The organism is Rhizobium sp. 1399 (assembly GCF_031455475.1).
In the GTDB taxonomy this organism is placed as follows: Bacteria; Pseudomonadota; Alphaproteobacteria; order Rhizobiales; family Rhizobiaceae; genus Rhizobium.
This window is the reverse complement of sequence record NZ_JAVDSU010000008.1, coordinates 278,619-319,709: the sequence shown is the minus strand read 5'-3', so window position 1 is coordinate 319,709 and position 41,091 is coordinate 278,619. Positions and strand designations below refer to the sequence as shown.

Below are 41,091 nucleotides of genomic sequence, written 5' to 3'. Positions count from 1 at the left end.
TCGCTAGCGATGCTCGCTCCTCGTTCCCCAATGCTCATCATAACCGCATGGGTGCGAAACCCGAACAGGGCAAAAAGCCTGCAAACGAAACCAATAAAACAAGCCCGCCGCAAAGCGGGCTTGTTTTATTGGCGCGAGAAAAGCAATCACTTTTGTGCCGCTCGCCTGCGGTTCTCGTCATGCGACGAACTCGCCACCAGTTTCATTGCGGCAGCGAGCAGGACGATAGCGCCGGGCAGCACGAGAGTGTTCCACTCCAGTTCTCCCTCGGTTTCTGCGATGAGCGTCGCAAAATGAACCACCAAATACAAAATGATGACCTGGAAGAAGAGGATCTTCAGTTCATTAATTGTGGACAGCAGCATCCACCTCGGCACTTTGCGACGCTCATCATCCGACACATCGAAAACGAATCCGAACGTAATCGCATATGCAAAGATGATCAGAATGATGCCGAAAATGAACTTATCGGTAGAACGCAGTACTGCCGCGATAACGGACGAACTTGGATCCATGCGAACGGCCGCGAACGCATTGCCGAGCGTCAGCGTGCCCTCCCAGAACGTGAGCGCAGCACCGCTTAGAAGGCCTAAAGGGGCGATGATGATGACATAGCGTAGCGATAGAAACAGCGAGAGCATAAACGTACTCCGTCGGCGGAACTGGTCAAACCACCTTGCTATGTTGGGGCAACGGCTCCATCGGGGCATGCCCAGCACCCGCGTCAGCAAAAGCTAATCAATGACTCCTGAACCAGAAGATCGGAGGAAAGGAACTCTGGCCAATCGTTCAGGTTATTCAGATATTTGCGTGTACGGTTGGCAAAGCATAGCCCGGACCGCGCCGCCCCGCCATTGCCGTCGGGTCATTCCAGGTCGAAATGGACTTGAAGCATAGTCTTGGGATTCCATGCCGATTACCGGGCCTCCCGGGCAAGGCTAAAGTGGCTATTCGACGAACATGACCAGTCCGCCAGGAGCGCGTGACGATGACTTCAGATTCAAATCGGCATTTTTCCGTTTGGACATTGATGGCGATGGTCGTGGGCTCAATGGTCGGGGCCGGAATTTTTTCTCTGCCACAGGCCTTCGGACGCGCGACCGGACCGTTCGGCGCACTGATCGCATGGTCGATCGCCGGTATCGGCATGCTGATGCTAGCCTTCGTATTTCAGACACTGTCTCGACGAAAGCCGGAGCTGGACGCAGGGATATACGCCTATGCAAAAGCCGGGTTCGGCAACTATCTCGGGTTTCTCTCTGCGCTTGGATATTGGTCGGCTGCCTGTCTCGGCAATGTTTCGTATTTCGTACTGATCAAGTCGACACTTGGCTTGTTTTTCCCCGTCTTCGGGGACGGTAACACAATCATAGCGATCTTCTGCTCGTCGATCCTGCTGTGGCTCTTTCACACGCTCATTCTGCGCGGTGTCAGAGGCGCCGCCGCGGTCAACACCATCGTGACTTTCGCCAAGATCATTCCAATCATCCTTTTCATTGCCTTTGTTGCCTGGGGTTTCCACGCGGATATTTTCGCTGCCAATTTCTGGGGCGGCGAGGACGTCAGTGTCAGCAACGTCGCCAGCCAGGTTCGCGCCACGATGCTTGTGACCGTCTTCGTCTTTGTCGGAATCGAAGGCGCCAGTGTGTATTCCCGCTATGCGCGGAACCGCAACGATGTTGGAGTGGCAACGCTTGTGGGTTTCCTCGGCGTATTGTGCCTGCTTGCTCTTGTCACGATCCTTTCCTATGGCGCCATGTTGCGCGCCGATCTTGCAGGACTGCGCAATCCGTCCATGGCCGGCGTTCTGCAAAGCGTCGTTGGACCTTGGGGGGTGGTATTTGTCGGTTTGGGATTGTTGATTTCCGTTCTGGGCGCCTACCTGTCGTGGGTGCTTCTCGCCGCAGAAATTCTTTTTTCGGCCTCGAAATACGAAACCATGCCGCAGTTTTTGTCGCACGAAAACAGAAACGGAGTGCCCTCGAACGCATTGTGGCTCACCAATATCGTCGTTCAAACGTTTTTGATTCTGACGCTGTTTACGCAATATGCGTTCAGACTTGCGCTCGAGCTGACGAGCTCGATGATCCTCGTTCCCTATCTCCTCGTTGCCGCGTACGGATTTAAACTTGCCTGGTCAGGCGAAACATACGACCGGGATCCGGCTGGCCACCGGACGGATCTGATGCGTGCCGGGATCGCCCTGATATACACTGCGGGCTTGATTTATGCGGCCGGAGCAAAACACCTGCTACTGTCGGCGGTGATCTACGGCCCCGGTTCGATTCTTTTTATTATTGCGCGCCGTGAAAGGGGCAAAACCGTCTTCACTCCAAGCGAATTGATCATGTTCGCAGTTGCAAGTCTTGGCGCGGCAATAGCGATCTATTCCATCACAACAGGTCTCATTTCCGTCTGACCGGGCGCCATAACGGTGTGCGGCGAAGGAAACGTTTTGGCGCCATTGCTGGCTCAGCCAGTCGCAGTGTTTCATTTCGGCCCAAAAGGTCGTTGCTTGCGTAAGTCGCCACGAAAATCGGGACGCGAAGAATAGTCGTGGGATTCTATGCTGATCCACTGGAGGACCGAACAACACTATAATTCAAATCAGCACTCGCCGCGGTCAGCGCACTCGGACATTTGATAGAGTTTTGTAGAGGACACCATGACTTCAGACTCTACTCAGAAATTCTCGTTGTTTGCGCTAACGGCCATGGTCGTCGGATCAATGGTCGGCGCTGGCATATTCAACCTGCCCGGTCGGTTTGGTGCCGCAACAGGCCCATTTGGCGCCATGATCGCCTGGGCGATCGCGGGCACCGGCATGTACATGCTCGCCCGCGTGTTTCAAGCGCTTGCCGAGAAAAAGCCGGATATCGACTCGGGCGTGTTCGCCTATGCCAAGGCTGGCTTCGGCAACTATATGGGCTTCCTGTCGGCTTTTGGCTACTGGCTTGGTAGTTGCCTTGGCAACGTCTTCTACTGGGTGCTGATCGGCTCGACGCTGGGGCGCTTTTTCCCTGCCGTCTTCGGCGACGGAAGCAGCGCCACGGCGATCATCGTGTCGTTGATCGGTATCTGGGCATTTCATTTCATGATCCTGCGCGGCGTCGAGCAGGCGGCGTTCATCAACACCATCGTCACCATCGCCAAGATCGTGCCGATCCTCGTCTTCATCCTGATGCTGATCTTCTCCTTCCACTATGGGCAGTTCGCCGAAAACTTCTTCGGCGGCGCCGGCATGCCGGAAAAGTCGTTGGTCGCGCAGGTGCGTGATACCATGCTGATCACCGTGTTTGTTTTCCTCGGGATCGAAGGGGCGAGTGTCTATTCGCGCTTTGCCAAGGAGCGCGCGGATGTCGGGACCGCCACGATTCTGGGGTTCGTTGGCGTCACCGGCCTGATGGTGGCGGTCACCCTGCTGCCCTACGCAGCGATGCCGCAATCGGCTATCGCAGCCGTGCAGCAGCCTTCGATGGCCAGCGTTCTCGAGGCGGTCGTCGGTCATTGGGGCGCCGTCTTCATTTCCATCGGCGTTCTGGTCTCGGTTCTTGGCGCTTATCTCGCCTGGTCGCTGATTTGCGCCGAGGTCCTGTTTGCTGCCGCCAAATCTGAGGACATGCCGAGGCTTTTTGCCGCGCAGAACGGCAATCGGGTGCCCGCCAATGCCCTGTGGCTGACCAACATCGTCGTGTCGCTATTCGTCATCTCCACCTACTGGTCTCGGGATGCGTTCAACTTCATGCTCGACATGACCAGCGTCACGGCTCTTTTGCCCTATCTGCTTGTCGCGGGTTACGGCGTTCTGCTCGCCCGCAGTGGCGAAGGCTATGAAGAAACCGCCAATGAACGCGGCCGCGACCAGATCTTTTCCTGGATTGCGGTCATCTACACGATCATCATGTTCATCGCCGCCGGGCTCAAATATGTGCTGCTCGTAGCGGTCTTGTTCGTGCCAGGCACAATTCTCTACGTCTGGGCGCGGCGTGAGCAGAAGGTGCAGATGTTTACGTCTGTCGAACTCATCGTTTTGGCCGTCACGGTGATCGCCGGCATGATCGGCGCCTACGGCCTGCTGAGCGGCACTATCACGCCTTGATAGGGAGGTAGAAGAATCATGACCCAAGACATCACATTTGGCGTTCACTCCGAGGTCGGCCAATTGCGCAAGGTGATGGTTTGTGCGCCTGGTCGTGCCCATCAGCGCCTGACGCCGACCAACTGCGACGCCTTGCTCTTCGACGACGTTCTCTGGGTCGACAACGCCAAGCGCGATCATTTCGACTTCATGACCAAAATGCGCGACCGCGGCGTCGAAGTGGTGGAGATGCACAATCTGCTCGCCGAAACCGTTGCGGTCCCTGAAGGCAAGAAGTGGATCCTCGACAACCAGGTGGTGCCAAACCAGGTCGGTCTAGGCCTCGTCGATGAAATCCGCAGCTATCTTGAAGGATTGTCCAACCGCGAATTGGCGGAAACCCTGATCGGTGGCCTGTCGACGCAGGAATTCCCTGAGACCCACGGCGGCGAAATGCTGAAGCTGGTACGCGAGGCGGCTGGCGTCACCGAATATCTGCTGCCGCCGCTGCCCAACACGCTGTACACCCGCGACACGACCTGCTGGATCTATGGCGGCGTGACGCTGAACTCGCTCTACTGGCCGGCACGCCACGAGGAGACCATACTCACCACCGCCATCTATAAATTCCATCCTGACTTCGCTGGCAAGGTCAAGGTATGGTGGGGCGATCCGACCAAGGACTGGGGTCTTGCCACGCTCGAGGGCGGAGACGTCATGCCGATCGGCAAAGGCAATGTGCTCATTGGCATGAGCGAACGCACCTCGCGCCAGGCGATCAGCCAGGTTGCCGCCAATCTCTTCGCGCAAGGTGCAGCCGAACGGGTCATTGTCGCGGCGATGCCGAAACTGCGTGCCGCGATGCACCTCGATACAGTGTTCACCTTTGCCGATCGCGACTGCGTGCTGCTCTATCCCGATATCGTCAATGGCATCTCCGCCTTTTCGTATCGGCCCGGTGCAACGCCGGGAACGGTCGAACTGCACAAAGATAAGGGAACATTTGTCGAGACTGTCCGCGACGCTCTAGGCCTCAAGGAGCTACGTATCGTTGAAACGGGCGGTAATGATTATATGCGCGAACGCACGCAGTGGGACAGTGGTGCCAATCTCGTTTGCGCCGGTCCGGGTGTCGTCTTCGCATATGATCGCAACACCTACACCAACACGCTTTTGCGTAAGCAGGGCATCGAGGTCATTACCATCATAGGCGCCGAGCTTGGCCGCGGTCGTGGCGGCGGCCATTGCATGACCTGCCCGATCATCCGCGAAGCGGTGGATTACTAATTCTGGGATGCTTTGATTGCTGTGGCAAATACTGCGCACGCTTTATAGTAGCAGAGTTTAACGCCTACTGTGCGGAGGGTTAGTTGCAGGCGAAAATTGTTGCATTGGCGAGATCATTCTCAATTTTCGGTTTGGTTGTCGGCACTGTCTTTTTCGCTGCATCCTTAAGCCCGAGCCTGATGCCACGAACTTACCTGGTTCAAGGCATTGTTGCCGGTTTCTGCGCAGCGCTGGGTTATGGGGTCGGCGTCTTGATGCGTTGGCTTTGGCTCTATTTGGAGTTGCCGCTGCCGCGTACTCGAATAACCGTGAAGATCGCGTCCATTGCCATCTGCGTCGCAATTGCGGCTATCGTTCTTTGGAGAGCCACCGAGTGGCAGAACTCCATTCGGAAGCTGATGGGGCTCGATCCAGTGCAAAGCGCAGAGCCCTTTGAGCTTGTTGTCATTGCGCTGGCGGTGTTCGGCTTGCTGGTATTGTTCGCGAGGCTCTTCAGGCTGACCTGCGTGGTTCTCGCGGCGTTGTTCGAACGATTTCTTCCAAGACGAGTGTCCATTCTCGTCGGCGGTTTGATTGCGATCGGATTGTTTTGGTCGATCGCAGAGGGTCTTCTTTTCAGAACAGCGTTGCGGATTGCGGATACGTCATTCCAGCAGCTCGACGCCATGATTGACGATGATCTGGCGATGCCGGGTGATCCTCTAAAAACAGGCAGTGCGGCTTCTCTTATCGACTGGAAAGAACTGGGTCGGCGGGGCCGCGAGTTCATTATTTCCGGGCCTACAGGCGCTGAAATTGGCAATTTCTTCCACGAAAACGCTCTCGACCCTATCCGGGTTTATGTCGGACTTAACAGCGCAGATACCGCTGAGGAGAGAGCTCGGTTGGCTTTGGCGGAGCTCAAGCGAAACGGGGCTTTCAAGAGATCCATTCTGATTGTCATTGTTCCAACAGGGACTGGTTGGGTCGACCCCGCGGCAGTGGACACAGTCGAATTCCTTCACAAGGGCGATGTTGCGAGCGTAGCCCTCCAGTATTCATACCTGAGCAGTTGGCTGTCGCTGTTGGTCGAGCCAGCCTACGGCGCGGAAGCGGGGCGCGCGCTTTTTCGTGAAGTTTATCGCTATTGGATCACACTCCCTCGTGATCAGCGCCCGAAACTGTACCTGCATGGCCTCAGCCTTGGCGCGATGAATTCAGAGCTTTCGGCCGATCTCTTCGATATCGTTGCCGACCCGTTTCAAGGCGCATTGTGGAGCGGGCCTCCCTTCCAGAGTCGCACGTGGAAGTCAGTGACTGCCAATCGCAATCCCGGTTCACCCGCCTGGTTGCCGCGTTTCCGCGACGGCTCCATCATTCGATTTACCAATCAGCATAATGCGCTAAACATCCCGGGTTCCGTCTGGGGGCCGATCCGGATCGTTTACCTGCAGTATGCCAGCGATCCAGTCACGTTTTTCGATTTTCATTCGCTCTACCGGGAACCTGATTGGATGAAGATGCCACGCGGTCCGGATGTGTCCCCTGAGTTGCGCTGGTTCCCCTTGGTCACAATGACGCAACTTTTACTGGACATGGCAACAGCCACCACATCTCCGATCGGGTATGGCCATGTTTACGCGCCGGAACACTATATCGATGCGTGGATTGCCGTCACCGATCCGCAGGGCCTTTCCCCCGATGATGTTATGCGCCTCAAGACATCTTTCGAGAACAAGTTTCGAAGTGGCGCTGAGCCTGTCGTGCATGGACAGGATTTGATCAGCGGCGCTGGTCGACCGTAGTGTCGTATGCATTGCTGGCGGCGGCGCACTCAAAAAGAGACGCAACGCATCCCTCTGGGATTCTATGCCAATTTCCTCGCTGCGTTCGCGCGATATGTTTTCGGTGTGGCCTGGTGATCAAGGTCTAAGGGTTCGGTTCACAACTTGGAGGGTGTCATGTCTAGTCTCATCGCCATCGTCTATCCAACGGAAGCAAAGGCTGAGGAAGTACGCCGACGCCTTATCGAACTGCAGAAGGAATATTTGATCAAACTTGGTGACGCTGTCATCGCAACCAAGACACAGGGCGGCAAAGTCAGGCTGAACCAGCTTGTAAGTATGACGACGTCTGGAGCTGTATCGGGCAGTTTTTGGGGCCTTCTGGTAGGCGTCCTATTTCTGAACCCGCTCATCGGCGCGGCGGTGGGGGCGGCATCGGGAGCCATCGCAGGCGCACTAACCGATGTCGGCATAGACGATGCATTCATGAAAGACCTTGCGAGCAGTCTGCAGCCCGGGAATGCGGCGTTGTTTGTGCTGGTGCAGGAGATGACGGCCGATAAGCTGCTGAAGGAAATATCCGGTTTTGGCGGAGTGGTGCTTAAAACCTCCTTGGATGAGACCAAGGAGCAGACGTTACGTGATGCCCTGCAGAAAGATGCGGCAGCCTAATTGGCCGATGTTCACGCCTGAAGCGTAACCAATATGATCGCCGGCATTGAGCCGGCGAGAAGGAGGTATGCGAAAATCGAAATTTTCGAAGTCGCCAGGCAATCCAGGCGACGCCCCATCGGCGCATGAGCATCCTGATATTCCGTTTGGCGAGCCGATAGGGAGTGAAACATGACAGGACAAAGGCAATTCGGACCTATTGCGACCGGCATTCTGATTCTTGCCCTCCTTCATTTCGCTCAGGCGATCTTCGTTCCACTTGCATTCTCGCTGTTTCTCATCGCGTTGGTTTGTCCAATCCAATCCACACTGCAGCGGTGGTTGCCGCAGTTGATAGCGCTGCTTCTCACCCTTATTCTAACGATGGCAATCATTGCCGCCATCAGTTCATCGGTCGCTTGGGGGTTCGGTAAACTCGGTCAATGGCTTTTCGCCAATGCGAGCCGTTTCCAGCTCATCTACACCAACTGGACCGACTGGCTGGAAGGGCATGGCATAGCAATCGCCGGCGTACTCGCCGACCGTTTCGATGTGAGGTGGCTGGTCGGCTTCACGCAAGGAATGGCCGGTCGAGTCAATAGTTTTGCCGGCTTCGCACTGCTGGTTCTTGTCTTCACCATGCTTGGTCTGCTCGAGGTCGACGATTTCAACGAAAGACTGAAGACCCCTGCTGCACAGCCTTATGGCGCGCGCATTCTCCTTGCAAACCGCGAGATTGGCATGAAATTGCGCCGCTTCATGATCGTGCGCACATTCGCCAGTTTGTTGACGGGTCTCGTCGTCTGGATGTTCGCACTCGCGGCAGGGCTGGAGCTCGCGGCCGCTTGGGGCGCGATAGCCTTTACGCTCAATTATATCCCGTTCTTGGGTCCGTTTGTCGCAACGGTATTGCCGACACTGTTCGCCATTGCCCAATTCGAGTCATGGCCGATGGCGGTCGGAGTCTTCGTGGGGCTCAACCTGATCCAATTTGTTATTGGGAGCTATCTTGAGCCGCTGCTGATTGGCACTTCTCTTTCGATTTCACCGTTTGCGGTAATTTTCGCAGTGTTTTTTTGGAGTTTCATGTGGGGTGTTCCTGGCGCCTTCATCGGTGTGCCAATTCTAATTGCCTTCATTGTCTATTGCTCGGGCGAGCAATCCACGAGATGGATCGCGACGCTAGCTTCGCGAGGGTCGTCGATATGACCGGCCAGTGATCTGGACCGGTCAGCGTGACGAGCGTCGCTGTTCCGCCTCCTCTGCTTCCCGAGCATCGTCGAGCGGGCGGGTGAACCGGCCGGAAAACCATTCTGCAAATCGTTCCACAACGACGAACAATCCCGGGATCAACAATATTCCCACGGTCGTCGCCGCCAACATGCCTCCGAGGATGGTGACGCCAAGTGCTTGGCGCGCGTTGGCACCGGCGCCCGTTGCGACCACCAGCGGGATCATCCCCAAGATGAACGAAACGGCAGTCATCATCACCGCCCTAAAACGCTGAGCCGCTGCGGAAACCGCTGAATCAACGATCGAGAGCCCGCGCTCCCGTTCAACTCGCGCAAATTCGACGATCAGGATGGCATTTTTCGAAGCGAGGCCAATCAGCAGAACGATACCAATCTGGGCATATAGCGAGTTTTCCAGTCCTGATACCGCGAGCGCCGTGATTGCACCTAAAGCGGCAAAGGAGAGCGAGAGGATGATGGAGACCGGCAGAGTCCAGCTTTCGTACTGGGCAACAAGAAACAAGAACGCAAAGATGAGTGCCAGCGCCAAAATCATAGGGGTCTGCGCCGCGGATTGCCGCTCCTGCAGGGACAGCCCTGACCATTCGTAGCCGTAGCCTTCAGGCAGCACTTCTGAGGCCCCGCTCTCGAAAGCCGACATCGCCCGAGCCGAACTGGTTCCCACAGCCGGAATTCCGTTTATGGGAGCGGCGGGAAAAAGATTATAGCGCGACAGCGAAAACGGTCCGAGGTCTGGTTCCAGGGTTACCAGAGTGCGCAGGGGTACCATCGTGCCATCGCGGCTTCTGACATGCAGATTGAGAACATCATCCGGAATTGTTCTGAACTGGCTGTCTGCCTGCAGGTTGACCTTGAATGATCTGCCGTCATGCGTGAAATCGTTGACATATCTTCCGCCGAACTGGGCTCCGAGCGTTGAATAAATCTGGTCGACGCTGGCGCCCAGGCTTTCGGCACGCACGCGATTGACATTCACGAAAACCCGGGGGACATCCGCCGAGAAAGAACTGGATGCAATCGCAATCTCCGGCGTCTGGCCGGCAGCGGCTATCAGCGCCCGTGCCACCTGACTGATGTCTTCCGGCGATTGGCCCAAGTGTGCTTGTAGCCTGAAGTCCAATCCCCCCACTTGCCCGATGCCGGGGATGGGCGGAGGAGCGAATACAGCAACGTTGGCCTGCGGAAGGGTCGAGAAGCGCGCATTGAGCGATGCCAATAAGGCTGTTGTTGACAGGTTTGGCGCGTCTCTTTTTTCCCAGGGATCCAGCATGACAATGGCGAAGCCGCCATTCGGCACAGAGCCGCCCTGCAGAAGGCTGAAACCGGATATCGTCACGACCTTCGCCACGCCCTCCGTTTCTCGCAGCGCCGCTTCAACCTGTTGCATCGTTTTTTCGGTGGTCGAAAGTGTGGATGCATTGGGTAGCTGAAGGTCCACAAAGAGGAAGCCCTGATCCTCATCCGGCAGGAATGACGACGGCACTTTCAGGAAAAGCAGCATTGCTACGACGATCGTGGCAGCAAGGATGCCAAGAACAATGACGATACGCCGAGCGAGACCGCTGACAACACGGGCATAGCCATTGCGCGTCTTTTCCAGCACGGACTCGAATCTTGCCAGCGGTCCGCTGAGTTCTGCCGGCTTGCGGAGAAGGGTCGCGCAAAGGGCCGGGCTCAAGGTTAAACCGATAAAAGATGAAAAGACGAGCGATGCGGAGATTGTGACCGCAAACTGCCGGTAAAGCTGGCCGTTAATGCCTTGCAGAAATGCCGTCGGAACAAACACGCCCAGTAGCACCATCGTCGTGGAGATGATCGGGCCGGTGACCTGTAGCATGGCCCTTTCACTGGCAGTTTTTGCATCCAATCCCTGATCTTTCATGAGCCGCTGCACATTTTCCACGACGAGAATGGCGTCATCAACAACAAGTCCCGTCGCCAATATGAGCGCAAGCAGCGTAATGAGATTGATTGAAAACCCCGCGACATAAAGAACGGCGAATGTGGCGATCAGCGATGCCGGAATGGCGAGCGCAGGAATAATGGTTGCGCGCCATTCGCCAAGAAACAAGAAAGTGACCGCCACCACAATTATGAAGGTTATTGCGAGCGTTATGATGATTTCGCGAATGGACGCGCGCACGAACTGCGTCGAGTCATAAACCGGCTCATAGGTCAGACCGCGCGGAAACTGTTGCGAGAGACTTTCAAGTTCCTTGGTCACCGCATCTGCTGTACCCAGCGCATTGGCGCGCGGCGCCTGATTTACGACGAGCATTGCACCGGGAGCTCCGTTCACTCTCACGCTGGACGCGTAGCTTTGCGCCCCGAGTTCGACCCGGCCGATATCGCGAATGCGAACGAGAGCGCCCGCCTGGCCTGTCTTCACGATAATGTCGCCGAAGGCTCCGGTCTCCTCAAGTCGGCCTTGGGCGACCAGCGTGTACTGAACCTTCGCATTGTCTTGCGAAGGCGGACCGCCAACCTGGCCGATCGACGCCTGAATATTCTGGGCTTGAATTGCCGATGCGACATCATCCGGTGTTATCTCGAGCGCTGCCATGCGCACGGGATCCATCCAGATGCGCATACTATATTGGGACGATCCCATGACCGACGCTTCGCCGACACCCGGCACGCGCGATAGGGCGTCTGTGACATTCATGGAGAGGTAATTGGCAATGTCGAGTTCGCTGAGCGTGTGATCCGGGGAATAGAAGCCGAAGGCCACCAGGAAATCAGGAGAGCGGGCTCGCACGGTGATCCCCTGCTGGGAGACCGCGGCCGGCAACTGTGCGGTTGCAAGTTGAGCACGATTCTGGACGTTGATCTGGGCGAGGTTGGGATCGGTGCCGACGGCGAAGGTCACCGTTAGGGTATAGGAACCGGCATCGGAGCTGTTTGATGACATATATATCATGTCGTCGACGCCATTGATCGCCGTTTCCAGCGGGTCCCCGACCACCTTTGCGATGACCTCGGCATTGGCGCCGGGATAGAAAGCCGAAACCGTGATGTTTGGCGGCGTTATGTTGGGATATTGGGCAATGGGAAGCCCGAAAATTGATAGGCCGCCGGCGAGGCAAAGGATAATGGCGACGACAATTGCGAACCGTGGACGGGAGATGAAGAAGCCCGAAATCATGGCTGCTTCCCAGCATCTTGCTCGACGGGCTGGACAGCGATGCCATCGGAGAGCCGTTGCGTCCCTTGCACAACGATCTTTTCACCCGATTTCACACCCTGTCGGACAGCCCACAGATCACCGACCTTCGCCCCGGTGTCGATACGGCGTTGCCGAACAATATTGTTCTCGCCCATCACGTATAAGAAGCGACCGTCGCGGTCCTGCAGGACGGCGGTTTGGGGCACGGATGGCCCCATAGCCTGCTGGGCGCTACCGACAATGAGCTTGACGAACTGGCCAGGCATCAACAGTCCCTCGGGATTTGGGAATATCGTTCCGACGGTTGCTGTTCCTGTTCTTGAATCGACTTCTGGCGATAGGAACTCCAGAATACCATCCTGATTGTAAACGCTGCCGTTCGGTAACCTCAGGGTCAATTTCATGGCCTCGGCTGTCGATTTCATCTCCGCCGCGTCTCTTTGACGAAAGGTGGTGATGTCTCCTTCGGTGACAGAAAAGGCAACGCGCACCGGATCGACCTGCACCAGTCGAACAAGCGCTCCGACATCCGGACCAACGAAATTGCCTTTGGTAAAAAGCGGCTGACCGACGCGGCCCGAGATCGGCGCTGTTATGCGCGTGTAGGAAAGATCGAGTTCAGCCTTCGTGAGGCCTGCCTGAGCTGCGGCAAGGTCGGCGGTTGCAATCTCAAAGGCTGTCTGGGCCTCTTCATAGGCGGCGCGCGCCACGGTGCTGCGTCGGACAAGTTCCGCGTTCCTGTTTCGATTATCCGTGGCCTGGTGAAGGGTTGCCTCGGCACGTGCGACCTGCGCCTTGGCAGTGGCGACGGCAGCTTCATAGAGCGCAGGCTCAATGACGAACAGAATATCGCCATCGCTTACGGCTGCGCCCGGACTGAATGCGACTTCCTCGATGAAACCCGAAACGCGAGCGCGAACGTCCACCGCCTCCAGGGCCTCTACGCGGCCGATATTCTCACTCGGAGATTCAACCGGTCCATCGACAACCGATTGCACCACGACCGTGGGGGGCGGCCGGCCCACAGGAGGGGTGTCCTGCGCTGAAATGCGGACCGGCAATGCTAAAAAAAAGACGAGCCAAGGAGAGATGGCAAGGATAGTCCAGGAGATATTTTTCATCTGGATCTCCAAGGCGATAGCATCGTCGCACGGAGAAAATATATATTGCGGACCACTGTGCGAACAAGAAATTCCCTACCACTCCACATAGAAATGGACTGATTGCCAAGATTTGGGACGTGGAGCGAATAGAGATCAGTTTGACCTCTTGCGCACCAAGAGATGTGTCGGCCATTTGCTGCTGACGTGCAGGGGTGGTCCGAGCTATTTCGAGCACCACCCAGAAGTGGGCATGCAAGCGTTCATATGTTGTTAACCACGTCGGCGCTGCAGTTGTGCCGGGCGATCCCTGTGCAGCGATGGATGTAAGCAACATCTAAACAATCCGGATTAATTGTGTTATGCACTATTGCTACGCAGGGGTGAGTATCTGGCCGTCGGGGGGAGTGATGTCGGAGCAGCATCTTCAGAAAAGGGTGATTTGCTTGATTTCAGTAGACGTAGCCGCGGTAGGCGACCGGTTGCGTGCTCTCCTAGTTATCGGGAGTGTGAAGCTATGAGAGTCGAAGGCGCGATCGGACGAGATATCTTGGCCAACGGCACAATCTCAGATGCAAAGCCCGCGGCTCCGAAGCAAACACCAGTTGAGTCCGAACAGGGGGCACGTGGCGCCAAGCACCTGCCCACATATGAACTCACGACACACGATCTTCCCCCGGGATACCAGTTTGAAGCTTGGCGCAACAACTTTGCACCCATGCTCGAGTTCGACGAACCCGACGACGTGACAGTCGGCTTTGGCGGCAAACAAGTGACCTGGGACCTCGGTTGCCTTGCCTTCTCTCGCATCGAGACCGACGCATTGGGATTCGTCAGCCTGCCCGGACATACACGACGGGATCCACTGGATCATTGGACGCTGACGACGTTACTTTACGGGTGCGTGAATACCATCGCACCAGCCAGGACGTTTGAAGGCAGTGCGGGTGTGGTTCAGGTCCATCCTCTTGGCCGACCCTTCGAAGGGAATATCACCAATAGCGAAATGCTGATGTTGTTCGTTCCACGTGATTTTTGCACCGAAGTAACGGGCGCCCTGAATGCCGCGGAATTCTCCAATCTCAGCACCGGAATGGGTCGGCTGTTCACGGACTACATGATTGGCCTTGCCAAGCGGCTGTCGGTGATTGATGAAGCTGAACTTCCAGCACTGGTAGCTGCCACGCGGGCAATGATACTCGCCTGTGCGTCGCCTTCTGCGGACCATATTGAGGAAGCGCGGGAGCCGATTGCGTCGGTGCTGATCGAAAGGGCGCATCGAATTATCCAGGCCAAATTATTCGATCCGAAGTTTGGGGCAGATTCCCTGCGTCGGGAACTTGGCGTCTCACGCTCACGGCTCTATCGCCTGTTTGAACCGTTCGGCGGCGTCATGCATTATATTCAGCATCGGCGCCTGCTCGATGCGCATTCGGCACTGAGTGATCCGACCGATCAACGCCGTATCATCGAGATCGCTGAGCAACACTGTTTCAACGATGGGACGGAATTCAGCCGCGCTTTCCGGCGCGAATTTGGTTGTAGTCCCACCGACGTAAGAAGCAGGCAAAAGGCCGATCTGCCGTACAGGCCGGCGACCGATCTAAAGGCGTATGCTCCTGAAGAACGGTTTGGCGTACTGTTGCGCCGGCTTCACGGCTGAGGCGGACCGACGATCGCTTTGAACGAAACAGGAGCGAGATCGCATCCGGTCTGACAGCGCTGAAACCAGCGATCTGTTCTCGCTCTAGCAGGACATCAGCGGTGGAGACAGGCGCAGGTGTTGTTTTCACCCATGCGCAGTGGTAGTATTCAATAGTAGCGTTGCAGCTTTGGCGCGCGCTTTGTATGTTTCGTCTGTGAGTTGCTTCTAATTAGCAGAAAATCTCTCGCACATGAGGAACATACTCAGCCGCCGCTCAACGGTGCCTCCGCCTGTTTGTCTTAAACGTGAACGGATATACTGGAGGAAAAAATGACCAAGTGCACGATAGGTCTTACTCTCTTAGGCTGCCTTGCCTTGTCTGGCTGCCAATCTGCTTCGACGTCCCAAGGGGGACGCAGTAACGAGTTCGGCTGCATCGCCGGTACGGTCGGCGGCGCGGTCGTCGGTGGATTGCTTGGTGCGACCATTGGCTCGGGGACCGGGCAGCTCTGGGCTGTTGGCGGCGGCGCTACGCTGGGCGCTGCAGGCGGCAGTGCCTTGACATGTCATTGACGCGAAAGGTCGGAATTATGAAAAGAGTAGTCCTGCTGACGGGATTCGTTTTTTTTACCGCCATTGCGGCCGCCGCGCAGAATCAACCGGTCGCTATGAACCAGGGCCAAATGGACCGGCTCGATCGTGACAAGAATGGAGCGATCGACCGATCTGAATATCAAGCCTTCATGACATCGGCCTTCACGAGCCTGGACAAGAACAAGGACGGCAGCCTGAATTCTGACGAAGTTGTCGGAGTTCTGACTGTCCAGCAATTCTCCGCCACCGACGCCAACGGCGACGGCAAAGTCAGCCAGAGCGAGTTCCTGAATAGGGTGATGGCGGACTTCAAGACCGCCGACCGCGGCGGCGACGGGAGCCTGCAGTAACGCACAGAGATCCAAGCGCCAAGGCAAGCGTGTTTCCGCTCCCTCTACGCGGTAACGACGGCTAGGTGCGCGCGTTGGCAGGCTTCACTCTGGCGACCCTCACATAGTTCGTCATGCCGGTCTCGTGAGGCTTGAGGATGTGGGATTGGGCTCGCCTACTCGTCGCGTCGCAAGTTGCGAATTCGGTCGAAAAGAACGGCAAGGACAATTGCCCCGCCGATAAAGCAGCCTTGCCAGAAGGCGTTGATGCCGAGCAGGCCAAGACTGTTGCGAATAACCTCGATGAGCGCGGCGCCGATCAACGCCCCAAAGGCGGTGCCGACGCCACCGGCCAGATTGGCGCCGCCGATGACCGCAGCCGCGATGACCTGAAGTTCCATCCCGGCGCCGATATTTGTGGTGACAGCGCCGAGCCAACCGGTCTGGATGATGCCGGCAACCCCCGCCGACAGGGCGGAAATCATATAGACGATGACCTTGATCCTCTGCACGGGAACGCCAGTCAGTGTCGCGGCGTGCTCATTGCCGCCGATGGCAAAAACATAGCGGCCGAACTTGGTCCAGCGCAGCACAAAACCGGTAATGAGTGCCAGCACGACCATGTAAAGCACTGGATTAGCGATGCCGAAAAACCAAGCGCCGCCACCCAGCGCCAGCAGCTTGTCGTGATCAGGCCCGAACTGGAAAACGACGGTGTTGTTGGACGCAACCATCGCAAGGCTGCGCGCAATCGACAACATGCCGAGCGTGACGACGAAAGGCGGGAAGCCAAGATAGGCAATCAACAGGCCATTGAAAGCTCCGACCAAAAGAGCGGTACCGATCGAGGCGGCGATGCCGACCTCAATGCTGTACCCCGCGTGCATGACGACCGCCAGCACCATGCTGCACAGGCAAAGCACGGAGCCAACGGACAAGTCGATGCCGCCGGTGATGATGACCAGCGTCATGCCCAGTGCGATAATTGCGACGAAGGTGACGTTGCGGGTGATATTGTAGATGTTCTTTGCCGTCGCAAAGGAGTCTGTCGCCATCGACAGAAAAATGCAGGCGAAAATGACCGCAATCAGAACCCAAAATGTCTGGCCGCCCAAGATCGCCGCAAGCCAGCTCCGTTGCTTCTGTCCGATCGTCTGGTCAAGTGTAATCGCCATCGTCGACCTTCTTTCTTGCTGCTGCAACGGATAGCATCGATCACACCTGTTCGATGGCGCCGGTGATCAGTCCCGTCACTTCCTCCGGCGAACTTGCCGCAATTGGCTTGTCGGCCACTTTTCTGCCCCGCCGCATCACGATCACGCGGTCTGCGACCGAAAAGACGTCGGGCATGCGGTGGCTGATCAGGACAACGACAATGCCCCGGTCACGCAATTGGCGGATCAAATTCAGAACCTCGGCCACCTGGCGCACGGAAATGGCTGCTGTCGGCTCGTCCATCAGCACGATTTTCGCTTCCGACAGCATCGTGCGAGCAATCGCGACCGCTTGCCGCTGTCCGCCTGACATTTGCTTGACGAGATCGCGCGGCCGCGTCTCGGATTTGAGTTCGCGAAATATCTCGCCGGCGCGCTTGTACATGGTCTTGTAGTCGAGGATGCGAAGAGGCCATACGCCGCGGCGCAATTCTCGTCCAAGGAATACGTTCGCTGCCGCCGTAAGATTGTTGCAGAGCGCCAGATCCTGATGAACGATCTCGATGCCATGCAGCCGTGCCTCCTTCGGCCGATGAAGCACGAGATCGGCGCCATCAAGGCGCATGGTTCCGTGGCTCGGCCGAAAGTTGCCGGCGATCATCTTGACCAATGTGGACTTACCGGCGCCGTTATCACCCATGAGGCCGACCACTTGCCCCGCTTCGAGCGAAAACGAAACATCGTTGACGGCCTGGATGGCACCGAAATGTTTGGAAATATTGGTGAGCTCGAGAACCGCCACCAGCCTCCTGGCCTCCCAAAAACTTGTCGCTATCAGTTCGCTCCGGACCCGGCTTGTTTTCGACGAGGCTCAAGCGAATTCGCCTTTCCAATATCCTCCCAGGAAAAGCGATTATTAGCATTTACGCAAAACCCCGCGACAGCGTCAACTCATTGTCCGAGGTCTTGGCCCTATTGTAGCAAAAATCTGTTTTGTCGGACAAATATCAATTGACGGAAGTGGCGTCCGAATATTAGCTATCACTGGGAGAGAGAGCATGCTGATCCTTGTTACCGGTGCGACGGGCAAGGTCGGGCGGCGCTTCATTGCTGGGCTGCTTGACGATCCGAGATTTTCCAAAGCCCGTATTCGCGCGCTTTGTCATAACCGTTTGTGCGAGGCGACCGACCGTGTCGAAGTCATCCGTGGCTCGATCGCCGATCGCGATGTTGTGGCCGCGGCTCTCTCTGATGTTACCCATGTCGTGCATCTCGCCACATGCAAGGAAACGCCTGAAGACGTCATGGATGTCACGGTCAAAGGTCTCTTTTGGCTGCTTGAGGAGTTCCGTGCGAGCGTCACAGCGCGCCAGTTCATCCTGATCGGTGGCGATGCGGGCATCGGGCATTTCCACTATCGCCACAATGGGCCGATCACCGAGAGCGCACCCCACTGCGCTTATCCGGGAAGCTACGCGCTCTCCAAGGTTCTGGAAGAGGTCATGCTGGAGCAGTTTGGCATTCAGTACGGCCTCAATGGCTGTTGCCTGCGCGCGCCCTGGATTATGGAGAAGGACGATTTCAAATATTCGCTGTCCTTTGGAGACGACGTCTTCGGCGGCCCGGACTGGAAGACACTCGTTCCGGAAGAAGCCGCGCGGGGCTATGCGGCCATGGGGACTGTGCCGCTGTTGCTCGATGCTGACGGTCGTCCGCTGAAACGCAACTTCGTGCATGTCGATGACCTCGTATCGGCAATATTGGCAGCGATCGACAACCCCCGGGCGGAGCGGCAACTCTTCAATATCTGCATGGATCGGCCTGTCGACTATGCTGAAGTCGCCGCCTACCTGTCGCGCACGCGAAATCTCGGCTCCGTCGACATACCGAGCCGTTTTCATTCCAATTGGATGGACAACAGCAAGGCGAAATACCTGCTGGATTGGCGGGCAAACTACGATCTCGAAATGCTTATCGACTCGGCGTGGCAATATGAGCGTTCGAAGGAGGAGCCTCGCATCGTCTGGTATCCGGGTTGATTTCGTGTGGCGGGCATGTCGTGCCCGTCTGTTTCAAGGGAGGAAACCATGAGGAAGGCATTATTACTTACAGCCGCAGTTCTAGCATTGACCGCCGGGCAGGCCCTGGCCAAGAAGCAACTCGTCATCGTCGTCAAGGGCCTCGACAATCCGTTCTTCGAAGCAATCAATCAAGGTTGCCAGAAGTGGAACAAGGAGAACCCGACTGCGGAATATGAGTGCTTCTACACTGGTCCGGCATCGACATCGGATGAAGCCGGCGAAGCGCAGATCGTTCAGGATATGTTGGGCAAGGCAGACACGGCTGCAATCGCGATTTCGCCGTCAAATGCAAAGCTCATCGCGCAGACCCTGAAGACCGCCAATCCGACGGTTCCGGTGATGACGCTTGATGCCGATCTTGCAGCCGAGGATGCAGCCTTGCGCAAGACCTATCTCGGCACCGACAACTATCTGATGGGCGCACGCATCGGCGAATACATCAAGAAGGCCAAGCCGAAGGGCGGCAAGATCTGCACAATCGAAGGCAATCCGGGAGCAGACAATATTCTACGCCGCGCGCAAGGTATGCGTGACACGCTCACTGGCCAGAAAGGCCTGACCGCATTGAAAGGCGAGGGCGGTTGGACGGAGGTCGCAGGCTGCCCGGTCTTCACCAATGACGACGGTGCCAAGGGTGTGCAGGCAATGACCGATATCCTCGCGGCCAATTCCGACCTCGACGCATTCGGCATCATGGGCGGCTGGCCATTATTCGGCGCGCCGCAACCCTATCGTGACCTGTTCAAGCCGATGGCCGACAAGATCGCCAGCAACGATTTCGTCATCGGTGCTGCCGATACGATCGGTGACGAGGTTGCTATTGCGAGAGAAGGCCTGGTGACTGCACTCGTTGGCCAACGGCCGTTCGAGATGGGCTACAAGGCACCTACGGTGATGATGGATCTGATTGCCGGCAAGGCAGTTGAAGATCCGGTATTCACCGGGCTCGATGAGTGCACGAAGGACACAGTCGATACCTGCATTCAAAAGTAGGCTCGTGGCTTGGCGCACCCGGTACAAGGGTGCGCCGACTGCCTCGACGTGGCGGATCGAAAGATCTGCAGGGCTTGACGCGCCCTGAATTCCGAGCTTTGTGCCGGATCCAATCGCAGGCGACTTCCTCGTTATTACGATTGTTTTGATAATACGTGCAGACAGTCGAAAGAATGCTGAGGCAGTAGAAATAGATGCCTGACAAGAAATCGGGAAAGCCTATGACTCCGGTCGAGGTGGCGGTGGTTGACCGCTCAGCCACCACAAGGCGCCCAAATGCTCCCCGCATGACGGGGGCGAGTGTTCATGTGTCTTTGGCGGGCGAGATCGGTCTCCGGATCGTGCGCGGTGACTATCCGCCCGGCACGATCCTGCCAAACGAGGCAAAATGGTCGCAAGTCTTTGAAGTCAGCCGGTCGGCGGTGCGCGAAGCGATCAAGATGCTGATGGCCAAGGGCCTGCTTTCTTCCCGCCCAAAAATCGGCAGTTGGGTCGAACCTAAGGAACGTTGGAACCTGCTGGATCGGGATGTATTGGGCTGGTATGCCGCATCACCCGATCGCGAATCGTTTCTGAGGGCCGTGCAGGAACTCAGGCATATCATCGAGCCGGAAGCGACCGCGCTTGCTGCTGAGCGCCGAACTGAAGAGCAAATGAACGCGATCAGCCAGGCCCTGCATGATATGGGTCACGCGACATCACTCCAGCAGCGAACGGAAGCCGATGCGCGATTTCACATCGCGATCTTGCGCGCCTCCGGAAACGATCTGCTGGTGCCGCTCGGCGTATTGATCGAGTCGGCGCTGAACCACCTGTTCACCCATGTCACGCGTGAGGAAGACGACTTGGTATATGTGCTGAAACTTCATGAAAATATTGAGAAAAGCATCCGATTGCAGCGACCGAACATGGCGCGCAACGCAGTCCGCAAGGTGCTGGCAAATACAGACCAAATCATAGCACGGTGGTCACGATAGAAATTTGTATCCTGTCCGGCTGAGGGATCGGTCGCCAGTCCCGCGTGCGTATCTTGAAATATCGCCGAACCACTGACGGAAAAGCCCGCTCTCAAGCGGGCTTTTTGTTGGCCAAGAGCTTAAATTTAAAACCCGTTGCTTAGGAGGCCAGCGCTGTGGCCCCGCGCGGCGACCTCGCCATCAGTCGCGCATATGCGATGGCTGACAGCATATTGACGTGGTTGGCGCGGCCGGTTCCGGCGATGTCGAAGGCGGTGCCATGATCGACCGAGACGCGGTCGATCGGCAGGCCGAGGGAGACGTTCACGGCGGTCTCAAAAGCGACAAGCTTGATCGGGATGTGGCCCTGGTCGTGATATTGGGCGATGACGAGATCGAAGGCGCCGTTATAGGCGCGGGCGAAGACCGTGTCGGCGGAGATCGGGCCGACCACGTCGATACCCTTGGCCTGTGCGAGTTCGACGGCAGGCGCCAGGAATTCCGTGTCTTCGGTTCCGAAGAGGCCGTTTTCGCCACAATGCGGGTTGAGACCGGCAACGGCGATGCGGGCTTTCTTGCCGAGGCGCATGAAGTGATTGTGGCCGGCTTCGATCGTTGCCAGCACGCGCTCGGTCTTGGCCCGCTCGATCGCACCCTTCAGCGAGATATGGGTGGAGACGTGGATCGTGTTCAGCCGCTCGGAGGCGAGCAGCATGAAGGAACTCTTGGAACCGGTCAGATGCGCCAGCAGGCCGGTATGGCCATCGAAATGATGGCCGGCAAGGTTCATGGCTTCCTTGTTGATCGGCGCCGTGACGATGACGTCGGCCTCCTTCGACATTGCGAGATCGACGGCGCGGGCGATGTAGCGAACGGAGGCGTCGCCGGCGACCGGGCTGACCTTGCCGATTTCGGGGAGGGGGGCGCCAAGCGGTACCTCATCGACCGCGATGGTGTTTCCGTCATCGGAGGCGGAGGGGCCAAAATTGAGGCTGACGTCAGTGGCGCGCGCAGCGCGTTCCAATGCTTCGGCATTGCCAACGATGACGAAATCGCGCCGTTCGGCGGCCGGCAGTGCAGCCAGCGCCTTGACGATCACTTCAGGGCCTACGCCGGCAGGGTCGCCGAGGGTTACTGCGACTTTTGCATTTCTGTCCATCAGTCAAATTCCTCTTGAAAGCCCTGCCTCAATAGGCTGCTTCGTAGATCGAGCGTATGTCAGTGCGCGTCAAGTCGCGCGGATTGTTATCCAGGAGCCTGCGGATCGCGAAAGCATCGTCGGCCATGGCATCTAGATCGTTTTCCGGCACGCCGAGGCCGGAGAGCGTCATTTCGATGCCGAGTTCGGCGCAGAAGGCATAGGCCGCATCGAAGACCGATTTGACGGTATCGGATGTGTCGCGGCCAAGCGCTTCCATGACTGCCTTCGTCTTTTCCGGCACGGCCGGGGTGTTGAAGGCGAGAACATGCGGGAAGATCAGCGCATTGGCCGCGCCATGGGCGACATGCCAGCGGGTGCCGAGCGGATAGGCGAGTGCATGGCCGCCGGCTGTATTGACCGGGCCAAGGCAGAAGCCGCCATAGAGTGAGGCCAGTGAAAGCCCGGCACGGGCTTCGGCATCCGAGCCGTCGCGCACGGCTCTTGCAAGATACTTGCCGACGAGCCGCGTTCCTTCGATCGCATACATGTCGATCATCGGATGCGCCTTGCGATTGGTGAAAGCCTCGACGCAATGCGCCATGGCATCGACACCGGTTGCGGCGGTGGTGCGGGCTGGAACGGAGAAGGTCAGCGACGGGTCGATGACGGCGATATCGGCGAGCATGTGAAGGCTCTCGACTGCGAGTTTAGCCTTGGTCTCGGGATCGGTGACGAGCGCGCGGATGCCGGCCTCGCTGCCGGTGCCCGATGTGGTCGGCACCTGCGCGAGCGCTGCCTTGCGCGCCTTCTGCACCTTGTTCGGGCCGACAACTTCGCGAAGCGTCTGCTGCGAGCCGGCAAGTACGGCAGCGAGCTTGGCAAGATCCATGGCGCTACCACCGCCGAAGCCGACGATGAGCTCAGCCTGTGTCGCTTCTGCCGCGGCGAGCACTTTGTCGAGATTGGCAATATCCGGCTCGGGCGTTACATCGGAGAAGACCGAAACCTCACCCTTCAGCTGCAGCACATCAATGCGTGCGGCGTTGAAAGCATCCGAGATAACCAGCGTTCGGGAATAACCCTTGCCGGCCGCCCAGGCGCCCAACTTCCCCGCAGTTCCGACACCGAACTCGATCAGGTGTGGCCGGACAACGGTAATAGGTGAATCCAAACTGACCATATACGGTCCTCCCGATGCGCGACGGACTTGACCGCCAATGATGTAAATTTGTTATCCTGTCCTACCGTTTTTGGCAAGAATGAATGAGGATTTTTCTCGTCTGTCGATCAATTCCCGGCAAATGGGAGGTGTTTTTCATGCTCTTTTTATTTCTTAAATAATTGATATATAATGATAATTATTGCAATGCGACATTGGGTTCGTCTAGCTAAGCCAGCTTGGTCAATCGCTTGTCGTGTATTTGTAAAAATAATGACGCGCATGGAGGAGGCCGAAGTGTTTCACACATTTGGCCTCCTCCATGTGCAGTCGGAACTTGCGATTGCTTCTAAGCAATTGATTCCAAAGGAAGACGCACATGTTTGATGGCGCGCCGGTAATAGGTGTAGGCTACATGAAGCGCGCCATCTGGTCCCTGCGTGATGGAGGGATAGGAGAACTCGCGATTGAGCATATCCTTCGAATTGTTGCTCAGGCAGTAACCGTCGCCGGTATCGAGATCGAACTTGCGTTCGAAATGACCATCTGTATTGGCAGAAACTGCAAGGCTGAGCGGCGCGCGCGGAACGCCCCAGATGGCCTTTCTGGCCGGCATGCTCGAAATTTCCGCGACTGGCGCCTTATCGCTTTCGATTTCGTCATAGAGCGAGTGGCGTCGCGCATCGGAGGACGCGGCGTTGCTGTGGTTGTAAACCATCGCGATTCTCCGGTCCGTCAGCCCTACGGCCTGGATCGAGGAATTATTGTTGGGCAGATTGGTCGGCTCCGGAGCGCTCCAGGTCTCGCCCCGGTCTAATGACAGCGAGGCGCGAATATTCTCCGAATAACGATCGCGGAAGAAGGCGATCATCCTATCGCCCTCGAGCGGTATGATATTCATGTGCACGGCGCCCAGACTGCCTTCTATCTCCTTCATTTGCCAGCTCTTTCCAGCATCGCGGGAGATCAGAACGCCTGCGGTGTCGGCATCGCCGCTCCAGCGCTGACCGGGCAGGCTGATGCAACGGAAGATGGGAAGTAACCAGTCGCCTTTGCCATTAACGACAATCTGCTGGCGCACGAAGGTGCCCGGCAGGTCGCAGAGAATGGTGGGCGGAGCAAAACTCTCGCCACCATTTTTAGAGATCCGGCATTTGACAACCGCGCCGTCCTGATCGCCAGATGTTTGCGAGGTGTAAAGCAGCCAGACCCGACCATCCGGCGCGTTGAAAATCAACGGATTTTGCTCGGATTTTGCCGGATCGTCAGACATCTTCTCCGGTTCGGACCAGCGATCCGCGCCGGGTGCCAGCCGCGACATGTAAATCGAGATGTCGCCCATGCCTTCCATCGTGCCACCAAACCAGACGCAGGTCAGCGTGCCATCGGCCAGAAAAGCGAGATTGGAGGCGTGGTTCTGGATGCAGGGAGAGGGGAGATAGGCATCAAAGCGGTCAGTCTGGGCGGTATTTGCTCTGAGGACACCGTCCATCAACGTCGGAATGTCCTCGGGCTTCAAACCTGTCGTTTGCATGGCATCCTCCTTTACGGCAGCTTTGCGTAGCCTTCGGCGAGCGCTGCATATTCGGCATCATTGAGTGGCACCAGCGGCGGGCGCGTGCGTCGCCAGCCGGCATTGCCGGTCTTCAAGCCGACCATGGCTTTGATCGTCGGGATCTGGACATAGGAGTTCGACAGGGTGCGGAAGGCATTGATGCGCGCCTGCGCAGCCTCGACCTCTGCCCTCTTCGTCTCGTCGTGGACATGGTCGTAGACCGTGCGCAGCGAATTTGCGACGAGGTTCGAGGTCGCGGTAATGCAACCGGCGCCTCCGGCCTTCAGGAGCGGTAGCAGTAGCGGGTCGGCACCACAGAGCACCGAGAAGCCAGGGCAGGCTGCGATGATCGCCTGCATGTTGGTGAAATCGCCTGCGGATTCCTTAATGCCGACGACCGTTTCCGGGAAGGCTTCGACCAGCCGGCTGATCAGCGGAATGGAGAGCGGAACGCCTGAGACCTGCGGGATATGATAGAGGATCACCTGCAGCCTGGTATCGCCGATCTTCTCCAGAATCTGCGCATAGGCAGTGAACAGCCCCTCATCGGAGACACCCTTGTAGTAGAAGGGCGGCAGCATGACCACCTTGGTAACGCCAAGCGAAAGCGCATGCTTCGTCAGTTCGACCGTCTCGGGAATGGCGACGACGCCGGTGCCTGGCAGCAGCTTGTCGGCTGGAATGCCAGCCTTCAGAGCCGCTTCGAGGATCATGCGGCGTTCGGGGGAAGAGAAGGAGTTGGCTTCGCCCGTCGTTCCGAGCAGTGCCACGCCGTGGCAGCCTTCTTCGATCAGCCGCTGGCAATGTTCGGTGAAAAGGCCGAGATCGGGGCTGCCATCGGTATTGAGAGGGGTGGTGGCGGCGCTATAGACGCCTGTAATCTTGTGATTGCGCAAAGTATCCTCCTCGTCAGACCGGGCCTTCCCGGCACGTTCCTACGCTGTCGTATTCATCTCAATGCGGCGTAGTTGTCAATCTTACAAATTTGAAAATTTCGTATGCGCATTTTCAAGATATTGATTTTTATCATTAAATAATTGAGATCCTCGTTTTTAATCTTTCGTACCCTATTTTCCATTGACAGATTTACATTATCGCGCAAATGTCAGCGCCATATCGCGCAGCTTCGGGGAGGTCTTTCGAAAGGCGCGCTATTTGCCACGGAGGAGCAAATGACAATTGGTAGTGACCAAAACTTTTCGCAGATTTCCCGTCGTGAAGCGCTGAAGCTCGGGCTTGCGGCCGGTGTCGGCTTCTCGCTCTTCGGTGCGAGCGCGCGCATCGTCATGGCGCAGGACGGACAGGTCTTGAAGGCCATCAATCCGGCCTTCGACCAGGACTGGTCGCCGCTGCGCGGCGGCGGCAGAACCTTCCGCTGGAATTCCTTCTGGTGGGCGTCGCCGATGTATTTCGACGCCGAGGGCAAGATCCAGCCTTACGTCTTCACGAGCTGGGACTCGCCGGACAAGAAGGTCTGGACGTTCAAGATCGACCCGAAGGCAGTCTTCTCCGATGGCAGCAAGATCACCGCGGCCGATATCAAGGGCTCCTGGGAGGTTTCTTCCATGCCCAATACGAAGAACCAGCGCGTCGATCAGGTGCTGAACAAGGTCGCCGGTTACAAGGAAATCTCCGCCGGCTCCGCCAAGGAGCTGACCGGCGTAACAACGCCTGATGAATTGACGGTTGTCTGCACGCTGACGCAGCCAGATCCGATCTTCTTCATGCGCCTTGCCAACCACATCGTCCCGATCACCAAGGCCGCCCAGTCGCGCGGCAGCGATGGTGAGGAGGTGGCCGATTGGTACAAGCCTGATGGCAGCGCCGTCTATTCCGGTCCCTTCAAGCTGACGGCGCTTGATATCGACGCCGGCACGCTGACCTTCGAGCCGAACGAAAAGTTCTTCGGACCGAAGCCGAAGCTCGCCCGCATCGAGATCAGCTCGATCGAAGACAACGTGACTGCGACCTCGCTGATCAAGTCCGGCGAATACAATGCTCACACCGAGCTCGTCACCTCGACGATCATCCAGGATCTCGGCCCGGAGTTTTCTGCCGGTCCGCTCATCCCGACCAGCCAGCATTTCTGGTTCAACACGTCGCGCGCGCCGATGGATGACCCGAAGGTGCGTCAGGCGCTGATCATGGCGGTCGATCGCGACGGCCTGTTCAAGGCGTCCTATCCGGATGGTCCCCACAAGAAGGCCGACCAGATCCTGAACTCGGTTCCGGGTGCTGACAATTCCGGTTTCGAACCCTATCCGTATGATCCTGCAGCGGCCAAGAAGTTGCTGGCTGAATCGAGCTATGGCGGTCCTGAGCGTCTTCCAAAGCTGCTGTTCGTCGGCATTTCCGGCCCGGCGATCCAGGCGGCTGCCCAGTTCATCGCCGAGCAGTGGCGCCAGAACCTAGGCATCACTGCCGTCGACATGAAGCCGCAGCAGGACGCCTATGCCGGTCCGGACCAGAACTCGGTTCAGATCTTCCGTGATGACGTCGGTACGCGTGTTCCCGATGCGGTCTCCTATCTCGCCGGTTCGATCGCCTCCACCTCGTCCAACGCCCAGAATAAGCTCGGCGGATACAAGAACGACAAGGTGGACAGTCTGCTGGCGGAAGCCGCAACCAAGGCTGCCGATGATCCGGATCGCGTGAAGCTCGCGCAGGAGGCCCAAAAGGCCTTCCGCGACGACTGGGCCTTCCTTCCGTGGTACTCTCAGGCGATGTCGCGCTGGGCAACCAAGGACGTCAAGGCAATGGAAAAGAACCTCGACTGGCAGGTCGTGGCTCCCTGGGATGTTTCCATCGGCTGAAGCCGATAGCAGGGCCGCATGATGCGGCCAAAGCAGCGGCGCGAAGGCCGAAAGGCCTTCGCGCTATATTTCAAGAAGAACCGGCGGCTGCGGCCTCCCGCGGGAATGCGCCGGGCAAGAATGGGAGGTGGCCTTGCTACGCTATGTGTTCACGCGGTTTGCCATCTGGATTCCGTCTGTCCTTGTCGTGATGATGGCCGTCTACGCGATGGCGTTCTATGGCGCGGGCGATCCGATCAAGCTGATCTTCCTTCGCGCGCCTGGTGACGTCGCTTACAACCCACAGCGGATCGAGGCGATCCGCGAAAGTGCTGGTCTCAACAAGCCCTTCATCGAGCAGTTCGGCCTCTATGTCTGGAACCTCCTGCACGGGCAGTTCGGCAATTCGTTGACATCCGGCCGCTCCGTCTGGGCAATGGTTTCGGCAGCTGCTCCCGTCTCCTTCCAGCTTGCACTCTGTTCCATCATCCTGACGACGGTCGTTGCGATCCCGCTCGGGATGATCGCCGCTCTGAACCAGAACAACCGCATCGACTATACGATCCTCGGTACGGCACTTTTTCTCTGGGCGATCCCTGCCTATGTCGCCGGTCCGCTGCTGATGGTGGCGCTGATCGTGCTGTTGCCGATGATCAAGGTGCCCTACGGCTGGGGCGGCGTCTTCGACATGCGCATCATCCTGCCGCTCGTCGTGCTCTCCTTCCAGCCGATCGCGCTGATCGTGCGCCAGACGCGCGCCGCCGTTATTGAAGTGCTGTCCGAAGATTTCGTTCGCACCGCGCGTGCCAAGGGCGTGCCGGAAATCGTGGTGGCGCTGAAGCATATCCTGCGCCCGGTGCTGACGCCCGTCGTCACACAGCTCGGTCTCATCATGATCACCATCGTCAACGGCGCCATCTTCGTCGAGCTCGTCTTTGGCCTGCCGGGTCTCGGCCGGTTGACCGTGCAGGCGCTCACCAATTCCGATTATCCCGTCATTCTCGCGATCACCCTGATCGGATCCTTCCTGGTCATGGTGTCGAACCTGCTGGTCGATGTGCTCTACCCGCTGCTCGATCCGCGCGCAAATGATTCCAGAAGGAGCCGCTGATCATGTCCGCTATTCCTCTTTCGACGATCGACACGGCCGAGGAGCCGCCGGTCAACCTGTGGCGCGATGCCTGGCATCGCCTGAAGCGCAACAAGCTTGCGATCTTCGGCCTGATCGTGATCGTGGTCCTCGCCTTCACGGCGATCTTCGGTCCGTATCTGACGCCATATGACTATCTCAGTCAGGATCTTGCCTCGCGCAATGCACCGCCGTCCCTCGCGCATTTCTTCGGAACTGATGATCTCGGCCGCGACGTCTTCAGCCGCATCGTGTTTGGTACGCGCACGGCCTTCCTCGTTGCCGTCATCGTCACCTTTATCGCTGTCGTGATCGGGCTTCTGCTTGGTGCGGTCGCCGGCTTCTTCGGCAATCCCTTCGACCGGGTCATCATGTGGCTGACGGATGTGACGATGTCGGTACCGAACCTGCTTCTCGTCGTCGTTATCAATGCATCGCTGAAGACGCCGATCACCAAATGGATGGAGGCGCAGTATCTCGCGACCCTCAATCCGTTCTACCGCCAGACGGTCTGGGTGGACTTCCTCCTGGTCTTCGGTTCGATGGCGCTGATCTCCTGGCCGCCCTATGCGCGCCTCGTTCGCGCGCAGGTCCTGTCGATCCGCAATCGTCCCTACGTCATGGCGGCACAGGCGCTTGGCCTTTCCAACTGGATCGTCATCATGCGCTACATCGTGCCGAATGCGCTTGGTCCGCTGATCGTTTCCGTCAGCGCCGGCCTAGGCACGGCAATGGTGCTGGAAAGTGCCTTCAGCTTCCTCGGTGTCGGGGTTAACCCGCCCACGCCGAGCTGGGGCAACATGATCTCGGACGGCCTACGCGTATGGCAGCATTATCCGCATCTCCTCGCCGCTCCGGCGGCCGTGCTCGGTCTTGCTTCGGTGGCCTTCAGCTTCCTCGGCGATGGCCTCAACGACGCACTCAATCCGCGGGGCAGCAAATGATGAACGCAACCACCAGTGAACGCCTGCTGGACGTGAAGGACCTCACCATCGAGATCGACACGCGCCGCGGCCCGGCCGTCGTCGTCGACGGCATCGACCTCTACGTCAACAAGGGCGAGACGCTTGGCGTCGTCGGTGAATCCGGCTGCGGCAAGAGCCTGACGATGTTGAGCCTGATGCGGCTTCTGCCGAACAAGATCAAGGTAACGAAGGGTACGGCCAAGTTTGACGGCCGCGACCTGCAGAAGATGTCGAACCGCGAGCTGCGCAAGGTGCGCGGCGGCGATGTCGGCTTCGTCTTCCAGGATCCGATGACGTCGCTCAATCCGGTCATGCGCATCGGCGACCAGATCTGCGAGCCGCTGATCTATCACCGCGAGATGTCGAAGAAAGAGGCACGGGCTCGCGCCGTCGAGCTTCTGCGCCTCGTTGGCATTCCGGGGCCGGAAGAGCGGCTGATGGCCTATCCGCACGAGCTGTCCGGTGGCATGCGCCAACGCGTGATGATCGCGATCGGCCTTGCCTGCAATCCGAAGCTTCTGATCGCCGACGAGCCGACCACTGCACTCGACGTGACGATCCAGGCCCAGATCGTCGATCTGGTGAAGGATCTGCGCGCCAAGCTCGGCATGTCCGTCGTCTGGATCACCCACGACCTCGCGCTGATTGCGGGTCTCGTCGATCGCGTCGCCGTGCTCTATGCCGGCACGGTCGTGGAAGATGCGCCTGTGGACGAGCTTTATGCTCGTCCCAGCCATCCTTACACGCGCGGCCTCTTGTCCTCGATCCCGAAGCTTTCGGATGCGCCGGCAAGCCGCCTGTCCTCGATCGGCGGCACGCCGCCGGAGCCCGGCCGCCGGCCGAAGGGCTGCCCCTTTGCGCCACGCTGCCCGCTGGCCGAAGCCGTCTGTCATGAGCGTGTGCCGCGGCTTGAGCCGATTTCCGGCAACAGCGCGCATCGCGCCGCCTGTTTCGTCGTCCAGAGAATGCAGGAGGCTGCGTGATGGGTGCTCAACCGCTCTTGAAGGTCGAAAACCTCGTCAAGCATTTCCATGTCAAGCTCGGTGCTTTCGGAGAACGCTCGGCGACCGTCTATGCGCTCGACAATGTCAATCTCGAGATCATGGAAGGCGAGACGCTGAGCCTTGTCGGCGAATCCGGCTGCGGCAAGTCGACGACCGGCTTCACCATCCTCAATCTCTACAAGGCGACTAGCGGCAAGGTGGTCTATAAAGGCCAGGATCTTGCGACGCTGGACGAAAAGCAGATGCGGCCGTTCCGCCGTGACCTGCAGATCGTCTTCCAGGATCCCTATTCAACGCTGAACCCGCGCATGACGGTCGGCGAGGCGATCGGCGAGCCGATCCTCTTCCACAAGCTTGCCACCAAGGCCGAGCTGAAAGACAAGGTCGCAGCGCTGCTGACGGATGTCGGCCTGCCGACACGTTTTGCCCAGCGCTATCCGCATGAGCTCTCGGGCGGCCAGCGCCAGCGTGTCGTCATTGCCCGCGCGCTTGCCTGTCAGCCGAAGTTCATCGTCTGCGACGAGGCGATCTCGGCGCTCGATGTGTCGATCCAGGCGCAGATCATCAACCTGCTGCTCGACCTGCAGGAAAAATACGGCCTGACCTATCTCTTCATCGCCCATGACCTGGCCGTCGTGCGCCATATCAGTACGCGCGTCGGCGTCATGTATCTCGGTCGTCTGGCCGAGCTTGCAACGCGCGAAGAGCTTTTCGACAATCCGCTGCATCCCTATACGAAGGCGCTGCTTTCGGCCGTGCCGGAGACCGATCCGGAGCTTGAGCGGTCACGTAAGCGTCAGATCCTGCAGGGCGATGTGCCAAGCCCGCTGAATCCGCCGACAGGCTGTCGTTTCCATACACGCTGCCCGATCGCGATGGAGGTTTGCAGCAAGGTCATTCCGGAATGGAAGGAAGCGAAGCCCGGCCATCTCGTTGCCTGCCATGCCGTCAATCCGGGGCAGACTTCATGACTCTGAAAGTCGCCATCATTGCCGACGACCTGACCGGCTCCCTCGATACGGGTACACCCTTCGTGGAGGCCGGGTTGTCAGTCGCTGTGGCGATCGATGTGGGGGCGGCTGGCAAGGCGCTGGGAACCGGCGCCGAAGTCGTTGTCGTCAATACTGCTTCGCGCGGATTGCCGGAAGCGGATGCGGTCGCGCGCGTGCGGGCCGTTGCCGAGACCCTGCGCGCTGCCGGGTCGGCCATCTTCATGAAGAAGATCGACTCGCGGCTGAAGGGCAATGTCGCAGCCGAAAGCATTGCGCTTGCCGATGTGCTGGGTCTCAAGACAATCCTCATGGCGCCTGCCATTCCCGATCAGGAGCGGATCACCTATCGTGGCTGCGTGGTCGGGCGCGGTGTGGAGCATCCCTTGCCGATAGCCGGCCTCTTTGCAGGATCTGGCCGCGACGTGATGGTTGCCGATGCCGAAGACGATGCCGATCTCGATATTGTCGTCACGGAGAACGACTGGCTTTCCACCCTTGCAGTCGGTGCCCGTGGTCTGGGTTCCGCCCTGGCGCGCCGGCTCGGCGGAACCGCGCGGCTGATGCCGGAATTTCTTGCGACGCGAAAAACACTCTTTGCCTTCGGCTCGCGGGATCCGATCACTTCCGGGCAGATGGATCGTCTGGAAGCTTCCGGTGCGTTGCGTGTCGTTGTCGATGCGCCCATGGGCGCGGTTGAAAGTGGTGAGGGTCTGGCGCTGCCGGCGCTGGTGCGCTGCACAGGCGAGATGAAGAGCGATGCCGCACTCGTTGCCACTCGCTTTGCGCAGGGTGTGAAATCGGTCATAGATGATACCAACCCGGACATGATCATGGTGGGCGGCGGCGATACTGCGCTTGCCGTTTTTCGCGAACTGGGCGTTTCGATCCTGTTGCCGAAGGGGGAAATCGAGGCCGGTATTCCGTGGTTTGACGTGACCGGCGTCAACGGGCGGCAATTCCGGTGTGCCGTCAAGTCGGGGGGCTTCGGCAATTCCGATAGTTTGCTAAGACTGATCGTTCGGAATCGGGCGGCGTAACGGATGCTAGCAGGGAGAATGAGAGTGGATGAAGCGAATGGCGGATCGGTGAATCCGGAAGCGGCGCCGGCAGCCCGGCCAGGCAGAGCCGTGAAGCTGGTCGACCGTGTCTTCGATCAGCTGATGGAGCGTATCCGCGCCGGCAACTATCCGCCGGATTCACGCCTTCCGGGCGAACATGAACTTGCCTCTCTGCTGGGCGTCTCGCGCCCCATTGTGCGCGATGCGCTGGCGCGTCTCAGAGAGCAGGGGATTGTCTATGCAAGGCAGGGGGCTGGCACCTTCGTCAGCGCGCATGGCTCGCCGACGGCGCAGCTTGCCTATTCGCCGGTCAAGACGATTGCCGATATCCAGCGCTGCTACGAATTCCGCCTGACGATCGAGCCGGCTGCCGCCTATTTTGCTGCCAAGCGCCGCGACGATGCCGCGATCCAGAAGATTGCCGCAGCCCTTGCGGATCTGCGCGAAGCGACAAGTCATCAGCTGCACCGGGTGGATGCCGACTTCGTCTTCCACCGCGCCGTCACCGAGGCGGCCAACAATCACTATTACACGGCCTCCATGGATGCGCTGAAAGCGCATATCGCCGTTGGCATGCATCTGCACGGGCTTTCGCTGCTCGGCCCGCGGCCTGGGCTGGAGCAGGTGTACAAGGAGCATAACGAAATCTACAAGGCGATCGCCGAGGGCAGGGCGGAGAGCGCCCGTGACCTGATGCGCGCTCACCTGGAGGGTTCACGCGACCGTCTGTTCGAAGGACGCGTGCTCGACCTGTCCTTCTGAGGAAGCCCGGCTCCGTGATGTGGACTCGAGGCCTCATTCCTCGAATAAAGCTCGTTCCGTCGCGAATATCTTGGTGATGTATTCGGCGACGGTCCGGATCGGCAGATCCTTGCGCTGCTGGCGTCGGGTGAGAAGCCAGGCTTCCCGCGGCGGCGGGACGAGCTCGAGCGAGCAAGCATAGAGGCTTTTTTCTGTGCGACCGATGTAATGCGGCAGGAGCGCCAGACCTGCGCCTGACTTGGCAGCCATCGCCTGGGAAACCTGATTGTTGGCGCGGAAGGACACACGCGCGTGCGAGAAGTGGCGGGCCAGCCAGATCGCCTCGGGCACGTAGCCGTTCACCTCGTCAAATCCGACGAAGACGGGTTCCGCGCCGTTTTCGACCTGCCGGCAAACCTCCTGCGTTCCGTAAAATCCGTATCCGATTGTCGCGAGCTGCTTGGCAATGAGATCGCCGTCCTGAGGTTTTGCCAGGCGTATGGCGATGTCGGCCTCGTGGCGTTCAAGGCTTATGGTACGCAGGTCAGTCGCAAGGTCGATGTCGAGGCCCGGATATTGTTTGGTGATTTCCGCCAGACGGGGGATCAGGAAGCCCTGCGAGAGTGCGGGCGACGCGTTGATGCGCACCAAGCCTTTCGGCGTGTCATCCTTCCAGCCCCGTCCGAGCGTCTGGACGGAGGCTTCCATATCGCTTGCTGCAGTGAGTGCGCGGGTTCCGGCGGGTGTGAGCACATAGCCGTCCGGGCGGCGCTCGACCAGTTTTTCGCCGAGCGTTTCCTCAAGTGAATGAAGCCGGCGGGCAATCGTTGCGTGGTTGACGCGCAATGTGCGGGCCGCGGCCGAAAGGCTGCCGTGCCGTCCGAGTGCGAGAAAAACCCTGATGTCCTGCCAATCGGGCTCTGTGCGTTTTTTATCAGCCATTGGCAAAGAATAGAGAATTTTTCGCAGAAGGGAACGGGACTAGATAGGAGGCGACCTCGAAACAGAAAGGTTGCCGACATGACCTCTTCCAATCTTAATCTCACGCTTATCGGCGGGCCAACCGTGCTGATCGAATACGGCACGCTCCGGCTTCTCACCGATCCGACCTTCGACCCGCCGGGCCTCTACAAGGAAACGCCAGTCCGTTTCGAAAAGACTTCCGGCCCTGCCTTGTCGGTCGAAGAGATTGGTCGGCTGGATGCGGTTCTTTTGAGCCACGACCAGCACTTCGACAATCTCGACAATGCCGGACGGGCAATGCTTCCTGACGTCCGCACCACCTTCACGACGAAGGCTGGAGCGGAGCGGCTGGGCGACAATGCGCTGGGCCTTGCACCGTTCGAAACCGTAACGCTGGAAGGCGCCGGCGGCGAGAAGCTGCTGGTCACCGCAACACCTGCCCGCCACGGCCCCGTCGGCATCGAGCCGATTTCCGGTGATGTCGTCGGTTTTGCTCTCGGCCGCGAAAAGCCAGGTGACCTTCTCTACGTGACCGGTGACACGGTCTGGTACGAGGGTACGGCCGAGGTTGCGCGGCTGTTTTCTCCCAAGGTCGTGCTGTTGTTTACGGGCGCTGCCGAGCCCCGTGGCCGCTTCCACGTGACGATGGGCAGCGAAGACGCTCTGGAGGCGGCGCACGCCTTCCCGAACGCCCTCCTCGTATCCGCGCATAACGAAGGCTGGGTGCACTTCCGCGAAACTCAGGACCAGCTCGCACACACGTTCTCGGTCTTCAACCTCAAAGATCGCCTGAAACTCTTCGAAAAAGGCAAGCCGCTCGCCGTCGACCTGACGGCCTGATCACCTCTCAAACATGGCGCAAAGCGCCATCTTCCACGGAGACATACCATGAGCAATGAACAGAAAGTCGCAATCGTCACCGGTGCCTCGCAGGGTATCGGCGCGGGCATCGTCGAAGCCTATCGCAAGGAAGGCTATGTCGTCGTTGCCAACTCCCGCAACATCCAGCCTTCGTCCGATGCAGGCATTGTCGCAGTACCCGGCGGCATCGGCGAGCGTGGCGTGGCCGAAGAGGTGGTCAAGACGGCCGTCGAGCGTTTCGGCCGCATCGATACGCTGATCAACAATGCCGGCATCTTCATCGGCAAACCGTTCACCGAATACACGGTTGAGGACTTCAACAACGTCATCAACGTCAACGTTGCCGGCTTCTTCCATGTCACGCAATTTGCCATTGCCCAGATGCTGAAGCAGAGCCATGGTCACATCGTTCAGATTACGACGGCCCTCGTGGATCAGCCGATCGCCGGCGTTCCCACGGGCCTTGCGACGCTGACGAAGGGCGGTCTCGACGCCGTAACCCGCGGGCTTGCGATCGAATATGCCAAGAGCGGCATTCGCGTGAATGCGGTGGCGCCCGGTATCATCAGGACGCCGATGCATGCGCCGGAAACGCATGAGTTCCTCAGCGCCCTGCATCCGGTCGGCCGCTTGGGTGAGGTGAGCGAAGTCGTCGATGCCGTGCTCTATCTGGAGCGTGCCGGCTTCGTCACCGGCGAGACGCTGAATGTCGATGGCGGCCAGCATGCCGGTCGCTGGTAAGCCGAGAGAATAGGCAACGGACGGAGCGCTCCATAGCGCCCGTCCTTCAAGGAGAACGACAATGCCTTATGTGAATATCAAAGTGACGCGTGAAGGCACGGCTCCGGGCGCAACCAGCACGACGCCGGAGCAGAAAGCCGCCCTGATTAAAGGCGTCAGCGATCTGCTCTTCGATATCCTCGGCAAGCCGCACGACAGCACCTTTGTCGTCATTGATGAAGTCGAGATGGAAAACTGGGGTGTCGGTGGTGTGCCTGTGCCTGAATATCGCAAGCAGCTTGCGGAAAAAGCAGCAAAGCAGAAATAGTGTCGTGGCGGCCTGCAAAGCCGCCACTCGCTTATGATCAAACGCAATGCATGGAGTATCGTGTCATGGGCAATTGGCAGGACAATCGTATCATCGGCCTCTTCGGGATCGAGCTCCCCATCATTCAGGCTCCAATGGCAGGCGCGACCACGCCCGAGATGGTGATTGCGGCGAGCGAAGCCGGCGGTCTTGGATCGCTTCCTGCAGCGCTACTGACAATCGAGCAGACGAAAGCGGCACTCGACCAGATACGCTCGGCGACATCAAAGCCGATCAATGTGAATTTCTTCGCACATGCCAATCCTGCAACCGATCCCGTCGCCCAGATGAAATGGCGCACCGCGCTTGCGCCCTATTATGTCGAGCTGGGGCTCGATCCTGCCGCGCCGGTGCCGGCGGCAGGGCGTGCACCTTTCGATAGCGATTATTGTGCGGTTGTCGAAAGCTATCGGCCCGAAGTCGTCAGCTTCCATTTCGGCCTGCCGGGAGCGGACCTACTTGAGCGCGTGCGGCTCACCGGTGCGAAGATCATCGCTTCGGCGACGACAGTCGCGGAGGCGCGCTGGCTGGTGGAGCGCGGTGTCGATGCGGTCATTGCAATGGGCCTGGAAGCCGGCGGACACCGGGGCAATTTCCTTGATGACGACATGATAACGCAGGTCGGTACGATGGCGCTTGTGCCGCAGATCGTCGATGCTGTTTTCGTGCCTGTTATCGCGGCTGGTGGCATCAGTGACCGGCGCGGTGTTCGCGCCGCTTTTGTGCTTGGCGCGTCCGCAGTTCAGGTGGGTACCGCCTATCTCTTTACGCCGGAGGCAAAGGTCACGACCTTTCACCGTGAAGCGCTGAAATCGGCGCGGGACGACAATACCGCCTTGACCAATATCTTTACCGGCCGTCCGGCACGGGGGATTGTCAATCGTATCATGCGGGAAATCGGACCGCTGTCGGACACCGCACCGGCCTTCCCGACCGCCGGCGGTGCACTTGCGCCGCTGAGAGCGGTGACCGAGAAGGATGGCAGGCCGGATTTCAGCAATATGTGGGCCGGTCAGGCCGCGAGCCTAGCGCGCGAAATGTCGGCGGCGGCGCTGACGCGTTATCTCGTCGAGGCCGATTAAGACGGTCGCTGCCGTTACAATAATATGTCAGCCCTCCGCGCCGGCTGCCTTCGCCTGCTGGGCAGCGCGGAGCGTGGCTGTTGCGGCGGCGGCCGCGCCGTTCTTGTCGTCGCCGCCGACCTGAACCATGGGCTGGGCGAATTCGATGCCGTTGCTCTGGAAGGCTTCCCGGATCATCGCGTAGGCCTTGCGGCGAATATAGGTCTGCATGCCGGGCACGGTCGTCATGGCGAAACTCAGGACGATGCCGTAGTCGCCGAATTCCTCGACGCCCTTCATCTTGAGCGGCTCGATGAAGAGGGGACCGACCTCGGCATCTTCTTTCAGCTCTGCGCCGATCGCCTTGGTAATTTTCCGGGCCTTGTTGATGTCGGTGTTATAGGCGACCGAGATGCGGAATTTGTCGATCACCCAGTCGCGGCTCATGTTCTCCACAGCGCCGAGCTCTCCGAAGGGGACAGTGAAGACTGGGCCGCGATGGTGGCGCAGCCGCACCGAGCGCAGGCTGAAGCCTTCCACTGTTCCCTTGTAGTTTTTCGCCTGAATATACTCGCCGACGCGGAAGGCATCGTCGAGCATATAGAAAACGCCGCTGATGACGTCCTTGACGAGGGTCTGCGAGCCGAATCCGATCGCTACGCCGAAGATGCCCGCGCCGGCGATCAGCGGTCCGATCTCGACGCCAAGCTGGGAGAGAACGATCAGGCCGGCCATGACCGCCACCATGACGGCAAGTCCATTGCGGAAGATCGGCAAAAGCGTCCTGAATCTCGCGCGTTTTGCCACTTCGGCAGGGGCGAGGCCGGTCGCGTCCGCAGAGGTTGTAATGGTGCGATCGATCCAGCCCTTGGCAAGCTGCCAGAGAAGATCGGCAATCAAAAGCACGATGACGCCTTTCAGCAATCCATTGAGGACGGCGGCTATCGTCGCGTTCTGATTTGCGAGGGAATCCGGGCTGAAGCGCCAGACGAGAGCAAGCCACCCAGCAGCGAGCGCGATGACGATTGCCCGACTGCCGCGCACGAGCAATATGCTCTTCGGACTCTCAGGCGGTGCAGAAGTGAGTGTTGCCGCAGCCCTGCCCGTGGCGCGCAACAGATCCGGCAGGACAAGGACATAGACGCCGATCCAGAAAAGACCTTGCAGATCCAGGCACCAGAGTGCCCATAGGAGGGCAAGAAAGGCGGTCAGCCCTGCCTTTATGACAAGGGGATGGATGAGAGCCGACCAGACCGTTTCAATCGCCAGCGCCAGTAGAAGAATCGAGAAGCCGTAGGAGATCGCTTCGGTGACGGCGGGATCAACGCCAAGTGGTGCTCCGAGTGTTGAGGTTGCTACAGCAAACAGTGTGATGCCGAGAAAGATTCGGGCGCGGATAACAAGCCCGGGGCGATTGCTTTCCACGAGGCCAATCAGGACAGCGCCGATGCGGTAGACGATGAAGGCGACCAGATAGGCAAGGAGGACCAGCCGGGCGAGCGGCGGCCATTCGACGGCGAAGAATATGATCGCCACAACCACGCTAAAGACTGCGACCGGAAGAAGACGGGCGACCGGGCCGATCGATGCGGGGCGCGCGCGCCTGAAGAGCCATTCGGCGGCCGCGCCTATTGCGACCAAGCCGGCAAAAATCAGGAAGATCGGCGCATAGCCGTGTGAGACGGCGTCCTGGCGAGCACGAGCGGCGCCTTCGGACATTTCGGAGGGGATGCGCGGAACGGCCGCGAGAATACCATCGATGCGCGCGCGCACTCGCGCTTCCCAGGTCGCAAAGCCTGATGGCTGGGCGGCTGCGGCTGTTGCGTCCTGCTCCTTCTTCCGACTTTCCAGCCAGGTTTGGATCTCGGGATCCTGCAACAGGCCTATCAGTTGGTCGATCTTCTGCTGAGGCGGTGGTGGCGCGGTTTGAGCCGCCGCCGCGGTCACAACGAGGAAAGCCAGAAGAAATACCGCCAGCCTGATCATCCTAGATGTCTCCCGGCGAAGCTGCCGGTTGCAGCAGAGGCCGTCACCGATCTGTCCATGCGCTCATCCTTACACAAATAGAAGGATGTGCACAGCCGATGCGTTTAGGGGAGTACGTTACGGTAAACTCCGGCGTAAAGGCGAGGGAGGAAGCGTAAACGGTGGCGAATTTACGGTAACGTACTTCCATCTTCCGCCCGCCACTCCATAGTTGGCGGGATGAGCAGGAGGCCGAAATTCCAATGCGTGGGAAAGGAGGCATTAATCGCAACAGTACCGAAACCGCACAGCGCGGGCTGTGGCGGCTCATGCTGAAATTGCCTGCCATGCGCGGCAGACTGCAGCTTCTCGCATCGAAATCCCATTCGCTCGACGATCTCTTTGAGGCTTATGAAGAAGCAAGCCTCGCTCTGGGGCGGCTGATGCGGCAGCCTGGAGACGAGCATTATCCGATGGTGACAGAATACGAAACCATCTGTGCCGAAATCGAATCCGACATCATTCAATATGTCCTGGAACACCGCCCGAGCGTGCCGGATTGAGGCGCTGACTCGCGTTAAAATCTATCGTCTACTGGTTTTGTTAGCATTTTCGGTTGCAACCTTCTGCTGTCTCGGCGATAAACATCTCTGTTATACTTTAGCCTAATCAGCGCGTACGGGGCGATCATGGGTGCTGAAGTACACGATACCAGGGCATGCGAAGTATCGTTGCCGGAGGCCAGGGCGGAACTCGAACGAATTCTGTCCGATCCCAGATTCCACGCCACGGAACGGCAACGGGCCATTCTCAGGTATCTTGCGGAAAGGCGTTTCGCCGGCTGCGAGGAGGGGGTTAAGGCCTATTCCATCGCACTAGACGTTCTCGGCCGAGCGAGCAATTTCGATGCATCCAACGATCCGATCGTGCGCATCGAGGTGAGCCGGCTGCGTTCGTCGGTCGAGAACTATTACGAAGCCTTCGGTGCCGAGCGTGATGTGACAATCCACATCCCCAAGGGAACGTATGTGACGCTTTTCCCCCGTTCGCATGTGCCTTACGAACAAGACGAGGAAAAGCTGGCGTTGGAAAGCGATCTGCCCGAGACGCCGGATGATGTTCCGGTTTCTCAAGTTGCGGAGAGCTCTGTTGCCGCTTCACCCTCAGGTCGGCCTCTGGCGATATATGCCAGCGGGGCGCTGCTGCTGTGCGTCGCGATTGTCGCCGGCGCTGTCGCCTATGCATCGAAGCCGTCCCTGACGGTCCGTCCTTCCGTTGCTCTTTCCATGGATGCAGTCGACAGCAGGCTGCAGGGCGAGGCTAGCCAGACGCGCGATATGCTGCTGACGGCGCTGACACAATTCCAGACGCTGACAGTGGCGAAGGCAGGTTATGCCGATAAGCGAAACCAGAAGGTCTCGGGGCGGGCCTATGAAATAGACATGAAATATTACGGCGACGGGGATATCAGGAGCGTCTGGTGGCAGATCGTTGACAGCCAGTCCGGCGACCTCCTGAAATCGGGGCTCGAAAAGATCGCCATCGATGGCAGGAGCCCGGCAGCGACC

At 58.5% G+C, this 41,091-nt stretch carries 36 protein-coding genes (1 of these 36 cut by a window edge); 25 read left to right on the top strand and 11 right to left on the bottom strand.

Annotated features, from left to right (window positions below; all coding sequences use genetic code 11):
* Positions 1 to 146 precede the first annotated feature (146 nt).
* On the bottom strand, positions 147 to 641 hold the full coding sequence (locus tag J2X71_RS24770; RefSeq protein WP_113322757.1) for a YqhA family protein: 495 nt from the start codon (positions 639 to 641) through the stop codon (positions 147 to 149).
* A 347-nt stretch (positions 642 to 988) separates the two neighbouring features.
* On the opposite strand from J2X71_RS24770, the gene J2X71_RS24765 reads away from it, so the two are divergent.
* The 6 genes from J2X71_RS24765 (at position 989) to J2X71_RS24740 (ending at position 8,988) form a co-directional block, all read left to right on the top strand.
* On the top strand, positions 989 to 2,419 hold the full coding sequence (locus J2X71_RS24765) for a basic amino acid/polyamine antiporter (protein WP_310386159.1): 1,431 nt from the start codon (positions 989 to 991) through the stop codon (positions 2,417 to 2,419).
* 246 nt (positions 2,420 to 2,665) lie between these two features.
* Positions 2,666 to 4,099: a basic amino acid/polyamine antiporter gene (locus tag J2X71_RS24760; protein WP_310386156.1), complete on the top strand. Its 1,434-nt coding sequence runs from the start codon at positions 2,666 to 2,668 to the stop codon at positions 4,097 to 4,099.
* A gap of 18 nt (positions 4,100 to 4,117) precedes the next feature.
* Entirely contained in the window at positions 4,118 to 5,365 is a 1,248-nt protein-coding gene (arcA, locus tag J2X71_RS24755; protein WP_310386154.1) for an arginine deiminase, read from the top strand.
* 83 nt (positions 5,366 to 5,448) lie between these two features.
* Positions 5,449 to 7,149 carry an alpha/beta-hydrolase family protein gene (locus J2X71_RS24750; RefSeq protein ID WP_310386152.1) on the top strand — a complete coding sequence of 567 codons (1,701 nt, stop codon included), beginning with the start codon at positions 5,449 to 5,451 and terminating at the stop codon, positions 7,147 to 7,149.
* Between the two features lie 156 nt (positions 7,150 to 7,305).
* Positions 7,306 to 7,800, top strand: coding sequence for a DUF1269 domain-containing protein (locus J2X71_RS24745; RefSeq protein WP_025669117.1), 495 nt, complete (start codon positions 7,306 to 7,308; stop codon positions 7,798 to 7,800).
* 171 nt (positions 7,801 to 7,971) lie between these two features.
* The gene (locus J2X71_RS24740; protein WP_310386150.1) at positions 7,972 to 8,988 is read left to right on the top strand and encodes an AI-2E family transporter; all 1,017 of its coding nucleotides are present in this window, start codon (positions 7,972 to 7,974) and stop codon (positions 8,986 to 8,988) included.
* A gap of 21 nt (positions 8,989 to 9,009) precedes the next feature.
* Here J2X71_RS24740 and J2X71_RS24735 read toward each other — a convergent pair whose 3' ends face one another.
* Together J2X71_RS24735 and J2X71_RS24730 are read right to left on the bottom strand one after the other, a co-directional pair.
* The gene (locus J2X71_RS24735) at positions 9,010 to 12,177 is read right to left on the bottom strand and encodes a multidrug efflux RND transporter permease subunit (RefSeq protein ID WP_310386148.1); all 3,168 of its coding nucleotides are present in this window, start codon (positions 12,175 to 12,177) and stop codon (positions 9,010 to 9,012) included.
* Positions 12,174 to 13,196 carry an efflux RND transporter periplasmic adaptor subunit gene (locus tag J2X71_RS24730; protein ID WP_405049748.1) on the bottom strand — a complete coding sequence of 341 codons (1,023 nt, stop codon included), beginning with the start codon at positions 13,194 to 13,196 and terminating at the stop codon, positions 12,174 to 12,176. The genes J2X71_RS24735 and J2X71_RS24730 overlap by 4 nt, the downstream gene beginning before the upstream one ends.
* A 619-nt stretch (positions 13,197 to 13,815) precedes the next feature.
* Between J2X71_RS24730 and J2X71_RS24725 the strand changes: the two genes are divergently transcribed.
* The 3 genes from J2X71_RS24725 to J2X71_RS24715 all read left to right on the top strand — a co-directional run bounded on the left by J2X71_RS24725 (position 13,816) and on the right by J2X71_RS24715 (position 15,887).
* On the top strand, positions 13,816 to 14,961 hold the full coding sequence (locus J2X71_RS24725) for an AraC family transcriptional regulator (protein WP_310386143.1): 1,146 nt from the start codon (positions 13,816 to 13,818) through the stop codon (positions 14,959 to 14,961).
* Between the two features lie 312 nt (positions 14,962 to 15,273).
* Positions 15,274 to 15,516: a hypothetical protein gene (locus J2X71_RS24720; protein WP_310386141.1), complete on the top strand. Its 243-nt coding sequence runs from the start codon at positions 15,274 to 15,276 to the stop codon at positions 15,514 to 15,516.
* A 17-nt stretch (positions 15,517 to 15,533) separates the two neighbouring features.
* Positions 15,534 to 15,887 (top strand): EF-hand domain-containing protein, encoded by a 354-nt coding sequence (locus J2X71_RS24715; RefSeq protein WP_029868626.1) that lies wholly within the window; start codon positions 15,534 to 15,536, stop codon positions 15,885 to 15,887.
* Positions 15,888 to 16,042: 155 nt separating this feature from the next.
* Here J2X71_RS24715 and J2X71_RS24710 read toward each other — a convergent pair whose 3' ends face one another.
* Together J2X71_RS24710 and J2X71_RS24705 are read right to left on the bottom strand one after the other, a co-directional pair.
* On the bottom strand, positions 16,043 to 17,041 hold the full coding sequence (locus J2X71_RS24710) for an ABC transporter permease (protein WP_310386140.1): 999 nt from the start codon (positions 17,039 to 17,041) through the stop codon (positions 16,043 to 16,045).
* Positions 17,042 to 17,081: 40 nt separating this feature from the next.
* Positions 17,082 to 17,822 carry an ATP-binding cassette domain-containing protein gene (locus J2X71_RS24705; protein ID WP_310386138.1) on the bottom strand — a complete coding sequence of 247 codons (741 nt, stop codon included), beginning with the start codon at positions 17,820 to 17,822 and terminating at the stop codon, positions 17,082 to 17,084.
* Positions 17,823 to 18,078: 256 nt separating this feature from the next.
* Here J2X71_RS24705 and J2X71_RS24700 point away from each other — a divergent pair, with 256 nt between their 5' ends.
* The 3 genes from J2X71_RS24700 (at position 18,079) to J2X71_RS24690 (ending at position 21,071) form a co-directional block, all read left to right on the top strand.
* Complete coding sequence (locus J2X71_RS24700; protein ID WP_310386136.1) at positions 18,079 to 19,059, top strand: NAD(P)-dependent oxidoreductase; 981 nt, start codon at positions 18,079 to 18,081, stop codon at positions 19,057 to 19,059.
* A 48-nt stretch (positions 19,060 to 19,107) separates the two neighbouring features.
* Positions 19,108 to 20,094, top strand: a complete 987-nt coding sequence (locus J2X71_RS24695; protein ID WP_029868596.1) for a substrate-binding domain-containing protein — start codon at positions 19,108 to 19,110, stop codon at positions 20,092 to 20,094.
* A 194-nt stretch (positions 20,095 to 20,288) separates the two neighbouring features.
* Positions 20,289 to 21,071 carry a FadR/GntR family transcriptional regulator gene (locus tag J2X71_RS24690; RefSeq protein WP_310386135.1) on the top strand — a complete coding sequence of 261 codons (783 nt, stop codon included), beginning with the start codon at positions 20,289 to 20,291 and terminating at the stop codon, positions 21,069 to 21,071.
* 139 nt (positions 21,072 to 21,210) lie between these two features.
* On the opposite strand, the gene pdxA is transcribed toward J2X71_RS24690, so the two are convergent.
* From pdxA to J2X71_RS24670, 4 genes are all read right to left on the bottom strand, one after another.
* Positions 21,211 to 22,209: a 4-hydroxythreonine-4-phosphate dehydrogenase PdxA gene (gene pdxA, locus J2X71_RS24685; protein WP_310386134.1), complete on the bottom strand. Its 999-nt coding sequence runs from the start codon at positions 22,207 to 22,209 to the stop codon at positions 21,211 to 21,213.
* A 28-nt stretch (positions 22,210 to 22,237) separates the two neighbouring features.
* The gene (locus J2X71_RS24680) at positions 22,238 to 23,371 is read right to left on the bottom strand and encodes an iron-containing alcohol dehydrogenase (RefSeq protein ID WP_310386131.1); all 1,134 of its coding nucleotides are present in this window, start codon (positions 23,369 to 23,371) and stop codon (positions 22,238 to 22,240) included.
* A 328-nt stretch (positions 23,372 to 23,699) separates the two neighbouring features.
* On the bottom strand, positions 23,700 to 24,884 hold the full coding sequence (locus J2X71_RS24675; protein ID WP_310386129.1) for an exo-alpha-sialidase: 1,185 nt from the start codon (positions 24,882 to 24,884) through the stop codon (positions 23,700 to 23,702).
* 11 nt (positions 24,885 to 24,895) lie between these two features.
* A complete protein-coding gene (locus J2X71_RS24670; protein WP_310386127.1) occupies positions 24,896 to 25,801 on the bottom strand; it encodes a dihydrodipicolinate synthase family protein in 906 nt (301 codons plus the stop codon).
* 276 nt (positions 25,802 to 26,077) lie between these two features.
* Here J2X71_RS24670 and J2X71_RS24665 point away from each other — a divergent pair, with 276 nt between their 5' ends.
* From J2X71_RS24665 to J2X71_RS24635, 7 genes are all read left to right on the top strand, one after another.
* Positions 26,078 to 27,718: an ABC transporter substrate-binding protein gene (locus tag J2X71_RS24665; protein ID WP_310386125.1), complete on the top strand. Its 1,641-nt coding sequence runs from the start codon at positions 26,078 to 26,080 to the stop codon at positions 27,716 to 27,718.
* A gap of 133 nt (positions 27,719 to 27,851) precedes the next feature.
* Entirely contained in the window at positions 27,852 to 28,808 is a 957-nt protein-coding gene (locus tag J2X71_RS24660; RefSeq protein ID WP_113322721.1) for an ABC transporter permease, read from the top strand.
* 2 nt (positions 28,809 to 28,810) lie between these two features.
* Positions 28,811 to 29,770, top strand: coding sequence for an ABC transporter permease (locus J2X71_RS24655; protein ID WP_310386123.1), 960 nt, complete (start codon positions 28,811 to 28,813; stop codon positions 29,768 to 29,770).
* Positions 29,770 to 30,774 (top strand): ABC transporter ATP-binding protein, encoded by a 1,005-nt coding sequence (locus J2X71_RS24650; protein ID WP_405049747.1) that lies wholly within the window; start codon positions 29,770 to 29,772, stop codon positions 30,772 to 30,774. Before J2X71_RS24655 ends, J2X71_RS24650 begins: the two co-directional genes overlap by 1 nt.
* The gene (locus J2X71_RS24645) at positions 30,774 to 31,766 is read left to right on the top strand and encodes an oligopeptide/dipeptide ABC transporter ATP-binding protein (protein WP_310386119.1); all 993 of its coding nucleotides are present in this window, start codon (positions 30,774 to 30,776) and stop codon (positions 31,764 to 31,766) included. The genes J2X71_RS24650 and J2X71_RS24645 overlap by 1 nt, the downstream gene beginning before the upstream one ends.
* Complete coding sequence (locus J2X71_RS24640) at positions 31,763 to 32,824, top strand: four-carbon acid sugar kinase family protein (protein WP_310386117.1); 1,062 nt, start codon at positions 31,763 to 31,765, stop codon at positions 32,822 to 32,824. The genes J2X71_RS24645 and J2X71_RS24640 overlap by 4 nt, the downstream gene beginning before the upstream one ends.
* A 24-nt stretch (positions 32,825 to 32,848) precedes the next feature.
* Positions 32,849 to 33,607, top strand: coding sequence for a FadR/GntR family transcriptional regulator (locus J2X71_RS24635; RefSeq protein ID WP_310386115.1), 759 nt, complete (start codon positions 32,849 to 32,851; stop codon positions 33,605 to 33,607).
* A gap of 33 nt (positions 33,608 to 33,640) precedes the next feature.
* Here J2X71_RS24635 and J2X71_RS24630 read toward each other — a convergent pair whose 3' ends face one another.
* Positions 33,641 to 34,528, bottom strand: coding sequence for a LysR family transcriptional regulator (locus J2X71_RS24630; RefSeq protein ID WP_310386113.1), 888 nt, complete (start codon positions 34,526 to 34,528; stop codon positions 33,641 to 33,643).
* Between the two features lie 78 nt (positions 34,529 to 34,606).
* Here J2X71_RS24630 and J2X71_RS24625 point away from each other — a divergent pair, with 78 nt between their 5' ends.
* From J2X71_RS24625 to J2X71_RS24610, 4 genes are all read left to right on the top strand, one after another.
* The gene (locus J2X71_RS24625) at positions 34,607 to 35,389 is read left to right on the top strand and encodes an MBL fold metallo-hydrolase (protein ID WP_310386111.1); all 783 of its coding nucleotides are present in this window, start codon (positions 34,607 to 34,609) and stop codon (positions 35,387 to 35,389) included.
* Between the two features lie 48 nt (positions 35,390 to 35,437).
* Positions 35,438 to 36,151: an SDR family oxidoreductase gene (locus tag J2X71_RS24620; protein WP_310386109.1), complete on the top strand. Its 714-nt coding sequence runs from the start codon at positions 35,438 to 35,440 to the stop codon at positions 36,149 to 36,151.
* Between the two features lie 61 nt (positions 36,152 to 36,212).
* A complete protein-coding gene (locus J2X71_RS24615; protein ID WP_113322707.1) occupies positions 36,213 to 36,458 on the top strand; it encodes a 4-oxalocrotonate tautomerase family protein in 246 nt (81 codons plus the stop codon).
* A gap of 65 nt (positions 36,459 to 36,523) precedes the next feature.
* On the top strand, positions 36,524 to 37,579 hold the full coding sequence (locus J2X71_RS24610) for a nitronate monooxygenase family protein (RefSeq protein ID WP_310386108.1): 1,056 nt from the start codon (positions 36,524 to 36,526) through the stop codon (positions 37,577 to 37,579).
* 27 nt (positions 37,580 to 37,606) lie between these two features.
* Here J2X71_RS24610 and J2X71_RS24605 read toward each other — a convergent pair whose 3' ends face one another.
* Positions 37,607 to 39,544 (bottom strand): mechanosensitive ion channel family protein, encoded by a 1,938-nt coding sequence (locus tag J2X71_RS24605; RefSeq protein WP_113322703.1) that lies wholly within the window; start codon positions 39,542 to 39,544, stop codon positions 37,607 to 37,609.
* A gap of 242 nt (positions 39,545 to 39,786) precedes the next feature.
* Here J2X71_RS24605 and J2X71_RS24600 point away from each other — a divergent pair, with 242 nt between their 5' ends.
* The gene (locus tag J2X71_RS24600; protein WP_113322702.1) at positions 39,787 to 40,086 is read left to right on the top strand and encodes a hypothetical protein; all 300 of its coding nucleotides are present in this window, start codon (positions 39,787 to 39,789) and stop codon (positions 40,084 to 40,086) included.
* Between the two features lie 126 nt (positions 40,087 to 40,212).
* Positions 40,213 to 41,091, top strand: partial view of a hypothetical protein gene (locus J2X71_RS24595; RefSeq protein WP_310386104.1) — the 5' portion only. The gene runs 861 nt beyond the window's last position; only the first 879 of its 1,740 coding nucleotides appear in the window; the start codon lies at positions 40,213 to 40,215; the stop codon falls past the right edge of the window.

What these genes read in the sequence shown, in the direction of transcription:
- J2X71_RS24770 (WP_113322757.1), bottom strand. Translation starts at nt 641, where the DNA reads ATGCTCTCGCTGTTTCTATCGCTACGCTATGTCATCATCATCGCCCCT.
- J2X71_RS24765 (WP_310386159.1), top strand. Translation starts at nt 989, where the DNA reads ATGACTTCAGATTCAAATCGGCATTTTTCCGTTTGGACATTGATGGCG.
- J2X71_RS24760 (WP_310386156.1), top strand. Translation starts at nt 2,666, where the DNA reads ATGACTTCAGACTCTACTCAGAAATTCTCGTTGTTTGCGCTAACGGCC.
- arcA (WP_310386154.1), top strand. Translation starts at nt 4,118, where the DNA reads ATGACCCAAGACATCACATTTGGCGTTCACTCCGAGGTCGGCCAATTG.
- J2X71_RS24745 (WP_025669117.1), top strand. Translation starts at nt 7,306, where the DNA reads ATGTCTAGTCTCATCGCCATCGTCTATCCAACGGAAGCAAAGGCTGAG.
- J2X71_RS24740 (WP_310386150.1), top strand. Translation starts at nt 7,972, where the DNA reads ATGACAGGACAAAGGCAATTCGGACCTATTGCGACCGGCATTCTGATT.
- J2X71_RS24735 (WP_310386148.1), bottom strand. Translation starts at nt 12,177, where the DNA reads ATGATTTCGGGCTTCTTCATCTCCCGTCCACGGTTCGCAATTGTCGTC.
- J2X71_RS24725 (WP_310386143.1), top strand. Translation starts at nt 13,816, where the DNA reads ATGAGAGTCGAAGGCGCGATCGGACGAGATATCTTGGCCAACGGCACA.
- J2X71_RS24720 (WP_310386141.1), top strand. Translation starts at nt 15,274, where the DNA reads ATGACCAAGTGCACGATAGGTCTTACTCTCTTAGGCTGCCTTGCCTTG.
- J2X71_RS24715 (WP_029868626.1), top strand. Translation starts at nt 15,534, where the DNA reads ATGAAAAGAGTAGTCCTGCTGACGGGATTCGTTTTTTTTACCGCCATT.
- J2X71_RS24710 (WP_310386140.1), bottom strand. Translation starts at nt 17,041, where the DNA reads ATGGCGATTACACTTGACCAGACGATCGGACAGAAGCAACGGAGCTGG.
- J2X71_RS24700 (WP_310386136.1), top strand. Translation starts at nt 18,079, where the DNA reads ATGCTGATCCTTGTTACCGGTGCGACGGGCAAGGTCGGGCGGCGCTTC.
- J2X71_RS24695 (WP_029868596.1), top strand. Translation starts at nt 19,108, where the DNA reads ATGAGGAAGGCATTATTACTTACAGCCGCAGTTCTAGCATTGACCGCC.
- J2X71_RS24690 (WP_310386135.1), top strand. Translation starts at nt 20,289, where the DNA reads ATGCCTGACAAGAAATCGGGAAAGCCTATGACTCCGGTCGAGGTGGCG.
- pdxA (WP_310386134.1), bottom strand. Translation starts at nt 22,209, where the DNA reads ATGGACAGAAATGCAAAAGTCGCAGTAACCCTCGGCGACCCTGCCGGC.
- J2X71_RS24680 (WP_310386131.1), bottom strand. Translation starts at nt 23,371, where the DNA reads ATGGTCAGTTTGGATTCACCTATTACCGTTGTCCGGCCACACCTGATC.
- J2X71_RS24675 (WP_310386129.1), bottom strand. Translation starts at nt 24,884, where the DNA reads ATGCAAACGACAGGTTTGAAGCCCGAGGACATTCCGACGTTGATGGAC.
- J2X71_RS24665 (WP_310386125.1), top strand. Translation starts at nt 26,078, where the DNA reads ATGACAATTGGTAGTGACCAAAACTTTTCGCAGATTTCCCGTCGTGAA.
- J2X71_RS24655 (WP_310386123.1), top strand. Translation starts at nt 28,811, where the DNA reads ATGTCCGCTATTCCTCTTTCGACGATCGACACGGCCGAGGAGCCGCCG.
- J2X71_RS24650 (WP_405049747.1), top strand. Translation starts at nt 29,770, where the DNA reads ATGAACGCAACCACCAGTGAACGCCTGCTGGACGTGAAGGACCTCACC.
- J2X71_RS24645 (WP_310386119.1), top strand. Translation starts at nt 30,774, where the DNA reads ATGGGTGCTCAACCGCTCTTGAAGGTCGAAAACCTCGTCAAGCATTTC.
- J2X71_RS24640 (WP_310386117.1), top strand. Translation starts at nt 31,763, where the DNA reads ATGACTCTGAAAGTCGCCATCATTGCCGACGACCTGACCGGCTCCCTC.
- J2X71_RS24630 (WP_310386113.1), bottom strand. Translation starts at nt 34,528, where the DNA reads ATGGCTGATAAAAAACGCACAGAGCCCGATTGGCAGGACATCAGGGTT.
- J2X71_RS24625 (WP_310386111.1), top strand. Translation starts at nt 34,607, where the DNA reads ATGACCTCTTCCAATCTTAATCTCACGCTTATCGGCGGGCCAACCGTG.
- J2X71_RS24620 (WP_310386109.1), top strand. Translation starts at nt 35,438, where the DNA reads ATGAGCAATGAACAGAAAGTCGCAATCGTCACCGGTGCCTCGCAGGGT.
- J2X71_RS24615 (WP_113322707.1), top strand. Translation starts at nt 36,213, where the DNA reads ATGCCTTATGTGAATATCAAAGTGACGCGTGAAGGCACGGCTCCGGGC.
- J2X71_RS24610 (WP_310386108.1), top strand. Translation starts at nt 36,524, where the DNA reads ATGGGCAATTGGCAGGACAATCGTATCATCGGCCTCTTCGGGATCGAG.
- J2X71_RS24605 (WP_113322703.1), bottom strand. Translation starts at nt 39,544, where the DNA reads ATGATCAGGCTGGCGGTATTTCTTCTGGCTTTCCTCGTTGTGACCGCG.
- J2X71_RS24600 (WP_113322702.1), top strand. Translation starts at nt 39,787, where the DNA reads ATGCGTGGGAAAGGAGGCATTAATCGCAACAGTACCGAAACCGCACAG.